A 46,781-nucleotide genomic window follows, 5' to 3' on the forward strand; every position below is an offset into this window, starting at 1 on the left:
GACCGTCGTCGCCTTCCTGGGCGGGATGATCCTCGGATTCCCAGTCGCGCTGATGCGCGTCTCGCGGATCAGGGTGCTGCGCTGGATCGGCACCGCCTATGTGGAGATCTGCCGCGGCGTGCCGGTCGTGGCCTGGATGCTGCTGATCTTCTACGGCCTGGCCGATCTCATCGGCACCGACCCGCTCGTCGCCGCCGCCGTCGCATTGACGGTCGTCGCCACGGCCTATATCGCCGAGAACTATCGCGCCGCGCTGCTACACGTTCCGCTCGGCCAGTGGGAGGCCGCGGTCTCCCTGGGTCTCACCCGACGACAGCTGTTCTGGCGGATCATCGCTCCGCAGGGAGTAACGATCGCGCTCGCGCCATCGGCCACCTACGCGATCGGCCTCCTCAAGGAGTCCGCATTCGCGGCGGTCATCGGCGTCAGCGACATCGCCTTCCAGGCCCGCACGCTGACCCAGAGCGGCCGGCCCGGTCTCGCGACCTTCGCCGTCGCGGGCGTCGTCTACCTGCTGCTGAGCCTGCCGATCGCGGCGGCCGCACGCACGATCGACCGGCGGATGCGGACAAGGAGCGCAGCGTGATGGAGTTTCTCGCCGATCAGCTGCCGACCCTGCTCGGCGGCCTGCGCACGAGCGCCTGGCTCGCGCTCATCTCGATCGTGCTCGGTCTGCCCTGCGGGTTGTTGCTCGGGCTTCTGGCTACGTCCTCGATCGCCGCGGTGCGCTGGGCGACGCTGGTGGTGGTCGAGGTCTTCCGCGGTATCCCCATGCTGCTGCTGGTCTACTTCGTCTACTTCGGGCTTCCCGGCGTGGGGCTGAGCCTGGCGGCGGAGACGGCCCTGGTCGTCTCGCTCGTGGTGAGCGCCGCCGCCTACACCAGCGAGATCTTCCGCGCGGGTCTTCTCGGCGTCGCACGCGGACATCGTGAGGCCGCGCGGAGCCTCGGGCTGACCGGGTTCCAGGAACTGCGTCACATCGTGCTTCCCCAGGCGCTGCGGGCAGTGCGCCTGCCGATCATCTCGTTCAGCGTGCTGATCTTCCAGTACACCTCGGTGGGCTTCGCGATCGGCATTCCCGAACTGCTGTCCCGGTCCTATGCGATCGGCTCGGTGACCTTCAACTATCTCGGGGTCTTCGTTCTGGCGGGCGCGCTGTACGCGACGGTCGCCATCGCCGCCTCAGGTCTCATGCACCTGTTGCGGCGCGACCGAGCGCCCCAGGTGCTCCCTTTCTGATCGCTCTTAACTGCCATACAAGGAGAAAAGATGACCATCAGCAAACGACTGCTCGCCTCGAGTGCGGTGCTCATGCTCGGTGCGGGCCTGCTGTCCGCCTGTGGTTCGGACGCCGAGTCGACCGTCGCCGCCGACTGTGAGCCGATCGCGGAGGTGGAGACCGTGAAGGACGGCGTGCTGACGGCCGCCATCGCGGAGTTCCCGCCCTATATCGGTGCGCAGGGAGGAAAACCGACTGGTATCGACGGGGAGCTGTTGACCGAGATCGCGCAGAACCTCTGCCTCGAGCTGGACCTGCAGGTGACGTCCTTCCCGGCCATCACCTCGGCCCTGGAGTCCGGCCGCGCTGACCTCAGCGCCGGTTCGTGGACCATCAACGAGGAGCGTCAGGCGAAGTTCGAGGTCTCCGACCCGGTGTACCTGTCGCTGCTGTCCGTGGTGTCCGCCGACGGGTGGAACACCGTCGACGAGCTGGAGGGCAAGCGTGTCGGCACCACGACCGGCTACCTCTGGGTCGACGATGTCCAGCAGATCCTGGGCGCCGATTCCGTGCGGCTCTACGAGTCCGAGCAGGCGGTCTACGACGACCTGAAGGCCGGCCGCCTGGACGCCGGTCTGTTCACCGAGGGCGCGGTCGCGTACTACATGGACAGCGACGGCAACCCCGAAGACCTCGAGAACGAGGTCATCGAGGCGGACGACCGAATCGAGATGACGGTCAACGAGCCGGCCACCGGTGTGCTGATCCGCAAGGGTTCGACCGATCTGCTGGATGCGGTCAACACCGTGGTCGCCGAGATGCAGACCTCCGGCACGCTCGAGGAGCTCCTGACGAAGGCGGGCATCTCCTCGGAGTCGGCCGTGGTTCCCGAGTAGGACCCCGCATTTGAACGGCAGAGGGCCCGGACCGCCATCGCGGTCCGGGCCCTCTGCCGTGGCGCCGGGGGAGCGGCTCAGAGCCCCATGCAGAGTCGTCGCGCATCGTAGATGGCGGCGTGGACACCACGGTGCGACACCGCGTCGCCGATGCGGAAGAGGCTGAAGCCCTCACCCGGATCAGGAACCGGCTGCGGTGCCGCGGCGGCCATGGCGGTCAGGTCGATCTGCCCGCGATTCGCCGAGGTGGCGCGCAGCTCGGTGTAGACCTCGTCGATCGGGACCGTCCCCTGCTCGACGACCACCAGATCGGCCTCGTGGGTGGACTCGGCATCGCTGTAGGTGTGACGGAAGCGCGCTTCCAGCCGGCCACCGGCCCGGCGCACCTCGAGCAGCTCTTGATAGCTCTCGGTGAGGACCCCGTTGCTCGTCAGGATGCGCAGATAGTCCGGACGCACGGTATGGGTGATCTCGTAGCCGATCTCGTCGTCGATGGTGATCATCCGGACCCGGTTCCCGGCAGTCGCCAGATACTCGGCGGTCGTCGCGGCCTGCTCTCCACCGTGAGCGTCGTAGACGATGACATCCTTTCCGCTGGGCGCCGGCCGGTTCAGCACGTCCTCCGCCGAGACCACGAACCGCTCCCCGCCCTCGGGAAGGTCCGCCTCGGGCAGGCCGCCCGTCGCGACGATGACCACATCGGGCGACTCGGCCAGCACGTCATCGGCCTCCGCGTACCGGCTCGTTCGCAGCTCCGCCCCGGCCAGTCTCGCCTCGGCGGCCAGCCACTCGGAGATCGAGCGCTTCTCGGACTGGCGGTGCGGCCTGGACATCGTCAGCACCTGTCCGCCGACCTGCGAGGCCGCCTCGAACAAGACGACCTCGTGACCGCGCTCGGCGCTCACCCGGGCGGCCTCGAGCCCGCCCGGCCCGCCGCCCACCACGACCACCTTGCGTCGTGGACCGGCGGTCCGGCTCACGAGCTGGGGGATGGTCGCCTCACGGCCGGTCGAGGGATTGTGCAGGCACAGCGTGTCGACCCCGTTGAGGCAGTAGCTGGCCCCCACGCACGGACGGATCCGATCCTCCTCGCGCCGCTCGATCTTGCGGACGATGTGGGGGTCGGCGATGTGAGCGCGGGTCATGCCCACGAGATCGATCAGATCCTCGCGGAGCGCGTGACGGGCGGTGGCGAGATCGGCGATGCGGCCGGCATGGAAGACCGGGACGTCGACAGCTTCCTTGATGCGGGCTGCGACCGACAGATGCGCGCCCAGCTCGCGTCCGAAGGGGGGCATGACATCGGCGAGCTCGCGATGGGTGAAGCCGGCGCCGTAGACCGTCGAGATGTAGTCGAGGGCGCCGGTGGCGGTCAGCAGGCGGGCGGTGTCGACGGCCTCGCCCGGGTCGATGCCTCCGCTGACTCCCTCGTCGCCGGGGAGCCGGATGCCGACGACGAACTCCGAGCCCACCGCCTCGCGCACGGCATGGACGATCTCCAGCACGAAGCGGGCGCGGTTCTCCAGCGAGCCGCCGTACAGGTCATCGCGCTGATTGGAGCGCGGCGCGAGGAACTGGTCGACCAGGTGCCCCGCCAGACCGGCGATCTCCACGCCGTCGAGGCCGCCGCGCTTGGCGCGCAGCGCGGCCGTCGCGTAGTCGTCGAGGATGCGGGGGAAGTCGAAGTCCTCCATCGCCTTGGGATAGCTCCGATGGGCGCGCTCACGGATGGCGGAGGGTCCGACGGTCGGCAGCCAGTGTCCCGAATGATCGTCGCCGCGGCGGCCGATATGGGTGACCTGCACCATCACATGCGAGCCGTGTCGATGCACACGGTCCGCGACATCGGCGTAGAACGGCAGGACGGCATCCGACCCGGCGTTGATCGAGCCGAAATGGCTCAGTGAGTCCAGGGAGACCGCGCTCGACCCGCCGAACATGGTCAGTCCGATGCCGCCGCGGGCCTTCTCCTCCTGATAGAGCGCATAGCGCTCCCCGGGGATGCCTCCTTCGCCGACGTAACCCGCCGGCGCGTGGGCCGAACTGAAGATCCGGTTCTTGAGCGTGATGGAGTTCAGCCGCAATGGTTGCAGCAAGGGGTCAGCCATGGTCGTCCTGTTCGTCATCGTGTCGCATCGAGGCTAGGGATGCGAGGAGTCGGACGGTATGGACGGACGTCGAGAGTTCCCCCGGTGGGGATTGAACAGTGCGAGCGCCCCTCAGCGCTTCGAGTCCGGGAAGCGTCGGGCGAGCCGCTCCTCCCACTCCTGGTCGGACTCCCAATGGCGCTGCCGTTCCCGCTCGTACTCGAGTTCGCGTGTCGCACCGGCGCGCATGCGCGCCCGCCACGTGGGGCTCAGATGAATGCCGAGCATGAGGGCTCCGAGCAGCGTCCAGGGGGAGACCATCGGGCTGCGCAGGAAGTGCCAGTAGTCCGTCTCGCCGGTCGACAGCGCCAGCACGGCGATGGAGGGGACGACCAGCAGATAGGCGACCGCGGTCGGCATCCAGCGGACCGGCTCGTCGGACAGCTCGAACATCCGATACCCCCGCAGCCGCCAGGCGTCCTGCCACCAGATTCCGGCGAGGGCGAGCCCGGGCGCGATGGCTGCCCACGGGTAGGGGGCCCCGAACGATGCTCCACCCGAACCAGCCGAAGGCGAGCGTCAGGACCGGCACCGTGAACCAGGGCGAGCCGATCCACCCGAATGGCCACATGTCGTGACGTCGCGTTCCTCGATCCGGACTCATCGGTCCATCGCGCCCGGTGTCGCGTGGGGTCGCACGGAGCCGTTCTGATAACCGCGCCCGCGCGAATAGCCGACGGGGTCCCGTGGAGACGGTCCCCGTGACTACGCGTCCGCCGGATGAGCCTTCCTACGATCGGATCGAGCCCGGCGGGCTGTGAGCCGGGCCGTCCACCCCGTCGACTCAGGAGAGATGTGTCCCCCTTACCAGCCCCCTCCCATCACGCCCGGCGCCGGCGCCTGGCAGGCGCCCTCGCGACCGGACTCGTGACCACTGTCGCGCTCACCGCGATGCCCGCCTCCGCGGACGTCCCGGGTGAGCGTCCCGAGCTCGGACCCGACAAGTCGATCGCCTTCTACGTCGGCAAGGACCTCACCGAGGACGGCCACCCGCTCATCGGCGGCTTCGGTCACGAGCCCTCGAGCCACTGGGTGGAGGTCGTCCCGGCACAGGACCATCCCGAGGGCTCCACCATCACGGTCGGGGTCACCGAGGACGCCGACATGCCCGGTGAGCTGACCGAGATCCCGCAGGTCGAGCACACTTTCAGCTACATCACCTCGAACTACTCCGAGTTCACCGGGCTGCCGGCACCGCTCATGAACGGCGGGCTCAACGAGAAGAACGTCGCCGCCCGCGATGTCTGGTCCAACTCCCGCGAAGAACTGTGGGACATGACCCCCGAGGACCAGACCGGACCCCAGTACTCGGACCTCTCCCGCTTCGCGATGGAGCGCGCCAGCACCGCCCGCGAGGCCGTGGAGATCCTCGGCGACCTGATCGACGAGCACGGCTACAGCACCTACGGCGGCAACTCGCACATGTTCGCCGACGAGGACGAGGGCTGGATCTTCATCGAGTACTCCGGCGGCGAGGGGCTCTGGGCGGCTGAGCGCCTCGGCGCCGACGAGGTCCGGGTGTCGTACCCCGGTTACATCCAGGAGTTCCCGACCGAGGCCGTCGACGGCGATGATCCCGACTACCTCGGGTCGAGCAATCTCGTTGCTTTCGCCGAGGAGCAGGGGTGGTACGACGCGGAGGCCGACGAGGTCTTCGACCTTCAGGAGGTCTACCAGCAGCCCTTCCCGACCGATCTCTTCGAGGTCGGTGAGGTCGCCGATCCCGACGACCCGGCGCCGTATCGCAACCCGGTCTCCCTCGGAGCCGAGCTCGAGGAGCTGGCACCGGTCTCGTTGCAGGACATGATGCGTCTCGTCCGCGACCCGCGTTGGTCCGACGACCGCTCCGGCTACGGCCAGGTCGCCGAACTGCGTTCCGATCTCGCCGACCCGCGACTCGCGACTCTCTGGCTCGCCCCGACGGCAGCCGTCACCGCGCCGTACACGCCCATCGCGATCGGCACCGAGTCGCTGCCCGAGGAGCTGACGCAGCATCGCTACCTCACGGCCGAGGCGAGCGGCACCTATCTCGATCCGGCCTTCGCCGAGCAGGAGGCCACCGAGTATGCGACGCAGACCTACAAACGGCTCATGTACGCGACCTGCGCGCGACCCGAGGAGTACCTCGGCGAGGTCACCGCGGCCTTCGAGGGCTTCGAGACGCAGGCCCTCGAAGAGTGGGCGGACGTCCAGGAGGAGGCGGTGAGCCTCGTCGAGGACGGTGACGACCCGGCCGCCGTGCTCACCGACTACACCACCGACAACGCCCTCGACGGGCTCGCGCTCGGCAATCACCTGCTCGACGACGTGCTCTCGCGCTCCCGCGAGGACGGCGGCCTGCGGGAGCCGGACATCGAGGTCCCGGACGGAACGACCGGCTCGGCGCGCTCGCAGTCGATGGTGCTGGGAGCGCACGGCGACACCGCGAGCTCGCGAGACCGGATGAACTGCGATCTCGGCGGCGGCTGGGCCGACGGCTCCACGCTCGACCGTCAGGGCGAGTACGGCGACCCGGGCGACGTGCCGGACTTCTCCGCCGCTGCCGTCTCGGGCCGTCCTGAGCTCACCGACGATGGCGGCAATGCCACCGCCCTCGTCGTCGGTTTCGGAGGTCTGATCGTGGGCCTGGCGCTCGGCGCGCTCGCCCAGGGACGCCGCAAGCGCGCGTGAACGAGGAGAGGGGGTCCGGCGCTGCCGGGCCCCCTCTCACCCGTGTGCCAGGAACTCGCCCCGTCTGGCGATCAACCGGCGCAGATACGGTCGGAGGACGAGTGCCGCCACCGCCCGGCCCGGTACTCCGAGCGGGGCGGTGAACTCGATGGTGTCGGTCATCGACGTGCCGCTCTCGTGCTCCTCGAAACGATGCTCGTGGCGGAAGGACGAGAACGGCCCCCGCACCTGTTCGTCGACGAAGCGCGTGGGCCGCTCGAACTCGGTCACCGCGGCCGTCATCGTCCACCAGAGGCCGAGATGGCGGGCCCGCCAGGTGACCTCATCGCCCAGTCCGAGCTGCCCGGACGCGGGCCCGCGCACGACGCGTTCACCCGATCGCGCCTGCGAAGCGGTGTGGAGGCCGAGATCGAGCGCGGCGTCGAACAGGGCCGCCGCCGGCCGCCGGCTGACGGTCCGCACGGTGAAGCTCGTCATGGCAGCACGTTACCGGCCGATCCGCCTGGGGAGGCCGGATTCTGCCGGTGACGCCTTTCCCCCTAGACTGGAGGGCGGCCCGCGCGAGCCCCGCGCCGCGCTGCCCCATGCTTTCGATCAACTCAGGAGTCAACAACGTGAAGAGCAGCACCGAAACGCTGAGCCCGACGCGGGTCAAGCTCACCATCGAGGTGCCGTTCGAGGAGTTCAAGTCCCACCTCGACAAGGCGTACAAGTCCATCGGCTCGCAGATCACGGTGCCCGGCTTCCGCAAGGGCAAGGTGCCCGCCCCCGTCATCGACCAGCGCGTCGGCCGTGCCGCCGTCCTCGACGAGGCGCTGAACTCCGCGCTGCCCGGCTGGTACAACGAGGCGCTGCAGGAGCAGACGCTTCAGCCCCTCGGCCAGCCCGAGATCGACCTCGCCAAGTTCGACGACGGCTCCGATATCGAGGTCACCGCCGAGGTCGACATCCGCCCGTCGGTCGAGCTGCCCGATCTCAAGGGGATCGAGCTCGAGGTCGAGGACGCCGAGGTCACCGATGCCGATGTCGACGAGCAGCTCGAGGCGCTGCGCGAGCGCTTCGCCACGTACACCGAGGTCGACCGTCCCGCCGCGGACGGCGACTCGGTCACCATCGACCTCTCCGCCGCGCAGAAGGACGGCACTCTCATCGAGGAGGCGCAGGCCAGCGGACTGCCCTACCAGGTGGGCAAGGCCACGATGATCGAGGGCCTCGACGAGGCGCTCATCGGTCTGGAGAAGGGCGCCAGCGCGACCTTCTCGACCCAGCTGGTCGGCGGCGAGCTCGCGGGCGACGAGGTCGACGTCACGGTCACCTTGACCGAGGTCAAGGAGCAGCAGCTCCCCGAGGTCGACGAGGAGTTCGTCCAGATGGCCTCGGAGTTCGACACCGTCGAGGAGCTGCGCGCCGACCTCGTCGAGCGCCTCACCCGCGGTAAGCGCATGGAGCAGGCCGCTGAGGCCCGCGACCTCGTGCTGGAGAAGATCCTCGATCAGATCGAGGTGCCCCTGCCCGAGAGCCTCGTCGAGACCGAGGTCACCGCACGGCGCGACCAGATCCAGCAGCAGCTGCAGTTCGCGGGCCTGACCTTCGAGGGCTACCTGGAGGACCAGAGCCAGACCGAGGAGGAGTTCGAGGCCGAGCTCGAGCGCGGTGTCCGCGACTCGATCGCCGCTCAGTTCGTCCTCGACCAGGTCGTCGAGGACAACGAGTTCGGTATCGACGACCAGGAGCTGAGCCAGCACATCATGCGGCGCGCGCAGGAGTCGGGCCAGGACCCGAACCAGTTCGTCCAGCACATCATGGAGCACAACCACGTGCCCGAGATGGTCGGCGAGGTCATGCGCGGCAAGGCGCTCGCGTCGCTCGTCGAGGGCGCGACGGTCAAGGACAAGTCCGGCAACGAGCTGGACCTCGCCCGGCTGCGGGCCGACGGCTCGGTGGCCGATGAGGACGAGTCGGAAGCCGAGGAGCCGGCGAACTGACCTTCGCTCTCCCACGCTGACGGGCGGCGCGTCGATGATCGACGCGTCGCCCGTTCGCGTATCGGGCCGCGCGGAGGTCAAAGTAGCCGCGAGGGACGAGTGGCGTCGGCGGGGCATTCGGTGGTCGAGTAGCCGCGAGGGACGAGCAATGGAGCCATCGCAACAAGGGCGTCGCCGCGATGGAGTATCGAGACCACAATGGAGCCGATGCCGCTACGCGGCCGGCGGCCCGCGTAGCGAGACGTTTCGACCTTCCGCGTCCCGCGCGGCACACTGGGGTCATGTCCACGACCCCGGCCCGCACGACCGATATCGCCGCCCTGGCCCTCACCTACGGTGACCGGCTCATCCTCGGCACCGTGCGCGACACGCACCGGGCCGTGGCGCGTCGTGCATTCGCGCCGACCCGTGCCCTCGGCGGACATCGCATCGAACGGACGCACGATGCCGTCAGCGACGCGGTCTATGGCACGATCTCCGGGGCGTTGCGCGCAGTGGGCGGTGGCGCTCGATCGCTGTCGCGGCGCGGCCTCGGGCGGCCGGTGGAGTCGACCCGTTATGGTCGCCGCCTGCAGTCCGCCGTCAACGGCCTGATCGGCGACGAGCTCCGGGCCGTCGACGATCCGCATGCCATCACGATGCAGCTGCGCTCGAACGGCCGCGATGTCCCGGCGACCCCCTGGCCGCTGAGCCAGGCCTATCCGGAGGCCACCGGTCATCTGGTGTTCTTCGTGCACGGTCTCTGCGAGGACGACGAGTCATGGCAGGCGCGGGCGGGGGAGAACCACATCGAACGCATCCGCCGCGATACGGACGGCACCCCGGTCGTCATCCGGTACAACTCCGGTCTGCACATCTCTGAGAACGGCAAGCATCTCGACACTCTCATCGATGCCGTCGTCGCGGCCTGGCCCACGCGGGTCACGCGGATCAGCTTCGTCGGTCACTCGATGGGCGGCCTGGTGGTGCGAGCCGCGACGAACCATGCCGTCGCGGCACAGCGCGAATGGACGGGACTGGTGCGCGACATCGTCTGCCTTGGCACGCCGCACACCGGGGCGGCGTTGGAGAAGGCGGCCCATCTGGGAGCCCGGGCCCTCGGGTTCTGGCCGGAGTCCCGCGCCTTCGGCGAGATCCTGCAGGCTCGCTCGGAGGGCATCGTCGATCTGCGGCACGGGTACATCTCGGCCGACGAGTGGCAGGGGCAGGATCTCACCGCTCGATGGGGGCTCGATCGGATCGCGGCCGCCCCGCTGCCCCACGCGGACTACCACTTCGTCGCGGCGACGTTGGGCGCCCGCAGGGGACATGTCGCCAGCCTCGCCCTCGGCGATCTGCTGGTCCAGCTGTCGTCCGCGCATGGGAGCGCGCGTTCCGGGGCCGTGGTCGACGGAGCGCGGCTGGAGTACCTGCCCAGCGCCCATCACTTCGCCCTGCTGCACCACCCGCGGGTCGGCGCCTGGCTCGTGGAATGGCTCAATTCCCGATACCGCTCGCCTCGGGCGCTGCCGACCGGGTAGTCTCCCGCGCATGGTGAACAAGAGTTACATCGGCGCCAGCATCGACATCGCGGCGAGTCCCGCCGAGGTCTGGGCCGTCGTCAGCGACCTGCGCCGGATGGGCGAGTGGAGCCCGCAGTGCCGCAAGATGTTCATCAAGGGCGGTGTCGTCCAGCGCGGCACCTCGACGGTCAACATCAACCGCCAGGGTCCTCTCGTCTGGCCGACGCGGTCCGTCGTCACGGAGTTCGTTCCCGAACAGCGACTGCAGTTCGTCGTGCGCGAGAACAAGACCCGCTGGACCTTCGAGCTCGAGGCCACGCCGGAGGGGACCCGCTTGACGGAGAGCCGCACGACCCCGAAGGGCGTCAGTGATCTCTCCAATCTGCTGACCCGCCGGGTGCTCGGCGGCACCGAACGTTTCGAGGACGGCCTGCAGTCCGGCATCCATCAGACGCTGCGCCGGATCAAGGACGCCGCGGAGGCTCGATGAAGAGGCCGGCGGTCGCGCCGCTGGAGGTCGAGCGCACCATCGCGGCCACTCCGGCGCAGGTCTGGTCGGTCCTCGTCGACGCGGCGCGGATGCGAGAGCTGAGCCGGGAGACGGTGGCCCAGGTGTTCGTGCCGCGGCGGCTGCGCCGTGGCACCTGGAGCCTCAACCTGAACCGCAGCGGCTGGTTCGTGTGGCCGACGGTGAGCCGTTACGCGAGAGTCGTCCCGCGGCGGCGGCTGTCCTTCTACGTCTTCGGCCCATCGGCCTGGTGGACCTACGACCTGGAGGCGGTCGAGGGTGGCACGGCGGTGCGGTTGCGCCGCGACCTCAGCGGCGGCAGGTCGAGCTGGCTGAGCATCGTGGTCGCCGGTGTCGGCCTCGGCGGCGCCCCGGCACACGATCGTGCTCTCGCGTCCGACATGCGGGAGACCCTCGACGGACTGGCCCGCGTCGTCGAGCGGTGAGCTGTCCCGCACCCTCCCCGTGGGCGGTGAGCCATCACGCACTTTCGCCGCTCGGGTGCGGGATCACTCACCGCCCATGACGCGAGCGGGCGCCACTCCCGGCACGCGCGGACCCGTCTGCCGACAGCGAACAGGGGTGCCAGCTGCGTGTCTTCGGCCCCCGCGCCGTCTAGGGTCGGTGACGTGAACACTCCGATGACTCCCCAGTTGTCCGCTGAGGTCGGCCCTTCGGATCTTGACGGCCACATCTACAACCGCCTGCTGAAGGAACGCATCGTGTTCCTCGGCGCGGAGGTCCGTGACCAGAACGCCAACGCGATCTGCGCTCAGATGCTGCTGCTCAACGCCGAGGACCCTGACGCCGACATCCTCTTCTACATCAACAGCCCTGGTGGCTCCGTCGACGCCGGCATGGCGATGTACGACACCATGCAGTACGTCTCGAACGACGTCGTCACGCTCGGCATGGGCCTGGCCGCGTCGATGGGCCAGTTCCTGCTGGCGGCCGGCACGCCCGGCAAGCGCTACGCACTGCCGCATACACGCATCATGATGCACCAGCCCTCGGGCGGTATCGGCGGCTCGGCATCGGACATCCGCATCCAGGCCGAGCAGTCGATCCTGCTGAAGAAGCAGCTCAACGAGCTGCAGGCACAGCACTCGGGTCAGTCGATCGAGCAGATCGAGCTGGACTCGGACCGCGACCGCTGGTTCACCCCCGAGCAGGCCAAAGAGTACGGCCTGATCGACCACGTCGTCTCGACCGCAGGAGATGTCCGCCGATGAGCTACTACATCCCGCAGTGGGAAGAGCGCACGTCCTACGGGTTCCGGCGCGTCGATCCCTTCGCCAAGCTTTTCGAGGAGCGCATCATCTTCCTCGGGACGCCGATCACCGACGATGTCTCCAACGCCCTCACCGCGCAGCTGCTGTGCCTGCAGTCGATGGACCCCGATCGCGATGTGAGCATCTACATCAACAGCCCGGGCGGCTCCTTCACGGCGCTGACGGCGATCTACGACACGATGCGCTACATCAAGCCCGATATCCAGACCTTCTGCACCGGGCAGGCCGCGTCGGCTGCCGCGGTGCTGCTGGCCGCCGGCACGCCGGGCAAGCGGTTCGCGCTGCCCAACAGCCGCGTGCTGATCCACCAGCCCTACACCGAGGGCACCGGCGGTCAGATCTCGGATCTGGAGATCCAGGCCAATGAGATCCTCCGCATGCGTTCGCTGTTGGAGAACATGATCGCCGAGGCCTCGGGCAAGACGCCCGAGGAGGTCAGTCGCGATGTCGAGCGCGACAAGATCCTCACGGCCAATGAGGCCAAGGAATACGGGATCATCGACCAGGTCCTCGAGACCCTCAAGACGCCGGGCTTCTGAGCCCGTCGCCCTCGCGACACGGCACGACCCGCCTCGGCGGCGTCTGCACGTTCGCCGCTCGCGCGGTTATCGTGGAGCAATCCACGACGATCCGCTGCGGACGAGATGACGCCGCCGGGGCCGCGCCGCGGCCCACTGGAAAGGAAACGCCTGATGGCACGCATTGGCGAGACCGCCGACCTTCTCAAATGCTCGTTCTGCGGCAAGAGCCAGAAGCAGGTCAAGAAGCTCATCGCCGGGCCCGGCGTCTACATCTGCGATGAGTGCATCGACCTCTGCAACGAGATCATCGAGGAGGAGCTCAGCGAGAGTGTCGAGGTCAGCCTCGGCGAGCTGCCCAAGCCCCACGAGATCTTCGACTTCCTGGGCGGTTACGTCATCGGCCAGGACCGCGCCAAGCGGTCCCTCGCTGTCGCGGTCTACAACCATTACAAGCGTGTCCAGGCGCAGGCCGCTGGCCGGGTGAGCGCCGGCGAGGGCGTGGAGCTGGCCAAGTCCAATATCCTCATGGTCGGCCCCACCGGTTGCGGCAAGACCTATCTCGCGCAGACCCTCGCACGGATGCTCAACGTCCCCTTCGCGATCGCCGACGCGACCGCGCTGACGGAGGCGGGCTATGTCGGCGAGGATGTCGAGAACATCCTGCTGAAGCTCATCCAGGCCGCCGACTACGACGTCAAGAAGGCCGAGACGGGCATCATCTACATCGACGAGATCGACAAGATCTCCCGCAAGAGCGAGAACCCGTCGATCACCCGCGATGTCTCCGGCGAGGGTGTGCAGCAGGCGCTGCTGAAGATCCTGGAGGGCACCACGGCCTCGGTGCCGCCTCAGGGTGGACGTAAGCATCCGCACCAGGAGTTCATCCAGATCGACACCACCAATGTGCTGTTCATCGTGGGCGGTGCCTTCGCCGGCCTCGAGGAGATCATCGAGCAGCGCAGCGGCAAGCAGAGCCTGGGTTTCAATGTCGCGCCGACCGAGGAGGACACCGCGCCTCCGGTCGAGAAGCTGTACTCCTCGGTGCTCCCGGAGGACCTGCTCAAGTTCGGTCTCATCCCGGAGTTCATCGGTCGTCTGCCGGTCATCGCGGCGGTCGACAAGCTCGATCGTTCGGCGCTCGTGTCGATCCTGACCGACCCCAAGAACGCGCTCACCAAGCAGTACGCGCGGCTCTTCGATATCGACGACGTCGAGCTCGAGTTCACCGACGAGGCCTGCGAGGCGATGGCCGATCTGGCCCTCGCCCGCGACACCGGCGCCCGCGGCCTGCGCTCGATCATCGAGGCGGTTCTCCAGCCGATCATGTACGACATCCCCGCACGCGAGGATGTCGCCAAGGTGATCGTCACCGCCGACACGGTCACCAGCGACGCGCTGCCCACGGTCCTGACCCACGACGAGGTCAACAAGAAGGCCAGCTGACCTCGGATTCGGCGATCGGGCAGGGAGTCCGCTCTGCGGGCGAGCCGTATCGAGATCACGTACGCTGACGCGATGACTCCTGTCGATCTCACCCTCTTCGGCGCGACCGGCTTCACCGGAGGCTTGACGGCCGACTACCTCGCGCTGCATCTGCCTGCCGACGCCCGCTGGGCCATCGCCGGCCGTTCCGCCGACAAGCTCCAGACGATCGCCGACCGCATCGAATCCGAGGGCGGGGTCGTGCCGGAGGTCGTCGTCGCCGATCACGGTGACCAGGCGAGCATGAACCGGATGGCCGCGGGCACCCGTGTGCTCGTCTCCACCGTGGGCCCGTACCTGCAGTACGGCGAGCCCGCGGTCAAGGCCGCCGCGGAGGCCGGGATCGGCTACCTCGATCTGACCGGCGAGCCGGGCTTCGTCGATGCCATGTGGCTGAAGTACCACGAGATCGCGCGCAGCACGGGCGCCCGCCTGGTGCATGCCTGCGGTTTCGATTCGGTGCCCTACGACCTCGGCGTCCTCGATCTCGTCGAACGGTTGCCCGCTGACGTCCCGATCACCGTCAAGGGCTACATCCGTGCCAACGCCTCGTTCTCCGGCGGCACCTATCACTCGGCCGTCACCCAGTTCTCGCAGATCACCCTGGCCGAGCGCGCGGCCGCTGAGCGCCGGAAGCACGAGCGACGACCGGAGGGGCGTCGGGTGCGCGGTGGTGGCAGGCCGGGGCGGGCATCAGGGGTGCGCGGCTACGCCGTCCCGCTGCCGACGATCGACCCCCAGATCGTCTTGCGATCGGCGCGAGCACTCGACGTCTACGGGCCCGATTTCCGCTACGAGCACTTCGCGCACTTCCATACGGCGCGTATGGCGATTGCCGCCGGTCTCGGCCTCGGGGTGGCGGTGCTGGGGGCCCAGTTCGGGCCGACCCGCAAGCTCCTGCTCACGGCGCAGAAGGCGGGGGACGGGCCGAGCCAGGAGCGGCGGGCATTGTCCTGGTTCACCTTGACTCTGATGGGTGAGGGCGGAGGCGAGCGTATCGAGACGGAGGTCTCCGGAGGTGACCCCGGATACGACGAGACCGCCAAGATGCTGGCCGAGGCCGCGATGTGCCTGGCCTTCGACGACGTGCCGCGGGTGAGCGGTCAGCTGACCACCGCGACCGCGATGGGCCGCCCGCTCATCGACCGGCTGATCGACGCCGGCATCACCTTCCGCGCCCGCTGATCCACACGTCAGCGTGCATGATGACGTTGATGCGGCGAGCGGACCGATGGTGATGCATCGCGGTCGTCATCGGCGCCGTTGTGCATCATCATCGGCGCTGGCTCGCGTCCGCTGACCGGGGAGATCAGGCCAGGCGGCGGACGGCGGGCAGGTCGAGAAGGTCGTCGGGCGTGGGCATCTGGGAGCCGGGCAGGGAGGCCGCGGCACTGCCGTAGGAGACCGCGAGCGCGAGGCATTCTCCCGGCTCGGCGCCGCGCAGCGACCCCAGCAGGTACCCCGCGAGGGACGAGTCACCGGCGCCGACCGTGCTCCGGGCCGAGATACGGGGAGCGTCGGCCGCCCAGATGCCGTCCGGGCGTAGCAGGAGCGCCCCCTGGGCCCCGAGAGTCAGCAGGATCGCGCCGAGCCCCCGGTCCAGCAGCGGTCGTGCTCGCTCGCCGGCGCGGAGGGGATCACCCTCGAACTCGGAGGCGGGCACCCCGAGGAGCTCGCCGAGCTCGTCGGAATTGGGCTTGATCAGGGCCAGCGACTCCGGGGCCCGCTCGACCGCGGCGGCGAGTGCGGCGCCCGACGTGTCGAGGGCCACCGGAGCGTCGACCTGCGCGGCGAGATCCCCGTACCAGCGGGCGGGAGCGCCCGGAGGAAGCGAACCGCAGAGGGCCACCCAGGTGGCATCGGCGGCAGCGGCGATGACGGCGGTGGCGAGCCGCTCGCGCACCTCGGGCAGGAGCTCGGGGCCGGGCTCGTTGATCTTGGTCGTGGTGCCGTCGTCCTCGGCCAGGGTGAGGTTGACCCGTAGCGGGGCACCGAGGTCGACGGCCTCATGGGGGAGTGCCCGCTCACGCAGCTGACGGACGAGCGGATCGTCGGCATCACCGGGGAGGATCGCGAGCGTCCGCTCGCCGGCGGCGCGGACCACCTGCGCCACGTTGACGCCCTTGCCGCCGGGGTCGTCGTGGGTCGACCGGGAGCGGATGACACCGCCGCGGTCGAGCGGCGCGGCGAGCTGGATCGTGCGATCGACACTCGGGTTCGGGGTCAGGGTCACGATCATGCGCAGAGCACCTCGATTCCGGCCTCGCGCAGACGCGCCAGGGCATGGTCGCTCGCGCCGGTATCGGTCACGAGCACATCGACATCCGCCAGGTCGGCGAAGGTGAAGACGGGTTCGGCGCCGAGCTTGCTCGCGTCGGCGACGACGACGACGAGTCGGGCTGCTTCGGCGAGGGCGCGCTTGACGGCCGCCTCGTCGGCATCATGGGTGCTGAAGCCGTGGGAGTCACTGATGCCATTGGTGCCGAGGAAGGCTACATCGATCCGCGCCTGGTGGTAAGCCTCCACCGCCCGTTGCCCGACGGCCGCGCCGGTGATGCCCCGGATGCGGCCGCCGATGACGTGGACGTCCGCCTCCCCGAGGGTGGTCAGCTTCGCCGCGATGGGCACGGCATGGGTGAGGATCGTCAGCTCCGCGTCGGCGGGGAGGAGCTCGACGAGCTGTTCGACCGTGCTCCCGGCGTCGAAGCCGACACTGCCTCCGACGGGGACGAAGTCCAGGGCGGCGCGGGCGATGCGCTTCTTCTGCGCCTGGTACTGGGTCTCCCGCTGAGCGAGTGCGGTCTCGCCCAGGAGCGAGCGGGCCGGAACGGCACCGCCGTGGACCCGCTGCGCGATGCCGTCGCGCTCGAGGACCGCGAGGTCGCGTCGCACCGTCTCGCCGGAGACTCCGAACTCGCCGGCCACGTCGACGACGACGAGGCGGCCCTCGTGCAGGAGCCGCTCGGCGAGCATCGCCTGGCGTTCGGCGGCGTACATGGCACCCCCTCGGATGACCGATCGTGAGGATCGACGTGGTTTTGTGTGGATATTAGCCCACGGGGCCGCGACCTCGCGACCGGTTGTCGGTAGGCTCTGACCATGGCCCAGATCACGTTGCACGGAACCGCCGTCGTGCCGGGAGTCGGTAGCGGTCCCGTCGTCCGTCCCATGCCTCGCCCGACGATCCCCGCCGATGATCCGCAGCTCGATGCGACCGAGGGCGCCGAGCGTTTCAGCGCTGCCGCCGAGGTCGTGGCCGGACGGTTGCAGGAGCGTGCCGGTCGTGCCAGTGGCGCCGCCTCGGAGGTGCTGACCGCGACCGCCGGCATCGCGCGCGACCGCGGCCTGATCGCGTTGGTCCAGAAGCGTCTCGGCGAGGCCAACGGTCTGTACGCCGCCATCGACGGGGCTGTCGACGATCTCGCGGCGATGTTCAGGTCGGCCGGCGGTCTGATGGCCGAGCGGGTCACCGACCTGCGCGATGTCCGCGATCGCATCGTCGCCGAGCTCTCCGGCCAGCCCGAGCCCGGCATCCCCGCCCCGGCCGAGCCCGCCGTGCTGCTGGCCGATGACCTGGCCCCTGCCGACACCGCGGGTCTCGACCCGGCGCTCGTCGTCGCGATCGCGACATCACTGGGTGGCCCGACCAGCCACACCTCGATCATCTCGCGACAGCTCGGAATCCCCTGCGTGGTCGGCGTGGAGGGCCTCGACGATGTCGAGGTGGGCCTCCCGGTCCTCGTCGACGGTGCGACGGGCGACATCGTCGTCGAGCCGGACCCGCAGATGGTCGCGGAGCGCACCGAGGCCGCGCGCAAGGTGGGTGAGGCCGCCGCCTCGTGGACGGGCCCGGGCGCCACCTCCGATGGTCATCGCGTCGAGATCCTCGCGAACGTGCAGGACGGCGCATCCGCTCGCGCAGTGGCCGACAAGCCCGTCGAGGGCGTCGGGCTCTTCCGCACCGAGCTGTGCTTCCTCGACCGTGAGACGGAGCCGGGCGTCGAGGAGCAGGCCGAGATCTACCGGCCTGTGCTGACGGCGCTGGGCTCGCGCAAGGTGGTCGTCCGCACGCTCGACGCAGGCTCGGACAAGCCGGTCGCCTTCGCCACGATCCCCGACGAGCCCAATCCCGCGCTCGGCGTGCGCGGCATGCGGCTCGGGCAGCGCGACGAAGGACTGCTCGATCGCCAGCTCGAGGCGATCGCCCAGGCCGCCGCCGACAGCGAGGGGCCGGTATGGGTCATGGCGCCGATGGTCGCGACCGAGGACGAGGCCGCGTGGTTCGCCTCGCGCGCCCGCTCCGTGGGCCTCGTGCCGGGGGTCATGATCGAGATCCCCAGTGCCGCCCTGCACGCCGACCGTCTCCTGCGGCATGTCGACTTCCTGTCGATCGGCACCAACGATCTCGCCCAGTACACCTTCGCCGCGGACCGCATGACGCCGTCGTTGGCCGCGCTCAACGATCCGTGGCAGCCGGCTCTACTGGAGCTCATGGCCATCGCGGCGCGCGCGGGCCAGGAGGCGGGTAAGCCGGTGGGGGTGTGTGGCGAGGCCGCAGCCGATCCGCTGCTCGCCTGCGTGCTGACGGGGCTCGGGATCACGTCGCTGTCCTCGGCCGGCACCGCCGCTCCGCTGGTGGGTGCCAAGCTGTCGACCGTCACCCTGGAACAGTGTCAACAGGCCGCCGAGGCTGCGCTGGCCGCCAGCACTCCCGAGGCCGCCCGCGAGGCCGCCCGCGCCATCACCGGCTGACCCGGCGAGCGTGGTTTCGATACGCTCCCTCGTTCCTCGGTCGCTACTCAACCACCGAGGGTGAGGTTCGGTGGTTGAGTAGCCAAAGGCCGTCCACGGCCGACGCGTATCGAAACCACCTGACCGGGTGTGGTGTCGATACGCCGCTCGTTCCGATTCCTGAGTAGCGGCTGGGGGCACCTCCCGCTTGTGGGGAGGAACGAGCCGCGTATCGGAGGGCGCGGCTACTCAACCACCGAGGGTGAGATTCGGTGGTTGAGTAGCGAAAGGCCGTCCGCGGCCGACGCGTATCGAAACCACGCCCGGCTGAGTGGATGCGGTCCTACTCGGCCAGGGTGGCGGTGACGGTGAGCTCGGAGGCTGAGTCATCGGGGGTCGTCGTGACCTCGCCGGTCACCCGGCCCGCGGCCTTCACATCGCCGAGTGCCAGGCCGAGGGTCTCCAGGTCCGCTGAACGCCCGGCGACCGTCACGGCCGTGACCCCGGTGCGCTGGCTGACCTTGGCGGTCGACTTGGCCCCGCGGATGCCCGCGAGCGCTTGTGCCGCCACCGAGAGCAGCCCGGCGTCCTGCGTCTCGACCGCGAGATCGGCCTCGACCGTCGGCCAGCCGGCACGGTGGATCGAGCCCTCCTGCCACCAGGACCAGACCTCCTCGGTCACGTACGGCAGGAACGGCGCGAGCAGACGCAGCTGTGTCGACAGCGCCAGCACGAACGTGGCCTTGGCCGAGTCGCCGGCGGCATCGTCGCGTCGCGCCCGCTCCTTGACCAGCTCGAGGTAGTCGTCGCAGAAGTCCCAGAAGAACTTCTCCGTGACCTCCAGAGCCGAGGTGTAGTCGAAGGCCTCGAAGTGTTCGGTCGCCTCGCGGACCACTGACTGCAGGCCGGTGAGCAGCGCACGGTCGAGGGGCTCGGTGACCTTGGCGGGGTCGAGGAAGGACGCGTCCGCGCCGAGTCCGTAGGCGTCCTCCGCGGCGAGCACGAACTTGCTCGCATTGAGCACCTTCATCGCGAGGCGGCGCCCGACCTTCATCTGTGCCTCGTCGAAGGGCGAGTCCGCCCCCGGGCGGGCTCCGGCCGCGCGCCAGCGCACAGCGTCGGCGCCGAACTTGTCGATGATCTCGTCGGGCACCACGACATTGCCCTTGGACTTGCTCATCTTCTTGCGGTCCGGGTCGACCACGAAGCCCGAGAGCGTGGCGTACTTCCACGGCACGGTGCCGAACTCCTGGTGGGCGCGCACCAGCGAGCTGAACAGCCAGGTCCGGATGATGTCGTGGCCCTGCGGTCGGACGTCCATCGGGAAGGTGCGCTCGAACAGATCGTTGTCGCGCTCCCAGCCGCAGACCAGCTCGGGGGTAAGCGACGAGGTCGCCCAGGTGTCGAGCACGTCGGGGTCGGCGATGAAGCCACCCGGCACGCCGCGCTGCGTCTCCTCGAAGCCCGCGGGAGCCTGCGAGGCGGGATCGACCGGCAGCTCGGCCTCGGTCGCGAAGATCGGGTCCTCATAGTCCGGCTCGCCGTCGGCGTCGAGCCGGTACCAGACCGGGAAGGGGATGCCGAAGAAGCGCTGACGGCTGACCAGCCAGTCGCCGTTGAGCCCCTCGATCCAGTTGGTGAGGCGCGACTGCATGTAGGCCGGCACGAAGGTGATCTCGTCGCCGCGCTTGATCAGCCGCTGCGCCAGGTCGCTGTCGCGGCCGCCGTTCTTGAGATACCACTGGCGGGTGGAGACGATCTCGAGCGGCTTGTCACCCTTCTCGTAGAAGTTCGCCATGCGCTGTGTGGGCTTGGGCTCGCCGTCGAGGGCACCGGACTCCTGCAGCGCCGTCACGGTCAGTTCCCGGGCGGAGAAGACGGTTTTACCGGCGAGCTCCTCGTAGAGCGCCCGGCCGCCGTCGGTGGCGATCCACTCGGGGGTCTCGCGCAGGAAGCGGCCGTCGCGGCCGATCACCGTGCGATTGGGCAGCTGGAACTGGCGCCACCACTGCACATCGGTCAGGTCGCCGAAGGTGCAGCAGTGCACGATGCCCGAGCCCTTCTCGGGGTCCGCGGCGGTGTCGGCGATGACCGGCACCTCGACACCGAACAGCGGCGAGGTCACGGTGCCGCCGAAGAGATGCTGGTAGCGCTCGTCATCGGGATGCGCGATCAGCGCGACGGCCGCGGCCGTCAGCTCCGGGCGCGTGGTCTCGATGTAGACCGGGCCGTCGGCGTGCTGGTAGGCGACGCGGTAGTAGTGACCGGGGTACTCGCGGGCCTCGAGCTCGGCCTGGGCCACGGCGGTCTGGAAGGTGACGTCCCACAGCGTCGGCGCGTCCTGGCTGTACGCCTCGTCGCGGCCGACATTGCGCAGGAACGCGCGCTGGCTCACGGTCTGCGCCTCGGCGCCGATCGTGGTGTAGGTCTGCGTCCAGTCGACCGACAGGCCGAGCGTGCGCCACAGCTGCTCGAAGACCTTCTCGTCCTCGTGGACCAGCTCATTGCACAGCTCGATGAAGTTGCGCCGGCTGATCGGGATCTGCTTCTTCGCGTCCGGCTTCTCGGGCGGAGTGAAGTCCGGGTCATAGGGCAGCGACGGGTCGCAGCGCACGCCGTAGTAGTTCTGCACGCGGCGCTCGGTGGGCAGGCCGTTGTCGTCCCACCCCATCGGATAGAACACCTCTTTGCCGCGCATGCGCTGGAAGCGCGCGACGACATCGGTGTGCGTGTAGCTGAACACGTGCCCGACGTGCAGGGACCCGGAGACAGTGGGCGGGGGCGTGTCGATCGAGTAGATCTCCTCGCGCGTCTTGGTGCGGTCGAAGCGGTAGGTGCCGTGTTCCTCCCACGCATGGGACCACTTGGCTTCGAGGCCTTCGAGGACGGGCTTCTCCGGGACGGTGTTCACAATCGCCCAGTCTACGGAAGCGCCGCCATCGCGGGTCACCCCGCGTCCACCTGCGGAGCAGTGGGTTCTACTGCGTCGCGATCCACCAGATGGTGCCCGAGGCGTCTTGTACGCCACCGCGCAGATCGTCGTCCTCGCTCTTGCGCACGGGCTCCTGGACGACCGTCGCACCCGCGTCGACGGCCCGGGCGACCGTGGCGAGCGCGTCCTCGACATAGAGATGGATGTGGGCCGGTGCGCTCGGGGTCTCGGTCGCACCGCCGCCGATCATCACCACGCTGTCGTCGATCTGCACCTCAGCGTGCATCAACGAGCCATCCGGCCGGTCGAATCGGCGCCGCAGGACCCCTCCGAAGGCCGACTCGAGGAAGCCGATGAGCCGTTCCGCGTCCTGGCAGATGAGATACGGGCTGATCGACGGATATTCAGCGGGCTTCCAACCGTCCATGCCGTCAGAGTATGCCCGGATCCGCGACTGCCTCAAGGCCCGCAGGGGCAGCGGGACTCTCTGAACAGGACTCGGTCGGGGCGGGCGATAGGCTGGAGAGGATGAATCCCACCCTGCGCGAGGTCGAGGCGGAGCTGCTCGCCCGCTGGCCCGAGACCAAGCTCGAGCCCTCCTTGGACCGTATCCGCGCGATCTGCGAGCTGCTCGGCAACCCGCAGGACGCCACGCCGCTGATCCAGCTGACCGGCACCAACGGCAAGAGCACCACCAGCCGCATGATCGACGCTCTGGTGCGGGCGCTGGGGCTTCGGACGGGTCGGTTCACCAGCCCGCATCTGCAGTCGATCACCGAGCGCATCAGCATCGACGGCGATCCGCTGACCGATGAGGAGTTCGTCCGAGCCTATGAGGATGTCGCGCCCTTCGCGCGGCTGATCGACGACCAGCAGGAGCACCCGCTCTCCTTCTTCGAGCTCATGGTCGCGATGGCCTATGCGTCCTTCGCCGACGCCCCGGTGGATGCCGCGATCGTCGAGGTCGGCATGGGCGGCAGTTGGGACGCCACGAGTGTCGCCGACGCCCGCGTCGCCGTCGTGACGCCGATCGGTGTCGACCACGCCCGCTACCTTGGCGACTCGCCCGAGCAGATCGCGGTGGAGAAGGCAGGCATCATCAAGCCCGGCGGACAGGTCGTGCTCGCGGGCCAGCAGCCCGAGGTGCTCGACGTGCTCATGCGCCGGGCGATAGAGGTCGGTGCGCCGGTCGTGCGCGAGGGGATCGACTTCGGCGTCGAGAGCCGTGTGCCGGCGGTCGGCGGCCAGCAGTTCACCCTGCAGAGCCTCAGCGGACGCTACGAGAATCTCCTCCTGCCGCTGCACGGCGAGCACCAGGCGCGTAATGCCGCCCTGGCGCTCGCGGCCGTCGAGACGTTCACGGGCGCCAAGGAGCTCGATCCCGATCTGGTGCGCCAGGCCTTCGGTGAGGTTCGCTCGCCGGGCCGGCTCGAGGTCGTGCGACGCGGCCCGGCCGTGCTCCTCGACGCCGCCCACAATCCGCACGGTGTCGAGACGATGCTGCTCGCGGTGCAGGAGGAGTTCAGCTTCAGTCCGCTCGTCGGCGTCGTCGCGATGATGGGCGACAAGGATGTCGAGGAGATGCTGCGCCAGCTCGAGCCGGTGCTCGCCCACATCGTCGCCACCGAGAACTCCTCGGATCGCTCGTTGCCGGCCATCGAGCTCGCTCAGATCGCGGCGGACATCTTCGGCGAGGAGCGCGTCTCCTCTGCTCCCCGACTCGACGCGGCCCTCGAGGAGGGCATCGCCCGCGCCGAGTCCGCCGAGGGTTATGAAGACGCGGTCGGCAGTGGCGGCGTCCTCGTCACCGGGTCCGTCGTGACCGTCGGAGAGGCGCGCACACTGCTCGGTGTGACCGGGGAGGAACGTCCGTGAAACACCTGGCGATGGCAGTGCTGTGCTTCGAGTCGATCGTCCTCGGGCTCTCGGCCCCGGTCATGATCATGGTCGAGGACCTCGACCCCGCACTCGGTATCACGATCGGCGTGGGTCTCGCGGTCGCCTGCCTGCTCGCCGCGGGACTGTTGCGCACGCCGGTGGGCGAATGGCTCGGCCACGCCATCCAGGTCGCGGCGATCGCCCTCGGATTCATCACGCCGATCATGTTCCTCGTCGGTCTCATGTTCGCCGCCCTCTGGGGCACCGCCGTCTGGATGGGACGCCGGATCGAGAGTGATCGCGCCCGATGGGCGGCTGCCGAAGAGCCCCCGGCCTGACGTTCACGACCTCGGCGACCGGCGCCCACGCGAGTATTCTCGTGACATGGTCCGCGTGCTGGTCGTCGCCGATGAGGAGGTACCCGCCGCGCGCTCGCGTGCGCCGCGGGTCGGGGCCGATCTGCTCCTCTCTGCCGGTGATCTGCCCTGGGCCTACCTGGAGGCCCTCGCCGACGCGCTGGGCGTCCCCGCCGCCTGTGTTCCCGGCAATCACGATCCGGTCGGCGGGCAGCGGTCGGCTCCGTCGGGCTTCGTCTCGGTCGACGACCGGGTGGTCGACATCGGCGGACTCCGCGTAGCCGGTCTCGGGGGCTCGGTGCGCTACAACGATGGCGCGCATCAGTACACGCAGGAGCAGTACCGGCGTCGAGTGGCGAGGCTGATCGAGGCCGCCGGCGGACCCGTCGACGTGCTGCTCACGCACGCCCCTCCGTCGGGTCTCGGCGATGAGCCCGACCCGGCCCATCGGGGCATCGAGGCGTTGCACGAGCTCATCGACGCCTTGGCCCCCACGTGGCACCTGCATGGCCATATCCACCCTTACGGCATGAACAAGCCCGATCGCCGGCTCGGCGACACCCTCGTGCGCAATGTCATCCCCTGGACGGTGCTGGAGATCGAACCGCAGGCGGTCGGCTCCCCGTCCACGGGAGCCGGACGCAGCGCCTGACCAAGGAGATTCTCATGGTGAGCAGTTCGGGGTCACCCCGCGTCGACGCCGAGAGCGACTTCATGCGCGCGCGGCGCCATCAGGTCCTGTCATCGCTCGCCGCGCGGATGCGCGGTGACTCCGACACGACTCAGTCGATGTCCTTCGACGATGTGGTCTCGGCGCTGGGCCGCCGGGCCGAGCACTACGCCGGCACCAAGGTCATCCCTCTCGATGCGATCGTCGGCTCGGTGGATCGCATGAGGGACTTCGATCGCCGTTTCCGTCCGACCTCGACACGCAGCCGGCAGCGATGGGAGCGGCTGGCGCGCGCCAGCCGGACGGGCGAGGAGATCCCGCCGATCGACGTCTATCAGGTGGGGGACTACTACTTCGTGCGCGACGGTCACCACCGTGTCTCGGTCGCGCGCAGCATGGGACTCAAGGTCATCGAGGCCCGCGTGACCGCGATCGACACCTTCCTGCGGCCGGTCGGCATCGGTGGTCGTGAGGACCTGGAACGCAAGCACTGGCGACGGATCATGCTCGAACGCGTGCCGTTCACCGGTGAGGCACGGGCCGCGGTGGCGGTCGATGAGCCGACCGACTACGGGATCATCGCCGAGACGGTCGAGGCGTGGGCGACCCGCACGATGCACGCCGAGGGCGCCTATATGGACAAGAAGACGATGGCCGAGCGCTGGTACGCCGAGGAGTTCGTGCCGGTGCTGGAGATGATCGAGGAGGCGGGGGTGCGCGGCCCCGACGAACGCCCGGCCGCGGCCTACCTGCGTGTCGCAGGCGAGCGCTACCGCCTCATCCGCGAGCACGAGTGGAATGCCGAGATCATGGAGGCCGTCCGCGGCAAGTCCCGTCGCCGCCGCTGAGTCTCGACACCGTATACGGGTGGTGGTTTCGATACGCCGCGCCCGCTGAGCGGACGGGGCTACTCGACCACCGGCGGTCGCCTCACAGGCCGACGGTGAGGTTCTCTCCCGTCGAGGGGTCGAAGATGTGGATCTTGTCGGTGTCGATCGACAGCTTCGCCTCGTCGTCCTCGCTGATCTGGCTCGTCGAGTCCAGCGAGACGACGAGCTGCGTGCGCAGCGAGTCGCCATCGCCCTCACGGGCCAGCTCGCGCAACTGGTCCTGCACCTCCTGCTCGGCGTCATACGGCACGTACGCGTATTGCTGATCGCCGAGCCACTCGCGGACATCGATGTGCGCGGTGAAGGTACGCGACTCGTCGACATCGGCCTGCACCGTGGCGTCCTCGAAGTGCTCCGGCCGGATGCCCGCCATCAGCAGGCCCTTGCCGGCCGCGCGCTCGGCCTTGTCCGCGGGCAGCGGGAAGGTGCCGAAGGGCAGAGTGATCTGGCCGTTCTCGACCGTGGCGGGCAGGAAGTTCATCGGCGGGGATCCGATGAAGCCGGCGACGAAGAGATTGGCCGGCTGCTCGTAGAGCTCGCGGGGTGAGGCGAGCTGTTGCAGGACGCCCTTCTTCATCACGGCGACCCGGTCGCCGAGCGTCATGGCCTCGGTCTGGTCGTGGGTGACATAGACGGTGGTGATGCCGAGCCGCTTCTGCAGCCGCGAGATCTCGGTGCGCATCTGGCCGCGCAGCTTGGCGTCGAGGTTCGACAGCGGCTCGTCGAACAGGAACGCCTTGGCATCGCGCACGATCGCCCGCCCCATCGCGACACGCTGGCGCTGACCGCCGGAGAGATTGGCGGGCTTGCGCTCCAGGTGCTCGTCGAGGTCGAGCGTGCGGCTGGCCTCGCGGACCTTCTCGTCGATCTCCTCCTTGCTGCGCTTGGCGAGGCGTAGTGGGAAGGCGATGTTCTCGTAGACCGTGAGGTGCGGGTACAGGGCGTAATTCTGGAACACCATCGCGAGATTGCGGTCCCGGGGCGCGAGGTCGTTGACCCGCTCGCCGTCGATGAGCATGTCGCCGGAGGTGATGTCCTCCAGCCCCACGATCATCCGCAGCAGTGTCGACTTGCCGCAGCCCGAGGGCCCGACCAGGATGACGAACTCGCCGTCCGCGACGTCGATGCTCACGTCGTTGACCGCCGGGTAGCCGTCTCCGTACTGCTTGACGATGTTCTTCATCTCGATGGCTGCCATGAGCTCAACCCTTCACTGCGCCGGCGGTGAGACCGGCGACGATCTTGCGCTGGAAAAACAGGACCAGGAGGACGATGGGCACCGTCGCGACGACGGCACCGGCGGCCAGCAGCGATGCCGGCCGGTTGAACGGATCGTCCCCGACGAAGAAGGACAACGCCGCCGGGATGGGACGAGCCCGCTCGGTGGAGGTCAGCGAGATACCGAAGACGAAGTCGTTCCAGGCGAAGAAGAAGGTCAGGATCGCCGCGGTGAACACGCCGGGTGCGGCCAGCGGGACGATGACCCGCCGGAAGGCCTGCCAGGCGGTGGCGCCGTCGACCTGCGCGGCCTGCTCCATCTCCCAGGGGATCTCGCGGAAGAAGGCCGAGAGAGTCCAGATCGCCAGCGGCAGCGTGAACGACATATAGGGGATGATCAGGCCGGCCCAGGTGTCGTAGATCCCGAACGTGCGCCACATGTCGAACAGCGGACCGACGAGGGAGACCACCGGGAACATCGCGATCACGAGCGCGGTGGTCAAGACGAACTTCTTGCCCTTGAACTCCAGCCGGGCCACCGCGTATGCAGTCAGCGTCGCGATCACGACGGAGAGCGCGGTGGCGATGAGGCAGATGCCGATGGAGTTGAAGATGGCCTGGCGGAACTGGTCGTCCTTCACCACGTCCACGTAGTTCTGCCACCCGGCGCCCCCTCCGCCTGAGGGGAAGAACCCCGGACTGCCGTTGGTGACCGCCTCCTGGCTCTTGAAGGACAGCGAGACGATCCAGGCCACCGGCAGCAGGCACCAGATGAGGATGAGGGCGAGCCCGAGGGCGGTGCCGATACGGCTGAGTGTGTCGTTGCGCATGGTACTCACCCCTGCCTGGCTGCCGACAGATCGACGCGGAAGAGCTTGACGATGCCGAAGGCGACCACCAGCACCGACAGGAACAGCAGGACCGAGAGCGCCGATCCGATCCCGAGCTGGAACTGCTCGATCACCTGGCGATAGGTGAGGAAGGAGATCGACTCGGTTCCCTGGGCGCCGTTGGTCATGACGAAGATGTTGTCGAAGATGCGGTAGGCGTCCAGTGCGCGGAAGAGCACGGCGACCATGATCGCCGCCCGCATATTCGGCAGGATCACCCGCCACAGCCGTTGCCACCAGCTTGCGCCGTCGACCTTGGCCGCCTCGAGCATGTCCTCGGGCACCTGGGCCAGTCCGGCGAGCAGCAGCAGGGCCATGAAGGGCGTGGTCTTCCAGATCTCCGACACCATGATCGCGGCCATCGCGGACCAGTAGTCACCGAACCAGTTGAAGTCGGTGTTCATGAACGGGATCCAGTTGTTGACGAAGCCGTTCGTGTTGGAGAAGGCGAACTGCCACGCGAAGCCCGAGACGACGGTGATGATGCCGTAGGGGATGAGGATCGAGGTACGCACGAGGCCGCGGGCGAAGATCAGCTTGTGCATCACCATCGCGAAGGCGAAGCCGATCACCAGCTCGAAGAAGACCGTGACCACCATGATGAACACGGTGTTGGCGGTGTCGCGCCAGAACAGCTGGTCGCTCAGCGCGGTGAGGTAGTTCTGGAAGCCCACGAAGGTCCGGTCGTCCGGTGCCGTGAGCGTGTAGTCGAACATCGAGAGGTACAACGCCCGCAGCATCGGGAAAGCCGTGACGAGCAGCATCAGGGCGATGGCCGGGGCGACGAGTTTGATCGCGAGGCGGTTCTCGGCCCGGGACTTGTCCGACGTGCGAGCCTCGCGTCTCGGCTTCGTCGAGGTTTCGGCGGTGGTGGTCACAGCAGAGCCTCCCCTCGCAGGACCGCCTTCAAGAAGGCGGCGGAACGCTCGGGTGTGGTGTCGGGATTGACGCTCGACGGCGGGTGCCAGCGAGACTGGATCGCATTGGAGATCTGACTGTAGAAGGCGCTCTTGGGCCGTGGTCCAGCCTCATCGATACTGTCCCGGAAGAGTTCCAGGAGGTCTGCGGGGAAGGCCTCTGCCAGCTCGGGGGAGTCGTAGACGGACTCGCGGGTCGGCGCGAAGCCGTCGTTGACCGCCAGGGCGGTCTGAGCCTCGGGACTGGCGACGCAGAGCGCCGCCTCCCGGGCGAAGTCCGGGTGCTCGGTGTAGGCCCCGACGCCGATCTCGATGCCGCCGATCGGAGGCTTGGAGTCCTCGCCCTCGACGGTCTGCGGGTAGCGGACCCATCCGAGGTCCTCGAAGGCCTCGTCGTCGGCGGGGCCGCCGGGCTGGCCGATGAGTCCCTTGTAGTTGGAGTAGACGAAGGTCCAGTTGACCATGAACGAGCCGGGGCCCTCGTCAGGGAACATCCGGCCCAGGCTGGTGCCCTCATTGGAGGTACTGAGGTCGGGTTGGGCCGCGCCGGAGTCGACGAGCTTCTGGATGACGGCCGCCGCGTCCTTGCCGGCTTGGGAGTCGATGGTGACCTTGGCGTCGCGCCCGTCCTCCACGGTGTCGGGGTCGAGGATATTGCCCCCGGCACCTTGGATCATCGCGTTGATCCAGACGACATAGGCCTCGTAGCGGTTGGCCTGCACGCCGACGGTGCCGCCCTGGTCGGCCGCGGCGTCGATGACCTGATCCCAGGTGACTGGTTGAGACATATCGAGTCCGGCGGCCTCGGCGAGCGACTTGCGGTACCAGAGCACCTGCGTGTTCGCCCACTGCGGCACGGCGACGACCTGGTCGTTCCACTGGACGATGTCCGCCGGCCCGTCGAGAACGTCGTCGAGGGCCTGGTCGGCGAGGTCGTCCTCGAAGGTCAGGAGCCAATCGGCATTGGCGAACTCGGGAACGAAGACCGGGTCGAGGCTCATCAGATCGGTGGAGCTGTCTCCGGCGGCCAGCCGGCGGGCGAGCTGGGTCCGCTGATCGGTGGCGCTGGCCGGGAGCAGCTGGATCGCGATGTCGTAGTCGTCGGTGCTGCAGTCCTCGGCGAGCTGCGTGAGGGTCTCCTGGCCGTCGGGGTTGATGTACCAGTTGAGTGTGGGCTTGCCGCTGTCTCCGCCGCAGGCGGCGAGGAATGACACCGCCAGGGTCGCGCAGGCCGCGGCGCCCAGCGTTCGGCGGAGTGCGGCGCCCGTACGCCTCATGTCCTGCGTCCCATCGAATCGCCCCTTAGGTCGTCCGTGAACCCGTCGCCGGTGATCCTGTGACTGACGCCACAGCGGATTCTCAACTTAGGAGAGAACTCAGGGAGCCGCAACTCCTCAGGGGCGGTGGAGGTGGCGCAACCAGACGGTCGTGTCGGGAGGGAGCCCTTGGCCGTCGAGCGGACCGCTGGACACGAGGGGCGTGAGGTGTTCTGGCAGGGGGAGGGTCGACGGGCCGAGGTTCGCGATGACCACCGTGTCGAGATCGCCGGATCTGATGTGGAAGGCCACGGCATCGCCGTCCTGATCGTCGCTCCAGGAGAGCTCGCCGCGACCCAGCCCGCGGCTCCGGCGCAGTGTCAGGAGCCTGCGGTACAGCTCCAGCGTCGACCCCTCGGTGCCGTCCTGTCGATCGACGGCGAGGGAGCCGAGCTCATCGGGTTGGGGCAGCCAGGACAGGGCGCTCGGCCCGAAGCCGAAGGAGGGGTCGTCCGCCGACCAGGGGAGGGGGACGCGGCAGCCGTCGCGGCCGCGGTCGGTGTGCGCGGACCGTTCCCAGGTGGGGTCCTGACGAGCATCGTCGGGCAGACGGGTCGCCTCGGGGAGGCCGAGCTCCTCGCCCTGATACAGGTAAGCCGAGCCGGGCAACGCGAGCATGAGGGCCGTCGCGGCCCGTGCGCGCCGTAATCCCAGCTCGGCATCGGGCTGGGGGTCGTCGGCGCCGATACCGGGCATCCGGGCCAGTCCCGGCCGCTGGGGATAGCCGAAGCGCGACGCATGCCGGACGACATCGTGATTGGACAGCACCCAGGTCTGCGGGGCGCCGACCGTCTCCGTGGCGGCGAGTGAGTCCGCGATCGAGGCTCGCAGCTCCCCGGCGATCCACGGTGTCATGAGATAGCCGAAGTTGAAGGACTGGTGCAGCTCATCGGGGCGGACGTAGCGGGAGAGCGCCTCGGAGGGCTGTACCCACGCCTCCGCGCAGAGCACGCGGTCGGCATCATCACCCCAGACATCCACCAGATCCTCTGAGTAGTCGTCGACGATGCTCCGCCAGCGCCGATAGATGTCGTGGACGCCGGGCTGGTCCCACATCGGCAGCAGCGTCGTGGTGTCGACGTGGGGGTCGATCGACAGATCCGCGTCGGGCAGCCCCTGGGCTTTGACCAGGCCGTGCGCGACGTCCACACGGAAGCCGTCGACGCCGCGGTCGAGCCAGAACCGCAGGATGCTCTCGAACTCCTCGCGCACCTCGTCATTCGTCCAGTCGAAGTCCGGCTGAGACGAGTCGAAGAGATGCAGATAGTACTGACCGGGCCGGCCGTCGGGTTCGGTGACGCGAGTCCAGGCCGGACCACCGAAGTTGCTGACCCAGTTGTTGGGTGGCTGCTCTCCTTGATCGCCTCGGCCGTCGCGGAAGACGTACCGCGCCCGCTCGGGGCTGCCGGGCGGAGCGGCGAGTGCGGCCTGGAACCAGGAATGCTCGTTCGATGAATGGTTGGGCACGAGGTCGACGATGACGCGCAATCCGAGCCGGTGGGCCCGGTCCAGCAGCACGTCGAAGTCCGCGAGGGTGCCGAACAGCGGGTCGACATCGCGGAAGTCCGCCACGTCGTAGCCGGCGTCGTGCTGCGGCGAGACGTAGAAGGGGGACAGCCAGAGGGCGTCGACGCCCAGGTCGCGGAGATGCTCGAGTCGTGCGGTGATGCCGGGAAGATCGCCGATCCCGTCCCCGTCCGCATCGGCGAAGGAACGAGGGTAGATCTGATAGATCACCGCGTCGCGCCACCAGGGCAAGGTGCTCATGTGGTCCTCCGGCCGACGTCAGAGATGTCCAGATTAACCATCGCGCCCTCGGGTGGAGGATCGCTAGTCTGCCTCCTGACAGTGATGTGGATCACTGCCTCCGACACTTGCGCCGGTTCACCGAGGGAGGATGCACATGACCGTCGATGGATTCCAGGACGAACGCTTCGAGGAGCTGCGACGTGTCTTCGCCGAGCATCTCGACTCAGGAGAGGAGCTCGGTGGCGCGATCGCGGTGAACCTGGACGGCGAGACCGTCGTCGATCTCTGGGGCGGTCACCGCGATGCCGCGCGGACCCTCGCGTGGGAGCGCGACACGATCGTGAACGTCTGGTCCACGACCAAGGAGATCACCGCCCTGGCCGTCCTCATGTGCGTGGACCGCGGGCTGATCGACCTCGATGCGCCGGTCGCGCGGTACTGGCCGGAGTTCGCGCAGAACGGTAAGGACGCCGTCACGGTCCGGCAGCTGATGTCCCACACCTCGGGGGTGTCCGGCTGGGAGCAGCCCTTCGTGGTGACCGACATGTACGACTGGGACACAGCGACCTCGCGGCTCGCCGAGCAGGCGCCCTGGTGGGAGCCGGGCACCGCCTCGGGTTACCACGCCAACAATCAGGGCCACCTGCTCGGCGAGGTGATTCGGCGGACCGACGGCCGCATGCTCAAGCAGTTCGTCGCCGAGGAGATCGCCGCCCCTCTGGAGGTGGACCTGCAGATCGGGGCACAGCCCGAGGACGACGACCGCATCGCCGAGATCGTGCCTCCACCGCCGCTGCCCTTCGACCTCGAGAGCCTGGATCCCGATTCTCCCGTCGTCAAGACCTTCACCGGTCCCGTCGCCGATGCCTCGGCCGCCAATACCGTGGCCTGGCGCCGGGCGGACATGGGCGCGCTCAACGGGCACACCAACGCGCGTGCGCTGGCCCGGACGTTCTCGGCGATCACCTTGGGCGGGACGGTCGACGGCGTCGAGCTGCTCTCGCCATCGACGATCGACCGGATCTTCGAGGAGCAGTCGCGCAATGTCGACTTGGTGCTCGGGGTGCCGCTCAGGTTCGGTATCGGGTTCGCATTGCCCGAACCCGATACCTTGCCGTACATCCCCGACGAGCGGACGTGCTTCTGGGGCGGCTGGGGTGGCTCGTTGACGGTGATGTTCCTCGATCGCGGCCTGACGGTCTCCTATGTGATGAACAAGATGGCCCCGGGCATCATCGGATCGGACCGGTCGGCGGCCTATGTCGAGGCGATTCTCGCGGCCGATCTCTGACCCTCGCAGCGGGTCCGATCTCCTGGACTCGCTGGCCGGGCGATAGGTTCGGGGCATGACACAGCGCACCCTCGTTCTCATCAAGCCCGACGCGGTCCGCCGTGGTCTGGTGGGCGATGTCCTCTCGCGGTACGAAGCCAAGGGGCTGACTCTGGTGGCGATGGAGCTGCGTTCGATCGACGCACAGCTGGCCGACACGCACTACGCCGAGCACGTCGATCAGCCCTGGTATCCGCCGTTGCGCGAGTTCGCGGTCTCCGGCCCGCTGGTGGCTCTCGTGCTCGAGGGCGATGAGGCGATCTCCGTGGTGCGCGCGCTCAACGGCGCGACGGATGGCCGCGTCGCGGCTCCGGGCACCGTGCGCGGCGACCTGTCGTTGTCGAATCGCGAGAACCTCGTTCACGCCTCGGACTCCGAGGAGTCCGCGGCCCGCGAGATGGCCCTCTGGTTCCCGAACCTCTGATCTAGCGCCCCGGGTGACGGAGGATGTGACTCCGCGGTTGTTATGGCGACCACGACCTCACATCCTTCGTCGGCGCCGGGATGGAGGATGTGATTCCGCGGTTGTTATGGCGACCACCGAGTCACATCCTTCGTGAACCTCCTCGAGCCAGGCGGCGGAATGGCGCTCGAGGGCGTCGAGGGTCAGGAACTCGTCGCGCGTCGGCGCCCGACCGGTCCAGCCGCAATGCCGTGCCATGCGCAGCAGTTGGTCGGCGACGACGGCCCGATCGTGCCGGATCGCGAACGAGGTGAACACCAGTACGCGGCTCCCGGTGATCGCGACCTCATTGCCGCGGACCACATCGGCATCCCAGCGCTCGACCGCGCGATGTGGCGCGCCGTGGATCTCGACGGCGAGATCGAGTTCGCGCCAGTAGACGTCGAGGTAGTACCGGCCGTCCGCGCCCTTGACCCGCTGCTGGCGCGCGGGCCGGGGAAGGCCGAGGACGCGCCAGATCCAGGTGAAGTCGCGTTCCGGTAATGACTGGATGCCGCCGAGAGCGTCGAGGACGGATTCGATGATCAACGCTCGGTGTCGGCAGGTGCCGCGCCTCGCCAGGGCCTCTGTCACGGCGTCGGCATTGACCAGACCCTGCTGGAATGCCGCGATCACCAGCACCCGTACGCGACGTTGATGCGTACTCCAACTGGCCGCGTCCACCAGACTGCGGGCGAACGTGGTCCGCCGGGGCTCGCGCACCAGATGGACGTCGACGCCCGGCTCCAGGCAGGTGCTCCAGTGCAGCTCGGTGGGTGGCAGCGCCGTCGGTCGTCGGCCTTGGGGAAGCGTGAGGAAGATGCGCGTGTCGTCGAAGCCGGTGAGCCCGTCCAGTTCGAGAGCGGTCAGGCCGGAGACGACCGAGCCCGGCGGCGCGGCGAGCCAGGCGACGGCGATGGTCTCGAGCCGACTGAGCGGGCCGTTGTGCGTCACCACGACCCGGGGCCACGGCCGTTGCCAGTGGCCCGTGTCGATGAGGTGGCGGACCTTCCCCCGCCCCCAGCGTCGATTCGCCTCGTTCGCCCGCAGCACCGTCTCCATGACGAGAGCTTCTCGCCCGCAACGCGAACTGACCATCCCCCTACCTCACGCGCTGTGGATAACGGACGATGTGACACCGCGGTAGCTGGGGCAACCGTCGAGTCATATCTTTCGTCGATGCACCACGGACGATGTGACTCTGCGGTTGCCGGGACGACCGTCGAGTCACATCTTTCGTTTCCCTCGGCCGGGCGAGGAGGTGATGGACGGATGATGTGACTCTGCGGTTGCCAGGACGACCACCGAGTCACATCTTCCGTCGGCTGGGCGACGGACGATGTGACACCGCGGTTGCCAGGACTGCCGCCGAGTCACATCTTTCGTCGATTCCCGATCGCGGCGGTGCGGCCCCGCTCAGGCGTAGGTCGGCGGTACGAGGTGGTGGACGACATCGTGGAACTGACCGCGCACGTCGTCGGGCAGCCAGACGACGTGGTTCGACTCCGAGGCCATGTCGATGTCCTCCTGCAGCGTGACGGCCTCGGTGACCTGACGCGGCTGGTCGCGGCGAACCCGCTCCTCCAGAGCCACCAGTGAGATACGCAGCGTCACGCCGAAGGGATTGGCGTTGACGATGCCGATGCCCCAGAACTGGTCCGGATCGGCGGTGGCCTTCTGGTCCAGGTCGATCATCACGGCCGTGACGTCATGCTCCAATGCCGGGAGGTCGATCTCCTCGGCGCCGGTCAGCTCGACCTGCACGTGACGCACTTGATCGGACCCCTGTCCGTCGAAGCGCAGGATGTCGCGTAGCGACCCGCCGGCCGGCAGGACGGCGCATCCGGCGTGCGAGCCGTTGACGCCCCGTGTGGTCACGTGGGGGAGCTCCATGCCGTACATATTGTGCGGACGGAAGCGCAGGGTCGGCATCACCGAGACCTCGGTGTTGTTGGTGATCGTCAGGCATTGATCGAGCGAGCCGTCGGCGGCGATGGGCACGTAGCTGACGGCGAACGGCTGGGGCGGGCGCTGGCGTCGTCTCACGGAACGAGCCTAGCCTCGACGTTATCCATCGCCGGAGCCCATCGTGCCCGACCCGTAGCGGTGGCTGGTCAACCTCACTGCCGTGCGATGACGTTGACCGGTTACCGCCACCCCCGGACGTAGGGGTGATGGCCTACCGCCGCGGGCGAGGGGAGCGGCGGGGTCGGGGATTTCATCGCCGTGGGGGCACCGCCTACCCTGGAAGGCATGTCCGTCGCGTCTGTCTTCCCACGACTGGAACCCCTCCTGCCGTCGGTGAGCAAGCCCATCCAGTACATCGGCGGCGAGCTCAACTCGACCGTCAAGGACTGGGATTCCGCTCGCGTCCGCTGGGCGCTCATGTACCCGGATGCCTACGAGGTCGGGCTGCCCAATCAGGGCGTGCAGATCCTCTACGAGGTCCTCAACGAGCGCGACGACATCCTGGCCGAGCGCACCTACGCCGTGATGCCCGACATGGAGAAGGTCATGCGCGAGAACGACATCGCGCAGTTCACCGTCGACGCGCATCGTCCGGTCGCCGCCTTCGACATCCTCGGCGTCAGCTTCGCCACGGAGCTCGGCTACACCAATCTGCTCACGGCGCTCGATCTCGCGGGCATCCCGCTGCATGCGGTCGACCGCACCGAGGACGATCCGATCGTCCTCGCCGGCGGGCACAGCGCCTTCAACCCCGAGCCGATCGCCGACTTCGTCGATGCCGCGGTTCTCGGCGACGGTGAGGAGGTCGTGCTCGCCATCAGCGAGGTCATCGGGGAGTGGAAGGACGAGGGCCGGCCCGGCGGACGCGACGAGCTGCTCGCCCGCCTCGCGGCTTCCGGAGGCGTCTACATCCCCAAGTTCTACGATGTCGGCTATCTGCCCGACGGACGTATCGAGAAGACTGCCCCGAATCGCGAGGGCATCCCGTGGACGGTCGCCAAGCACACCCTGATGGACCTCGACGACTGGCCGTACCCGAAGAAGCCGCTCGTGCCGCTGGCCGAGACGGTCCACGAGCGCTTCAGCGTGGAGATCTTCCGCGGCTGCACGCGCGGCTGTCGCTTCTGTCAGGCCGGGATGATCACCCGTCCGGTGCGCGAGCGGTCCCTGCAGACGATCGGCCAGATGGTCGACAACGGGCTCAAGGAGTCCGGCTTCGAGGAGGTCGGCCTGCTCAGCCTGTCGAGCGCCGACCATTCGGAGATCGGCGATGTCGCCCAGCAGCTCGGCGACCGCTACGAGGGCACCAATACCTCGCTCTCGCTGCCGTCCACGCGTGTCGACGCCTTCAACATCACCCTCGCCAACGAGTTCAGCCGCGGAGGCCGCCGCTCGGGTCTGACCTTCGCCCCCGAGGGCGGCAGCGAGCGCCTGCGCAAGGTCATCAACAAGATGGTGTCCGAGGAGGACCTCATCCGCACCGTGGCGGCCGCCTACTCGCACGGCTGGCGTCAGGTGAAGCTGTACTTCATGTGCGGTCTGCCGACCGAGACCGATGACGACGTGCTGCAGATCGGCGAGCTCGCTAAACGGGTCATCGAGACCGGGCGCGAGGTGTCGGGCCGCAAGGACATCCGCTGCACGGTGTCGATCGGCGGCTTCGTGCCCAAGCCGCACACGCCCTTCCAATGGGCCTCGCAGCTCGACCACGAGACCACCGACGAGCGGCTGCGCAAGCTGCGCGCGTCGGTACAGAGCGACAAGCGCTTCGGCCGCGCGATCGGCTTCCGCTACCACGACGGCAAGCCCGGCACGATCGAGGGACTGCTCTCGCGCGGCGATCGCCGCGTCGGACGGGTCATCGAGGCCGTATGGCGCGACGGTGGCCGCTTCGACGGCTGGAGCGAGCACTTCAGCTATGACCGCTGGGCGGAGAAGGCGGCCGAGCAGCTCGTGCCGCTCGGTGTCGACCTCGACTGGTTCACCACCCGCGAGCGCGACTACGACGAGGTGCTCCCGTGGGACCATCTGGACTCGGGCCTCGACCGTGAGTGGCTGTGGGAGGACTGGCAGGACGCGATCGATCCCGACGGTGCCGTCGAGGTCGAGGACTGCCGCTGGACCCCGTGCTTCGACTGCGGCGTCTGCCCCCAGATGGACCTCGACATCCAGATCGGCCCCACTGGCCAGAAGCTTCTGCCGCTCTCGGTCGTCTGAGCCTGCGTACGTGATGTCAGGGTGGCATCACCATCGGGGACCGATGATGATGCATGGCGGTCGCCATAGCGGCCGCGACGCATCGTGATCGGTGCGCCCGCAGGCGATGCGCTCAGATCCGCGACTCGAGCGGTCCCGAACGCGCGATGTAGGTGCCCGTGATGGCGATGATGACACCGGCACACGCCAGCATGATCAGCGAGGCATTCCAGCTGCCCGTCAGGTCGTGGAGGAGGCCGGTGAAGAACGGGGAGATCGCGCCGACGAGATATCCCGGGCCCTGGGTCATCGCCGACAGGGTGCTCGTTCCCGCCGCCGTCCTCGTGCGGTAGCCGATCATCGCGAGCACCCAGGTGAAGGCACCGCCGCCCAGGCCCAGCAGCACCGCCCACGCCGCGGGCACTTGGCTGGGGGCCACGAGGACGCCGAGCCAGCCCATGGTCGTGACGCCCCCGAAGCACAACGGCAGGAGCGGGGTCTGGCCCCAGCGGCGGATCAGCCAGGGGAGCGCTAGCGTCATCGGCATGCCCACGGCGGTCAACAGGCTCAGCATCAGGCCCGCGGTCGTGGTGTCGACCCCGCCGTCCGCGAGGATCTGGGCGAACCACCCGAACTGGGCATAGGCGCCACCGGACTGAGCGCCGAAGCACAGCAGCATCGCCCAGGTGAGCGGTGACCGGATCACCGCGGAGGCCGGAAGGCCGCCGGCGCCCCCGATCTTGGTCTTGACATCGTGGCCGATGAGGCGGAGCCAAGGCAGCAAGGTGATCACGGCGAGCCCCGCCCACATGCCGACCGCCAGGCGCCAGCCACCGGGGCCTTGGGAGACCGGAACGGACACCAAGGACGAGATGGTGCCGCTGCCCATGAGCGCCGCTCCGAAGAGGGCGCTCATCAGCGCGATGCGGTCCGGGAAGTGGACCTTCACCAGCGGCGGGAGGGACACATTGCCGAGGGCCGCGCCGGAGAGCGCGAGGAAGGACATCGCGAAGAACAGCGCCGGCCCGTCGGCGAAGGCTCGCAGGGCGAGTCCGATGGTGATCGCGATGAGGGCGAGGACCACGGTCCGGTGCAGACCGATCCGGCGGACGATGCTGTCGGTCGCCAAGCCGAAGACCGCGAAACAGACCATCGGCAGCGTGGTCAGCAGACCGGCCGCGGTGGGAGAGAGCCCGAGATCCTCCTGCAGCGAGCTCATGACCACGCCGACGCTGCCGACGGCGACGCGCAGATTCAGGGCGAGCAGGATGATGGAGGCGCCGACGAGGACGCGGCCGCGGGAGGTGGACATCGATGCCATTGAACTCCTTGCGTTCGGCTGCGGGGCGAGCGGGGTCTGTCGCCTCGATCGTTAGGCTGGCGGCATGAGCGAGCGCAGCGAGCGACCGATGGGGCTTCTCATGTCGGCTTCGGCCTACCGTGGCTCTTTTTGGGCGGTGCCGGCATGAGCGAGGACGGCAGCACCACGTTGCAGGGAACGCCCAATCCCGAGGCCCCCAACCCACAGCTGCCGATCGTGCAGAAGCTCCGCATCCGCTATGCCAAACGCGGCCGTCTGCGCTTCACCAGCCACCGTGACTTCGGCCGCGCCTTCGAACGAGCGGTGCGGCGCGCGGGTCTTCCGATCGGCTACAGCTCGGGTTTCACCCCGCATCCCAAGATCTCGTACGCGGGCGCCTCGCCCACGGGGGCAGCGAGCGAGGCGGAGTACCTCGAGATCGGGGTGACTCGTCCGCTCGATCCACGTGAGGTGGGCGACCGGCTCGATGAGGCGCTCCCCGATGGCTTGGACGTGCTGGACGTGGTCGTCGCCACGCCCGGTGCGTTGGCCGATCGGCTCGAGGGGAGCAGGTGGAGCATCCAGCTCCCCGGCCTGTCGGCCGACGAGGTCGAGGGGCCGGTCGAGACCTTGTTATCGCGCGATGAACTTCTCGTCGAGCGGATGATGAAGAAGGGCCCGCGGACCTTCGACATCCGCGCGTCGATCGTGGCGTTGGCCACTGAGGCCGATCCCGATGATGCGACGTGTGCGATACTGGATCTGGTCGTGCGGCACGGCACACCGTCCGTGCGACCGGACGACGTACTCGTCGGTCTGCGCTCCGAGTGTGGACTGGGCACCGGGTTGACACCCGTGGCGACTCGCCTGGCCCAGGGCCCGCTCGATGCGACGACCGGCTCGGTCGGCGATCCTCTCGCTCACGACCGCGACGCTTCCTGACCGGAAGCCGACCGCGGCGGGCCGAGATGGTCGTCATCGTGACAGGCCGGACGGCGTTCCTCGGTGCTCGCGCACCGGGATCTCGACAGACTTGTCGGTCCTTGGCGGACCGTTGACCCCAGGCCCGGGGCACGCATGGCGTATCCGGGCGAAGGAGAGCACATGCTCGACGATGACAACGACACTTCGACCGCGCCCCAGACGCCGGATGAACAGACTCCGGAGCAGGAGACGAGCGGTGAGGCGCCTGGTTCCACCAGTACCCGGCGCCGAGCGGCTGGACGGGCGGCCGGCCCGCCCTCGGCGCTGAGCACCGATATCTTCGCGGCTCCTTCCGCGCAGAGCGCCCCGGAGCCCGCTCCGCGGCCGGAGCCGGAGGACGCTGCGCCGGAACGACCGGCTGCTCCGGAGGCCGGTGCCGGCAAGGCGGCCGCGACGGCGGCGATGTTCCAGGCCCCGCCGGCCGAGCTCGCCCCACCCAAGCCGAAGCCGGCTCCCGAGCCCCAGTCCTCCGATGAGGACACCGATGACGATGATGACGACTCTGACGACGAGCAGCCCAAGCGCCGTCGTCGCAGTCGCGGGGGCCGCCGGCGCCGCAAGGGCGGCGACGACTCCGAGGACACGAGCGACGAGACCGAGGCGTCCGATGACGGCGCCGACTCGTCCGATGATGCCGATGACGACAACGGCAATGACAACGGCTCGGGCAGCCGCCGTCGCCGCCGCCGTGCTCGCGCGGGTGAGGGCGCCGACAAGTCGCCCGATGACCCGGAGAACACGGTGGTCAAGGTGCGTGAGGGTCGCAGCGCCGAGGACGAGATCACGGGAGTCACCGGGTCCACCCGCCTGGAGGCCAAGAAGCAGCGCCGCCGCGAGGGCCGTGAGGCCGGACGGCGCCGCGCGCCGATCGTCTCCGAGGCGGAGTTCCTCGCCCGCCGTGAGTCGGTCACCCGCGAGATGGTGGTGCGTCAGCGCGAGGACTACACCCAGATCGCCGTCCTCGAGGACCGCGTCCTGGTGGAGCACTATGTGGCGCGCGAGTCGCAGGTCTCGATCATCGGCAATGTCTACCTCGGCCGCGTGCAGAACGTGCTGCCGAGCATGGAGGCCGCCTTCGTCGACATCGGAGCGGGCCGCAATGCGGTGATCTACGCCGGCGAGGTCGACTGGTCGGGCGTCGAGAACGGCAAGCAGCGCAAGATCGAGGACGCCCTCCAGCCCGGTCAGACGGTGCTCGTGCAGGTCACCAAGGACCCGATCGGCCAGAAGGGCGCCCGGCTGACCAGCCAGATCAGTCTCGCCGGACGCTTCCTGGTCTACGTGCCCGGCGGCGGCAGCAACGGCATCAGCCGCAAGCTTCCCGATGCGGAGCGCTCGCGGCTGAAGGGCCTGCTCAAGGAGGTCCTGCCCGAGAACGCGAGCGTCATCGTGCGCACGGCCGCCGAGGGCGCGACCGAGGACCAGCTGACGCGTGACGTGCAGGCACTGAGTGCGCGCTGGGAGGACATCGAGCGCAAGTCCCAGGGCGGCGGCTCGGCACCCACGCTGCTGTACTCCGAGCCCGATCTGATGATCAAGGTCGTCCGCGACCTGTTCAACGAGGACTTCGCCAAGCTCGTCGTCCAGGGCGACGACGCCTGGGACATGGTGCACGGCTATGTCGACCACGTGGCACCCGACCTGGAGGACCGGCTCGAGCGCTGGACCCGGGACAACGACGTCTTCAGCGAGTACCGCCTCGACGAGCAGATCCACAAGGCGCTGGACCGCAAGGTGCACCTGCCCTCGGGCGGCTCCCTCGTCATCGACCGCACCGAGGCGATGACCGTCGTCGACGTCAACACCGGCAAGTTCACCGGCTCGGGCGGAAACCTCGAGGAGACGGTCACCAAGAACAACCTGGAGGCGGCCGAGGAGATCGTCCGCCAGCTCCGGTTGCGCGATATCGGCGGCATCATCGTCGTCGACTTCATCGACATGGTCCTGGAGAGCAACCGCGACCTGGTTCTGCGCCGGCTCGTGGAGTGCCTGGGCCGTGACCGTACGCGCCACCAGGTCGCCGAGGTCACGTCGCTCGGTCTGGTGCAGATGACGCGCAAGCGCATCGGCACGGGTCTGCTCGAGTCGTTCAGCCACGAGTGCGAGCACTGCAAGGGCCGCGGCGTCGTGATCGCCGACGAGCCGGTCGAGGCCAAGAAGGACGACGCGCGGCGCCGTCGCGGCAACCGCGGGGGCAAGGGCCGTGGCAACGGCAACGGTGATCAGTCCGAGGGCAGCCAGCAGGACGCGGGCAAGCAGAACGGCGGCTCCAAGGGCCAGGACGACTCCGCGCCCAAGCGCGACGAGGATGCTCCGGCGGAGACCTCGCAGCAGAACAAGCGCGGCGGCAAGGGCAAGCAGCGCGGCGGTTCGGGCGAGAACACCACACAGACCCAGCCGGACACCGTGCCCGAGGCGGTGAAGGACGAGAGCGCCGCCGAGGCGCCGCAGGAGTCCACCTCCGCCGAGGCCGAGGACCGCCCGGCACCGCGCAAGAAGAGCGCCGCCAGGAGCAGGGCCAAGAAGTCGGCTCCGGCCGACGCCGCGCCGGAGCCGGCCGCGCCGGTGGAGGCCGCTGGCCCCGCCGACGAGCCCGCCGCACCGGCGGAGGAGCCTGCCCCGGCCGCTGGCGGTTCGACGACCCGGGCCCGTGGTCGCCGTTCGGCGGCGCGCCCCAAGGCCGAGCAGCTGCCGCTGGACGAGCCGAAGACCGAGGACGCCGAGCAGGTGGCCGAGGATGTCCAGCAGGCCGCCGAGGAGGCGGCCACGCCGCCCGTCGCGCCCGCGCCACCGGCCAAGCCGGTCGTCAAGAGCACGACCCGGCGACGCGCGGCCACTCGGCCGGCATCCGCCCCAGACCCGGTGGTTCCGCCCACGGAACCGGCCGAATCAGGACCCGTTTTGACCGAGGATGGATCGGGTCAGTAAACTAGACAGTCGGTGCGCCATGCGCGCCGGTCCGTGCGCGTCTCGCGCACCCCAGACAGACATTTGAGTGAGGATTCCGTGGTGTACGCAATCGTGCGCAATGGCGGCGGCCAGGCCAAGGTCGCGGTCGGCGACGTCATCGAGATCGACAAGGTCCAAGCGACTGAGGGTGACAGCGTCACGCTCCCCGCAGTGCTGCTGGTCGACGGCGACGATGTGACGTCGGCTGCCGACGCGCTCGCCAAGGTCACGGTGAACGCCGAGGTGCTCGGTGCCACCAAGGGCCCCAAGATCGTCATCCAGAAGTACAAGAACAAGACCGGTTACAAGAAGCGCCAGGGGCACCGTCAGAAGTACACCCAGGTCAAGATCACCGGTATCGAGAAGTAAGGGGCTCGCGACATGGCATCCAAGAAGGGCGTTTCGTCCACCAAGAACGGCCGCGACTCCAATGCGCAACGCCTCGGCGTGAAGCGCTTCGGCGGCCAGCAGGTCAACGCCGGCGAGATCATCGTCCGGCAGCGCGGCACCCACTTCCACCCCGGCGTCAACGTCGGCCGTGGCGGCGACGACACGCTGTTCGCCCTCTCGGCCGGCGCGGTCGAGTTCGGTACCAGGCGTGGTCGCAAGGTCGTCAACATCGTGACGGCGGAGTGACCGTCCACCACTCACGTCGACAAGGGGTAGTCCGCGCACGCGGGCTGCCCCTTGTCTCATTCATCACCCGCTGAGGAGCACTCCGATGGCCATCCCCACCTTCGTCGACCACGTGACGCTGCACGTCCAGGCCGGGAACGGTGGTCACGGCGTCGCCTCGGTGCACCGTGAGAAGTTCAAGCCGCTCGGTGGCCCCGATGGCGGCAACGGCGGTCATGGCGGCGATGTCGTGATCCGTGTCGACCCCGATGTCACGACCTTGATCGACTATCACCATGAGCCGCACCGCCGGGCCACCAACGGCGCACCGGGTGCCGGCTCGAACCGCAGCGGCGCCAACGGCGAGGACCTGGTGCTGTCGGTTCCCGATGGCACGGTCGTCCGCGACGAGGAGGGCGAGGTCATCGCCGATCTCGTCGGCGCCGGGACGGAGCTGGTCATCGCGGCCGGTGGGCGCGGCGGGCTGGGCAATGCCGCCCTCGCGTCGTCCAAGCGCAAGGCGCCCGGCTTCGCCCTCAAGGGCGAGCCGGGGGAGCAGCGCACGGTGCGGCTCGAGCTCAAGGTCGTGGCCGATATCGGACTGATCGGCTTCCCCTCGGCCGGCAAGTCGAGTCTCATCGCCGCGCTGTCGCGCGCGCGTCCCAAGATCGCGGACTATCCGTTCACCACGCTGGTGCCCAACCTCGGTGTCGTGCGAGCAGGCTCGACGACCTTCACGGTCGCCGATGTGCCGGGGCTGATCGAGGGAGCCAGCGACGGCCGCGGTCTCGGACATGACTTCCTGCGGCATGTCGAGCGCTGTGCCGCGCTCGTGCATGTCATCGACTGCGCCACGGTCGAGCCCGGCCGCGATCCGCTGACCGATCTCGACGTGATCGAGAACGAGCTCGCCCGGTACGGCGAGCTCGCCGGGGTGGATCTGTCGGACCGGCCGCGGCTGGTGGCCCTGAACAAGGTCGACGTGCCCGATGCGCAGCAGATCGCGGAGTTCGTGCGCGCTGACCTGGAGGCACGCGACCTAGACGTGTTCGAGATCTCCGCGGCCAGTCGAGCGGGACTCAAGGAGCTGTCCTTCGCGATGGCCGAGATCGTGCAGGCACGCAGAGCGGCTGCACCCGCCGTGGAGGCGACCCGCATCGTGCTGCGTCCGCCCTCGCCGCAGGGCGTCGATCGCGACTTCACGATCGTGGAGCAGGGCGGCCAGTGGTTCGTGCACGGCGAAAAGCCGACGCGTTGGGTCCGGCAGACCGACTTCTCCAATGACGAGGCGGTCGGCTTCCTGGCCGATCGACTCAATCGGCTCGGCGTCGAGGACGAGCTGCTCGCCCGCGGGGCCGAGCCCGGCGACGATGTCGTCATCGGCGATGTCGACGATGCGGTCGTCTTCGATTTCGATCCCACGATCTCCGCAGGTGCCGAGGTGCTCGGCCGGCGGGGCGAGGATCTGCGGATCGACCCGAGCACGCGCCGCACCAACAAGCAACGTCGCGATCAGCTCGCTGCCAAACGAGCCTGGGAGATCGAGGCGCGAGCGGCGCGTGAACGAGGTGAGCAGCCTCCGCCGAAGCCTCAGCTGGACGACGACCTGATGTGGTCGGCGGATGAGGAGTACGACCTCGACGAGGAGCAGTCGTCGTGAGCGAGCGGACGATGGGCGCGTCCTCGCGCCGGCGGGTTATCGGTGAGGCGGTGCCGGCATGAGCCGTGTCGTCGTCAAGGTCGGGTCCTCGTCCTTGACCACGGACGACGGCCATCTCGATCCCGCCGCGATCGGTCCGCTGGTCGACGCCCTCGCGGAGGCGCGGGGCCGCGGCGACGAGGTCGTGCTGGTGAGCTCGGGGGCGATCGCCGCCGGGCTCGGCCCGCTCGGGTTGGGGGCACGTCCCCGCGACCTGGCGACGCAGCAGGCGGCGGCCAGCGTGGGCCAGGGCGCTCTGCTGGAGTTCTACGCGCGCAGCTTCGCCGAACACGGGCTGCGAGTCGGCCAGGTGCTGTTGACGATCGACGACGTCACCCGCCGGAGCCATTACCGCAATGCCCATCAGACCTTCGCCAAGCTGCTCGAGCTCGGCATCGTCCCCGTGGTCAACGAGAACGACACCGTCGCCACATCGGAGATCCGCTTCGGTGACAACGACCGGCTGGCCGCGCTGGTCGCGCACCTGGTCCACGCCGATCGTCTGGTGCTGCTGTCGGATGTCGACGCGCTCTACACGGGACATCCGTCGCTACCCGATTCGGTGCGGATCGAGCGCGTGAGTGGCGAAGACGATCTGGTCGAGGTCGACGTGACGCGGGTGGGGTCCGCGGTCGGCACCGGCGGCATGGTCACCAAGATCGAGGCCGCGAGGATCGCGACGGCGGCCGGTGTCCCGGTCCTTTTGACGAATGCCGCCCAGGCACACGAGGCGCTGGCCGACGAACCGGTGGGTACACGGTTCGAGCCGACCGGCAAGCGTCGGCCGGCCCGGCTCCTGTGGCTGGCCCACGCGAGCGAGACCAAGGGCAGCCTGGTGCTCGATGACGGTGCGGTCCGCGCGATCACCCAGGGCAAGGCCTCGTTGCTGGCCGCGGGGGTGAGCGGCGTCGAGGGCACGTTCAGCGCGGGCGACCCGGTCGACCTGGTGGGGCTCGGCGGCACCGTCGTGGCCCGGGGGCTGGTCAACTTCGACGCGACGGAGCTTCCCGCGATGGTCGGTCGCTCGTCCCGTGACCTCGCCGCGGCTCTCGGTCCGGAGTACGAGCGCGAGGTCGTCCACCGGGACGATCTCGTGGTCCTCTAGCTGATCGAACTGCGGTTCCAAGGCATTTCGGCAAAGGGGGTACCCCCCTGTCGAGGGCCTTGGAGGGGGTGTGTAATGTTCTTCTTGTTGCTGAGAGCGACGGAGCGCAAGGCCGAAAGGCCGGGGGCTCGGCCTCAGAACCACCTCAACCGAAACGGTTAACGCCAGGAGCCCTGTGGGGGTCCGGAAACTAGCCGCTGACAACGGGGGGTGCGATCACAAGAAGGCGATTTGGTTCGCTGGATATGATGGTCTAGGATAGACAAGCTGCTTTCGACAGCCTTCGAATGAAGGCCGGTCGTTGGTGTGCGTCTGATGTTTGATAACTCAACAGTGTGTCATTTAGTCGACGATTTTTTGAATTAATTAGGCATCCTGCATTCGTGTGGGGTGTCTCGATTCCGAGACAGTTTACTGCCAGTTT

41 protein-coding genes (1 of these 41 running past the window's edge) are annotated in these 46,781 nt (G+C 68.7%); 26 read left to right on the forward strand and 15 right to left on the reverse strand.

Features of this window, described 5'->3' with window-relative positions; translation table 11 throughout:
• The 3 genes in view from JL108_RS07370 to JL108_RS07380 are tightly spaced (at most 30 nt apart) and all read left to right on the forward strand, a layout consistent with a single transcriptional unit that may run on beyond the window.
• A protein-coding gene (locus tag JL108_RS07370; RefSeq protein ID WP_205197665.1) for an amino acid ABC transporter permease crosses the window boundary here: on the forward strand, nt 1-586 show its 3' portion. 68 nt of this gene lie to the left of the window's left edge; the window shows 586 of its 654 coding nt (coding positions 69-654); its start codon lies beyond the left edge, outside the window; it ends in the stop codon at nt 584-586.
• Nucleotides 586-1,239, forward strand: a complete 654-nt coding sequence (locus JL108_RS07375) for an amino acid ABC transporter permease (protein ID WP_240190790.1) — start codon at nt 586-588, stop codon at nt 1,237-1,239. The genes JL108_RS07370 and JL108_RS07375 overlap by 1 nt, the downstream gene beginning before the upstream one ends.
• A 30-nt stretch (nt 1,240-1,269) precedes the next feature.
• The gene (locus tag JL108_RS07380) at nt 1,270-2,115 is read left to right on the forward strand and encodes an ABC transporter substrate-binding protein (protein ID WP_205197667.1); all 846 of its coding nucleotides are present in this window, start codon (nt 1,270-1,272) and stop codon (nt 2,113-2,115) included.
• 77 nt (nt 2,116-2,192) lie between these two features.
• On the opposite strand, the gene JL108_RS07385 is transcribed toward JL108_RS07380, so the two are convergent.
• Complete coding sequence (locus JL108_RS07385) at nt 2,193-4,223, reverse strand: FAD-dependent oxidoreductase (protein ID WP_205197668.1); 2,031 nt, start codon at nt 4,221-4,223, stop codon at nt 2,193-2,195.
• A gap of 111 nt (nt 4,224-4,334) precedes the next feature.
• Nucleotides 4,335-4,655: a hypothetical protein gene (locus JL108_RS07390; protein ID WP_205197669.1), complete on the reverse strand. Its 321-nt coding sequence runs from the start codon at nt 4,653-4,655 to the stop codon at nt 4,335-4,337.
• Between the two features lie 474 nt (nt 4,656-5,129).
• On the opposite strand from JL108_RS07390, the gene JL108_RS07395 reads away from it, so the two are divergent.
• The gene (locus tag JL108_RS07395) at nt 5,130-6,932 is read left to right on the forward strand and encodes a C69 family dipeptidase (RefSeq protein WP_205197670.1); all 1,803 of its coding nucleotides are present in this window, start codon (nt 5,130-5,132) and stop codon (nt 6,930-6,932) included.
• Between the two features lie 36 nt (nt 6,933-6,968).
• Here JL108_RS07395 and JL108_RS07400 read toward each other — a convergent pair whose 3' ends face one another.
• Entirely contained in the window at nt 6,969-7,409 is a 441-nt protein-coding gene (locus JL108_RS07400; RefSeq protein WP_205197671.1) for an SRPBCC family protein, read from the reverse strand.
• Between the two features lie 137 nt (nt 7,410-7,546).
• Here JL108_RS07400 and tig point away from each other — a divergent pair, with 137 nt between their 5' ends.
• The 8 genes from tig to JL108_RS07440 all read left to right on the forward strand — a co-directional run bounded on the left by tig (nt 7,547) and on the right by JL108_RS07440 (nt 15,407).
• Nucleotides 7,547-8,917, forward strand: coding sequence for a trigger factor (gene tig / locus JL108_RS07405; protein ID WP_143912935.1), 1,371 nt, complete (start codon nt 7,547-7,549; stop codon nt 8,915-8,917).
• 281 nt (nt 8,918-9,198) lie between these two features.
• Entirely contained in the window at nt 9,199-10,437 is a 1,239-nt protein-coding gene (locus JL108_RS07410) for a triacylglycerol lipase (protein WP_205197672.1), read from the forward strand.
• A gap of 10 nt (nt 10,438-10,447) precedes the next feature.
• The gene (locus JL108_RS07415) at nt 10,448-10,909 is read left to right on the forward strand and encodes an SRPBCC family protein (protein ID WP_205197673.1); all 462 of its coding nucleotides are present in this window, start codon (nt 10,448-10,450) and stop codon (nt 10,907-10,909) included.
• The gene (locus JL108_RS07420) at nt 10,906-11,373 is read left to right on the forward strand and encodes an SRPBCC domain-containing protein (RefSeq protein ID WP_205197674.1); all 468 of its coding nucleotides are present in this window, start codon (nt 10,906-10,908) and stop codon (nt 11,371-11,373) included. Before JL108_RS07415 ends, JL108_RS07420 begins: the two co-directional genes overlap by 4 nt.
• A gap of 195 nt (nt 11,374-11,568) precedes the next feature.
• Nucleotides 11,569-12,159, forward strand: coding sequence for an ATP-dependent Clp protease proteolytic subunit (locus JL108_RS07425; protein WP_143913088.1), 591 nt, complete (start codon nt 11,569-11,571; stop codon nt 12,157-12,159).
• On the forward strand, nt 12,156-12,758 hold the full coding sequence (locus JL108_RS07430) for an ATP-dependent Clp protease proteolytic subunit (protein ID WP_143912931.1): 603 nt from the start codon (nt 12,156-12,158) through the stop codon (nt 12,756-12,758). Before JL108_RS07425 ends, JL108_RS07430 begins: the two co-directional genes overlap by 4 nt.
• Nucleotides 12,759-12,911: 153 nt before the next feature.
• The gene (gene clpX, locus JL108_RS07435) at nt 12,912-14,183 is read left to right on the forward strand and encodes an ATP-dependent Clp protease ATP-binding subunit ClpX (RefSeq protein ID WP_143912930.1); all 1,272 of its coding nucleotides are present in this window, start codon (nt 12,912-12,914) and stop codon (nt 14,181-14,183) included.
• A gap of 72 nt (nt 14,184-14,255) precedes the next feature.
• Entirely contained in the window at nt 14,256-15,407 is a 1,152-nt protein-coding gene (locus JL108_RS07440; protein WP_205197675.1) for a trans-acting enoyl reductase family protein, read from the forward strand.
• Between the two features lie 124 nt (nt 15,408-15,531).
• Here the strand turns inward: JL108_RS07440 and JL108_RS07445 are convergent, their stop codons facing one another.
• Nucleotides 15,532-16,461, reverse strand: a complete 930-nt coding sequence (locus tag JL108_RS07445; protein WP_205197676.1) for a 1-phosphofructokinase family hexose kinase — start codon at nt 16,459-16,461, stop codon at nt 15,532-15,534.
• Entirely contained in the window at nt 16,458-17,219 is a 762-nt protein-coding gene (locus JL108_RS07450) for a DeoR/GlpR family DNA-binding transcription regulator (RefSeq protein ID WP_205197677.1), read from the reverse strand. The genes JL108_RS07445 and JL108_RS07450 overlap by 4 nt, the downstream gene beginning before the upstream one ends.
• Nucleotides 17,220-17,321: 102 nt before the next feature.
• Between JL108_RS07450 and JL108_RS07455 the strand changes: the two genes are divergently transcribed.
• Nucleotides 17,322-18,974, forward strand: a complete 1,653-nt coding sequence (locus JL108_RS07455; RefSeq protein ID WP_205197678.1) for a phosphoenolpyruvate--protein phosphotransferase — start codon at nt 17,322-17,324, stop codon at nt 18,972-18,974.
• A gap of 322 nt (nt 18,975-19,296) precedes the next feature.
• Here the strand turns inward: JL108_RS07455 and valS are convergent, their stop codons facing one another.
• Both valS and JL108_RS07465 read right to left on the reverse strand, forming a co-directional pair.
• Nucleotides 19,297-21,864, reverse strand: a complete 2,568-nt coding sequence (gene valS, locus JL108_RS07460; RefSeq protein WP_307837215.1) for a valine--tRNA ligase — start codon at nt 21,862-21,864, stop codon at nt 19,297-19,299.
• A 67-nt stretch (nt 21,865-21,931) separates the two neighbouring features.
• Entirely contained in the window at nt 21,932-22,312 is a 381-nt protein-coding gene (locus tag JL108_RS07465) for a VOC family protein (RefSeq protein WP_205197680.1), read from the reverse strand.
• A 101-nt stretch (nt 22,313-22,413) separates the two neighbouring features.
• Between JL108_RS07465 and JL108_RS07470 the strand changes: the two genes are divergently transcribed.
• From JL108_RS07470 to JL108_RS07485, 4 genes are read left to right on the forward strand one after another with little or no spacing between them, the layout of a single operon-like run.
• A complete protein-coding gene (locus tag JL108_RS07470; protein ID WP_205197681.1) occupies nt 22,414-23,760 on the forward strand; it encodes a folylpolyglutamate synthase/dihydrofolate synthase family protein in 1,347 nt (448 codons plus the stop codon).
• Entirely contained in the window at nt 23,757-24,101 is a 345-nt protein-coding gene (locus tag JL108_RS07475) for a DUF4233 domain-containing protein (RefSeq protein WP_307837216.1), read from the forward strand. Before JL108_RS07470 ends, JL108_RS07475 begins: the two co-directional genes overlap by 4 nt.
• A gap of 46 nt (nt 24,102-24,147) precedes the next feature.
• Nucleotides 24,148-24,771, forward strand: a complete 624-nt coding sequence (locus JL108_RS07480) for a metallophosphoesterase (RefSeq protein ID WP_205197682.1) — start codon at nt 24,148-24,150, stop codon at nt 24,769-24,771.
• A 14-nt stretch (nt 24,772-24,785) separates the two neighbouring features.
• Nucleotides 24,786-25,637 (forward strand): ParB N-terminal domain-containing protein, encoded by an 852-nt coding sequence (locus JL108_RS07485; RefSeq protein ID WP_205197683.1) that lies wholly within the window; start codon nt 24,786-24,788, stop codon nt 25,635-25,637.
• An 82-nt stretch (nt 25,638-25,719) separates the two neighbouring features.
• On the opposite strand, the gene JL108_RS07490 is transcribed toward JL108_RS07485, so the two are convergent.
• The 5 genes from JL108_RS07490 to JL108_RS07510 all read right to left on the reverse strand — a co-directional run bounded on the left by JL108_RS07490 (nt 25,720) and on the right by JL108_RS07510 (nt 31,787).
• Nucleotides 25,720-26,877 carry an ABC transporter ATP-binding protein gene (locus JL108_RS07490; RefSeq protein WP_205197684.1) on the reverse strand — a complete coding sequence of 386 codons (1,158 nt, stop codon included), beginning with the start codon at nt 26,875-26,877 and terminating at the stop codon, nt 25,720-25,722.
• Nucleotides 26,878-26,881: 4 nt separating this feature from the next.
• On the reverse strand, nt 26,882-27,727 hold the full coding sequence (locus JL108_RS07495) for a carbohydrate ABC transporter permease (RefSeq protein ID WP_205197685.1): 846 nt from the start codon (nt 27,725-27,727) through the stop codon (nt 26,882-26,884).
• A 5-nt stretch (nt 27,728-27,732) separates the two neighbouring features.
• Nucleotides 27,733-28,665: a carbohydrate ABC transporter permease gene (locus JL108_RS19830; protein WP_205197686.1), complete on the reverse strand. Its 933-nt coding sequence runs from the start codon at nt 28,663-28,665 to the stop codon at nt 27,733-27,735.
• A complete protein-coding gene (locus tag JL108_RS07505) occupies nt 28,662-29,981 on the reverse strand; it encodes an extracellular solute-binding protein (protein ID WP_205197687.1) in 1,320 nt (439 codons plus the stop codon). Before JL108_RS07505 ends, JL108_RS19830 begins: the two co-directional genes overlap by 4 nt.
• Nucleotides 29,982-30,098: 117 nt before the next feature.
• Entirely contained in the window at nt 30,099-31,787 is a 1,689-nt protein-coding gene (locus tag JL108_RS07510; RefSeq protein WP_205197688.1) for a glycoside hydrolase family 13 protein, read from the reverse strand.
• A gap of 136 nt (nt 31,788-31,923) precedes the next feature.
• Between JL108_RS07510 and JL108_RS07515 the strand changes: the two genes are divergently transcribed.
• Nucleotides 31,924-33,060, forward strand: coding sequence for a serine hydrolase domain-containing protein (locus JL108_RS07515; RefSeq protein WP_205197689.1), 1,137 nt, complete (start codon nt 31,924-31,926; stop codon nt 33,058-33,060).
• A 55-nt stretch (nt 33,061-33,115) separates the two neighbouring features.
• Entirely contained in the window at nt 33,116-33,523 is a 408-nt protein-coding gene (ndk, locus tag JL108_RS07520) for a nucleoside-diphosphate kinase (RefSeq protein WP_143912915.1), read from the forward strand.
• Nucleotides 33,524-33,580: 57 nt separating this feature from the next.
• Here the strand turns inward: ndk and JL108_RS07525 are convergent, their stop codons facing one another.
• Nucleotides 33,581-34,603, reverse strand: coding sequence for a hypothetical protein (locus tag JL108_RS07525; RefSeq protein WP_205197690.1), 1,023 nt, complete (start codon nt 34,601-34,603; stop codon nt 33,581-33,583).
• 354 nt (nt 34,604-34,957) lie between these two features.
• Nucleotides 34,958-35,587: a hypothetical protein gene (locus JL108_RS07530; protein ID WP_205197691.1), complete on the reverse strand. Its 630-nt coding sequence runs from the start codon at nt 35,585-35,587 to the stop codon at nt 34,958-34,960.
• 207 nt (nt 35,588-35,794) lie between these two features.
• Here JL108_RS07530 and JL108_RS07535 point away from each other — a divergent pair, with 207 nt between their 5' ends.
• Nucleotides 35,795-37,726 carry a TIGR03960 family B12-binding radical SAM protein gene (locus JL108_RS07535; RefSeq protein WP_205197692.1) on the forward strand — a complete coding sequence of 644 codons (1,932 nt, stop codon included), beginning with the start codon at nt 35,795-35,797 and terminating at the stop codon, nt 37,724-37,726.
• A gap of 112 nt (nt 37,727-37,838) precedes the next feature.
• Here JL108_RS07535 and JL108_RS07540 read toward each other — a convergent pair whose 3' ends face one another.
• Nucleotides 37,839-39,017, reverse strand: coding sequence for a CynX/NimT family MFS transporter (locus tag JL108_RS07540; RefSeq protein ID WP_205197693.1), 1,179 nt, complete (start codon nt 39,015-39,017; stop codon nt 37,839-37,841).
• A 153-nt stretch (nt 39,018-39,170) separates the two neighbouring features.
• Between JL108_RS07540 and JL108_RS07545 the strand changes: the two genes are divergently transcribed.
• From JL108_RS07545 to proB, 6 genes are all read left to right on the forward strand, one after another.
• Nucleotides 39,171-39,947, forward strand: a complete 777-nt coding sequence (locus tag JL108_RS07545) for a TIGR03936 family radical SAM-associated protein (protein WP_205197694.1) — start codon at nt 39,171-39,173, stop codon at nt 39,945-39,947.
• Nucleotides 39,948-40,109: 162 nt separating this feature from the next.
• Nucleotides 40,110-42,917 carry an Rne/Rng family ribonuclease gene (locus JL108_RS07550; protein ID WP_205197695.1) on the forward strand — a complete coding sequence of 936 codons (2,808 nt, stop codon included), beginning with the start codon at nt 40,110-40,112 and terminating at the stop codon, nt 42,915-42,917.
• Between the two features lie 81 nt (nt 42,918-42,998).
• A complete protein-coding gene (gene rplU, locus JL108_RS07555; protein ID WP_143912908.1) occupies nt 42,999-43,307 on the forward strand; it encodes a 50S ribosomal protein L21 in 309 nt (102 codons plus the stop codon).
• 12 nt (nt 43,308-43,319) lie between these two features.
• A complete protein-coding gene (gene rpmA / locus JL108_RS07560) occupies nt 43,320-43,574 on the forward strand; it encodes a 50S ribosomal protein L27 (RefSeq protein WP_205197696.1) in 255 nt (84 codons plus the stop codon).
• 85 nt (nt 43,575-43,659) lie between these two features.
• The gene (gene obgE / locus JL108_RS07565; RefSeq protein ID WP_205197697.1) at nt 43,660-45,213 is read left to right on the forward strand and encodes a GTPase ObgE; all 1,554 of its coding nucleotides are present in this window, start codon (nt 43,660-43,662) and stop codon (nt 45,211-45,213) included.
• 58 nt (nt 45,214-45,271) lie between these two features.
• Complete coding sequence (gene proB, locus JL108_RS07570; RefSeq protein WP_205197698.1) at nt 45,272-46,357, forward strand: glutamate 5-kinase; 1,086 nt, start codon at nt 45,272-45,274, stop codon at nt 46,355-46,357.
• Nucleotides 46,358-46,781: the final 424 nt, after the last annotated feature.

It is taken from the genome of Aeromicrobium sp. YIM 150415, from assembly GCF_016918125.1.
Taxonomy (GTDB): domain Bacteria; phylum Actinomycetota; class Actinomycetes; order Propionibacteriales; family Nocardioidaceae; genus Aeromicrobium; species Aeromicrobium piscarium.

Coding starts and splice junctions, on each gene's coding strand:
- JL108_RS07485 (WP_205197683.1), top strand. CDS start 24,786: ATGGTGAGCAGTTCGGGGTCACCCCGCGTCGACGCCGAGAGCGACTTC.
- JL108_RS07490 (WP_205197684.1), bottom strand. CDS start 26,877: ATGGCAGCCATCGAGATGAAGAACATCGTCAAGCAGTACGGAGACGGC.
- JL108_RS07505 (WP_205197687.1), bottom strand. CDS start 29,981: ATGAGGCGTACGGGCGCCGCACTCCGCCGAACGCTGGGCGCCGCGGCC.
- JL108_RS07525 (WP_205197690.1), bottom strand. CDS start 34,603: ATGGAGACGGTGCTGCGGGCGAACGAGGCGAATCGACGCTGGGGGCGG.
- JL108_RS07515 (WP_205197689.1), top strand. CDS start 31,924: ATGACCGTCGATGGATTCCAGGACGAACGCTTCGAGGAGCTGCGACGT.
- JL108_RS07535 (WP_205197692.1), top strand. CDS start 35,795: ATGTCCGTCGCGTCTGTCTTCCCACGACTGGAACCCCTCCTGCCGTCG.
- obgE (WP_205197697.1), top strand. CDS start 43,660: ATGGCCATCCCCACCTTCGTCGACCACGTGACGCTGCACGTCCAGGCC.
- ndk (WP_143912915.1), top strand. CDS start 33,116: ATGACACAGCGCACCCTCGTTCTCATCAAGCCCGACGCGGTCCGCCGT.
- proB (WP_205197698.1), top strand. CDS start 45,272: ATGAGCCGTGTCGTCGTCAAGGTCGGGTCCTCGTCCTTGACCACGGAC.
- JL108_RS07445 (WP_205197676.1), bottom strand. CDS start 16,461: ATGATCGTGACCCTGACCCCGAACCCGAGTGTCGATCGCACGATCCAG.
- JL108_RS07510 (WP_205197688.1), bottom strand. CDS start 31,787: ATGAGCACCTTGCCCTGGTGGCGCGACGCGGTGATCTATCAGATCTAC.
- clpX (WP_143912930.1), top strand. CDS start 12,912: ATGGCACGCATTGGCGAGACCGCCGACCTTCTCAAATGCTCGTTCTGC.
- JL108_RS07415 (WP_205197673.1), top strand. CDS start 10,448: ATGGTGAACAAGAGTTACATCGGCGCCAGCATCGACATCGCGGCGAGT.
- JL108_RS07540 (WP_205197693.1), bottom strand. CDS start 39,017: ATGTCCACCTCCCGCGGCCGCGTCCTCGTCGGCGCCTCCATCATCCTG.
- JL108_RS07380 (WP_205197667.1), top strand. CDS start 1,270: ATGACCATCAGCAAACGACTGCTCGCCTCGAGTGCGGTGCTCATGCTC.
- JL108_RS07425 (WP_143913088.1), top strand. CDS start 11,569: ATGACTCCCCAGTTGTCCGCTGAGGTCGGCCCTTCGGATCTTGACGGC.
- JL108_RS07545 (WP_205197694.1), top strand. CDS start 39,171: ATGAGCGAGGACGGCAGCACCACGTTGCAGGGAACGCCCAATCCCGAG.
- JL108_RS07375 (WP_240190790.1), top strand. CDS start 586: ATGGAGTTTCTCGCCGATCAGCTGCCGACCCTGCTCGGCGGCCTGCGC.
- JL108_RS07495 (WP_205197685.1), bottom strand. CDS start 27,727: ATGCGCAACGACACACTCAGCCGTATCGGCACCGCCCTCGGGCTCGCC.
- JL108_RS07440 (WP_205197675.1), top strand. CDS start 14,256: ATGACTCCTGTCGATCTCACCCTCTTCGGCGCGACCGGCTTCACCGGA.
- JL108_RS07480 (WP_205197682.1), top strand. CDS start 24,148: ATGGTCCGCGTGCTGGTCGTCGCCGATGAGGAGGTACCCGCCGCGCGC.
- JL108_RS07455 (WP_205197678.1), top strand. CDS start 17,322: ATGGCCCAGATCACGTTGCACGGAACCGCCGTCGTGCCGGGAGTCGGT.
- JL108_RS07390 (WP_205197669.1), bottom strand. CDS start 4,655: ATGTTCGAGCTGTCCGACGAGCCGGTCCGCTGGATGCCGACCGCGGTC.
- JL108_RS07385 (WP_205197668.1), bottom strand. CDS start 4,223: ATGGCTGACCCCTTGCTGCAACCATTGCGGCTGAACTCCATCACGCTC.
- JL108_RS07400 (WP_205197671.1), bottom strand. CDS start 7,409: ATGACGAGCTTCACCGTGCGGACCGTCAGCCGGCGGCCGGCGGCGGCC.
- JL108_RS07470 (WP_205197681.1), top strand. CDS start 22,414: ATGAATCCCACCCTGCGCGAGGTCGAGGCGGAGCTGCTCGCCCGCTGG.
- rpmA (WP_205197696.1), top strand. CDS start 43,320: ATGGCATCCAAGAAGGGCGTTTCGTCCACCAAGAACGGCCGCGACTCC.
- JL108_RS07465 (WP_205197680.1), bottom strand. CDS start 22,312: ATGGACGGTTGGAAGCCCGCTGAATATCCGTCGATCAGCCCGTATCTC.
- JL108_RS07450 (WP_205197677.1), bottom strand. CDS start 17,219: ATGTACGCCGCCGAACGCCAGGCGATGCTCGCCGAGCGGCTCCTGCAC.
- JL108_RS07550 (WP_205197695.1), top strand. CDS start 40,110: ATGCTCGACGATGACAACGACACTTCGACCGCGCCCCAGACGCCGGAT.
- JL108_RS07430 (WP_143912931.1), top strand. CDS start 12,156: ATGAGCTACTACATCCCGCAGTGGGAAGAGCGCACGTCCTACGGGTTC.
- JL108_RS07420 (WP_205197674.1), top strand. CDS start 10,906: ATGAAGAGGCCGGCGGTCGCGCCGCTGGAGGTCGAGCGCACCATCGCG.
- JL108_RS07410 (WP_205197672.1), top strand. CDS start 9,199: ATGTCCACGACCCCGGCCCGCACGACCGATATCGCCGCCCTGGCCCTC.